Source organism: Halomonas faecis (assembly GCF_010993975.1).
GTDB classification, from domain to species: domain Bacteria; phylum Pseudomonadota; class Gammaproteobacteria; order Pseudomonadales; family Halomonadaceae; genus Halomonas; species Halomonas faecis.
In genome coordinates this window covers 114610-170190 of record NZ_JAACZO010000001.1, presented here as the reverse complement: position 1 = coordinate 170190, position 55581 = coordinate 114610, and the positions used below count along the sequence as shown (strand labels likewise).

The window sequence follows — 55581 nt, the reverse complement described above, 5'->3', positions numbered from 1 at the left end:
CTCTCGCTGCTATCGCCGCCGTTGACTCTGTTCTTCCTGTCGCTGTGAGAAGGGAAGGGCCGGCTTGCACCAAGCTTGCATCTTTGCTGACCATTGGCTGCATCGCCGTCGGCGACACTGTCCCGACCACCTCACCGCCGAGAGCCGCCCATGGCCCCACGCCTGCCCCGCCCTACCGTCTCGCGCCTGGGCATCAAGCTGTTCCTGATCATCCTGCTGGTCAACGTGGTGATCGCCGGCCTGGTGTTCCTATCGGTATCGCGCAGTCTCGACCGCGGCTTCATCGAATACCTGGAAACCACCCAGGCGAACCGCGCCGAGAGGCTCGCCGAAGGGCTGGGCGAGGAGTGGGCGCGACGCGGCGGCTGGCAGTGGCTGCGCAACTCACCGCCGGCATGGCATCGTCTGGTGCGTCAGCAACTGTGGCCCGGTGAACGTCGCCCGCCCCACGGCATCGAACGGCGCCTGGGCGATGCCCGCGACTTCGTGCTCCACGATGCCGAGGGTCTACCAGTGATCGGGCTGCCACCCGACGAGCGCGAGCATGGCGATGCGCCCGACCTCGAGTGGTTGCCCATCGTCCACGATGGCGAGCGGGTCGGCACGCTGGGCTACCGCCCGCCTCGCCAGTTGCTGGCGCGGATGGAGCATGTCTTCCTGGGGCGTCAGCAGCGCAACCTCGGCATCGTCGTCGCTGCCCTGGGGCTGGCTTCGCTGCTACTGGCCGGCGGCCTGGCCTGGTGGCTGGGGCGCCGCACCCACGGCATGGCCCTCGCCACGCAGCGCCTCACCGAAGGCGACTACAGCACGCGTCTGCCTGAACGCGGGCGCGACGAGCTCGCCCGACTCGCCCACGATTTCAACGTGTTGGCCGCCACCCTCGAGGCGAGCCGCGAGGCACGCAGCCGCTGGGTTTCCGACATCGCCCATGAACTGCGTACGCCGCTCTCCGTGCTGCGCGGCGAAATCGAAGCGATGCAGGACGGCATTCGTACGCTCGATGCCAACGGCCTGCACTCGCTGGGCCAGGAGGTAGGTCAGCTCGAGCGTCTGGTGGCCGACCTGCGCCTGCTCTCGCAGAGCGATGCCGGCGCCCTCGAAGTTCAGTTGGCGCCCTTGAACCTTACCGACAGCCTGACGAGCCGACTGGATGAGGCGCGTGGCTGGCTGGCCGACAGCGGCCTTACCCTCACCACCGACATCCCCGGCCCGGCGTGGATTCGCGGTGACGCTCGACGCCTGCGCCAGCTGTGGACCAACCTGCTCGACAACAGTTGCGCCTATACCCACTCGCCGGGGCGGCTGGAGGTGCGCCTCGAGGGCCTGGCGGACCGGGTACGTGTCGTCTGGGAAGACAGCGCTCCCGGGGTGCCCGAGGCGTCACTGCCCAAGCTCACCGAACGTCTCTACCGCGTGGAGGACTCGCGCAGTCGCGCCAGTGGCGGCAGCGGCCTGGGGCTTTCCATCGCCGGCGCCTTGATCAAGGCCCACGGCGGCACTTTGACGCCCTCGAATTCGCCGCTGGGTGGGCTACGCTGGACCCTGGAATTCCCGCGGCTCGACGCCGCCGGCTGACAAGGAAGAACGCCATGCAAGACGTTGCCCCTCGCCACGACCGCGTGCTCATCGTCGAAGACGAACCCAAGATCGCCCGGCTGGTTGCCGACTACCTGGAAGGCAGCGGCTACCCCAGCGAGCACCTGGATCACGGCGACGCCGTACTGCCCTGGCTGCACCAGCAGGCCACTGCCGATGACCTGCCCGCCCTGGTGCTGCTCGACCTGATGCTGCCGGGCAGCGACGGCCTGACGTTATGCCGCGAGATCCGCCAGCGCTGGCCGAGCATCGCCATCATCATGCTCACCGCCCGCGTCGAGGAGGTCGACCGCCTGCTCGGCCTGGAGCTGGGCGCCGACGACTACATCTGCAAGCCGTTCAGCCCCCGCGAGGTGGTGGCCCGGATCCGCGCCGTTCTGCGCCGCAGCCACGCCAGCGCGGAACCCGCCAGCACCGACGGGCTGGAACTCGACGACGCCGGCTGGCGGGCGCTGGCCGACGGTCGGGATCTGGGGCTGACCGCCGTGGAGTTCCAACTGCTCAAGGTGATGATGCACTCGCCGGGGCGCATCTTTTCCCGCGAGCAGTTGATGGATCACATGTACCGCGACCATCGCATCGTTTCCGAGCGCACCGTGGACAGCCATGTCAAGAAGCTGCGGCGCAAGATCGCCGAGGCGTGGCCGGAACGCGAAGTGATCCGCTCGGTCTACGGCGTCGGCTACAAGTACCAGCCCGATGAATGAGAAGGCGTCGAGCGTCGTCACCGGCGCTTGCCGATGAGCATGCACCACCTTTGCACACTCCCTGCATGGGCGTTGCACAACGCGGCGAGAGACTGAGAACGTCAACCCAACCGCCAGGAGATACGACATGACTCTCTCTTCACTTTCGCGCCGCCTGCTGATGCCCTCCCTGCTCGCTGTGGCGATCGCCCCGCTGGCCCTTTCCGCCCACGCCTTCCCGGGCAAGGGCGGTGAGTGGTCCGAACAGCGTCAGGAACAGTTCGAAGAGCGTCGCCAGGCACTGTTCGAGCGCGCCGGAATCGACGCGGCCACCCGCGAAGCCCTGACCGAAGCCCGCGAGACGCATCGCCAGGCCATGCGCGACCTTCGCGAGCAGCACCAGGAACGTCTCGACGAGATCCTCAGCGACGAGCAGCGTGACGCCTTGCAGGATGCGCGCCGCGAAATGCGCGACGAGTGGCGCAGCGAGCGCCGCGAAACCATGCAGCAGCGCCTGACCGAACGGGTCGACGGCTGGGGGCTCAGCGACGCCGAACGCGACCAACTCACCGAGCTTCGCGAATCGCTCTACGCCGATATGCAGGACCTGCGCGATCAGGAGTTCGACTCCCGCGAGGAACGCCGTGAGGCCTGGCAGGCACTGCGCGAAGACCACCGTGCCGCCCTGGGCGAATTGCTCTCCGACGAGCAGATCGCCGAGATGCAAGCGACCATGGCTCCCCGCGGCAAGCTGGGCTACGGCAAGCACCATTACGGTAAATGCGGCGACGGCAACAAACGCTGAACCTGCCCTGCCATGACGACAGCGCCCGGTCGGGCGCTGTCTGGCGGATTCCGCGGGTGGTCACCGTACGGCAACGTTCGCCTCGATGACGCATTCTCCACGGCTCAATGGCCGCCCTATCGTTCGGGGGCGGCCGTTGAGGGTCAGTTGCGCGGGTCGTCCGCCGGATCGAGATACTCGATGCCCCAGGGCCCGGTGCCGTGAAGCTGGATGACGGTCTCGCCCTCGGCGTAGCCGAACATGGGGTCGCCCGGCGCCATGATGGCGAAATCGTGTTCTTCCAGGGCCTGGGCGACGCCCGCCTCGTACTCCTCGCCGTGGGCGAAGTGCAGCGTGCCGGAAAGCACCGTGACGCGCTCGTAGGCGGGATGGATATGCGGGCGGATCTCGTAGCCGTCTGCCAGGCGCAGGCGGATGGTGAAGGGCTCGGCTTCGCTCATGGGCCCTTCGATGACGGCGATCTCCGCGCCCTCGCCCATGGAGCCCACCGGCCCCCACTCCAGTTCGTCGGCGCTGCCGATCAAGTGGCCATCGCCGCGGTAGGGCTCCGCCTGCAGGGTGCCCACCGTCAGCGTCAGGCCCAGCAGCAAAGCTGTGGCCAGGATGTTGTGCTTGTTCATGACGCTCCTCCCTCTATCGGTCGTGCTGTCGTCGGTAACACGGCTCGTCGGCCGTGTTCGCCCATGACGCAGGCAAGCCGACCCGTGTTCCCGTTTTTTCTGGGAACCGGATAGGAGTCGGCCGCGTCCTCGATAGCAACCGCTTGCTCATGATCGCCGGACGGCCCATTCTCGAAGGAGCTTCTCATGCCCCTTGCCCAGTCACTTCCCCTGTCCCCGCCTTCGCAGCATAAGAGCCGCGTCGCGGAGACGAAGAGGCCAGTCATGAGCGATTGCCCCTCCGATCGGCGTCAGTGGTTCGAGGCACGCCTGGAACCGCTGCTGGACCGGCTCTACGGCACTGCCCTGCGCCTCACCCGCCACCCCGATGACGCCGAGGACATCGTCGCCGAAGCGGTGGCCAAGGCGTGGCAGCGGCTCGATGAGCTGCGCGATCCGGCTCGCTTCGACGCCTGGCTGTTCCATATCCTCTCCAATACCTTCATCAGCGAGTGGCGCCGCCGTCGGTGCCGGCCCCAGCCCGCCAACGATCCCGACGCCGTGGAGCGCCTGGAGGAGAGCGACTTCACCCTCTTCCAGCAGCTGCATCAGCCCTTCCTGCTATGGTGGGGCAACCTCGAGGAGCAGTTCTTCAACCGGCTGCTGCAGAGAGATCTGGAGCGTGCCGTGGATTCTCTTCCCGACGCTTTCCGGGTGGTGATTGTGCTGGTCGAAGTGCAAGGCTATACGTATGAGGAAGTTTCCCGGCTGCTGGGAGTCCCGCTGGGCACGGTGCGCTCGCGCCTGAGCCGGGCGCGCGGCCAGCTGCAGAAGCGGCTATGGCGACAGGCCAGGGAAGCGGGTATCACACTGCCAGGACACGGAGGTACGTCGCCATGATTCCCCGAGAGCTGAGCTGCGAGGACGTGATCGAACGGCTCTTCGACTACCTCGACCGTGAACTGGACGCCCAGCAGGCCGAGGATATCGAGCATCACCTGGCCCGGTGCCGCGACTGCTTCACGCGCGCCGAATTCGAAAAACGACTGCGGGAGAGGGTCGCGGCATCGGGCACGGTGTCGGCGCCGCCACGACTGCGCCGTCGAGTCCGGCGGCTTCTCGACCGTTTCGACAAGGGCGGTAGCGACGAACTCCACTGACCGCCAAGGAGCGCCCTCATGGTGGCCATTCTCGGTTATTCCCGCGAGCAGATCGTCGCCGCGGTACAGGCCATGTACACCGACGTGGCGGAAAGGCCCAGCGCCCCCTTCCACTTTCCCGTCGGCGGCGAGACCTGCCATCAGCTCGGCTACCCCGCGGCTCTGACGCAGGGCCTGCCTCCGGCACTGCTGGACTCTTTCGCGGGGGTCGGCTACCCCTTCCGAACCGGGGCCATCGAGCCGGGCGACCGGGTCCTCGACCTGGGTGCCGGCGCCGGCGTCGACTCGCTGATCGCCAGCCGCCTGGTCGGTCCCGAAGGACGGGTCATCGCCCTAGACCTTACCGCCGCCATGACCCGCAAGCTCAAGAGAACCGCTGAAGCGCAGGGCATCGCCAACCTCGACGTCATCCAGGCCTCGGCGGAGCGGCTACCGCTACCCGATGCCAGTCTCGACGACATTACCAGCAACGGTGCGCTCAACCTGGTTCCGGACAAGCGCCTCGCCATCGCCGAGATGTTCCGAGTGCTGCGGCCCGGCGGCCGGGTGCAGCTCGCCGACGTGGTGATCCACCGCCCGGTCAGCGTGGACTGCCACGAGGACCCGCGCCTCTGGGTGGAGTGCGTGGTAGGTGCCACGGTGAAGGAGGACCTGCTGGCGCTGTTCGCCGAGGCGGGCTTCGAGCAGATCGATCCGGTAGGCAGTCACGACTATTTTGCCTTGAGTCCTAGCGCCCAGACCCGCGAGATCGCCGCCGGCTTCGGCGCCCACACCCTCGAAATCGGCATGCGCCGCGCCGCCAAGGCGCCCTCCCCGTTCAGTCACTGGCGCCAGCGGCTCGACCCGCGTCGCGCCTGGCGCCAGCTCACGCGCCGCGGCCTGCTCGGCGTGGCGGCACTGGGGCTGGCGCTGACGAGCTGCTACGGCACCCTGGCGCTGGTCGGCCTGCTGCCGCTGCTGGGTATCGGCATGGCCCTCGACGAAGGCGCTTGGGCTACCGCCATCGCTGCCTTCGTGCTGCTCACGCTCGCCGTGCAGGTGGCTGGCTTCCGCCGCCACCGCGCCACCGGACCACCCCTGGTGGCCGCGGCAGGCGCCGCCACGGTGCTCTATGCGCTCTTCGTCGACTATCACGCCCTGACAGAGCTGGCCGGATTCGTGGTGCTGGCCGGTGGTGTACTGTGGAACCTACGACGCCGACGCCGAGAGGAAGCGCGGCTGCTGGGGGTCGCCTGAGCCCGCTCAGCCGCAAGCGGCCTCATCGCGGCGAACGAAGCGTGCCAGTTGGGTCGGCTGGCCCAGCTCCGAATGCCACTCACCGATGCCGGACACGGTAACGCGGTAGCCGTTGCGCTTCGCCACGCCCTGGACCCAGTGGCGAAAGCGTGCCCGGTCCCATTCGAACTGGTGGTCAGGATCGCGAAACTCGCCCGGTGCCATGTCGAACAGCGGGTTGTACTCGTGGTTGGGCGTGGTCATGACCAGCAGGCGGGGGCGCAGCTCGGCGAAGACCACCTTCTCGACCCGCGACAGGGAAGCTGGCGGCACATGCTCGATGGTTTCGACCATCGCGGCGGCATCGAAACCGGCCAGCCGGGGCTGGGATTCGGCATAGGAGCCACACACCAGCTCCACGCGCCCCTGCTGAGCCACTCCCGAGGGCTCGAGTCGCAGCTTGGCCTGGGCCAGCAGCTCACCGGACTGCTCCAGTCCCACCAGGGTCTCGAACTGGGGCTCGCGTAGCAGGTAGTGCAACAGCCCCCCAGTACCACAGCCCAGGTCGAGAACGCCGCAGGCACCGCTCGCCTTGAGCAGCGACGACACCTCATGCAGCCGCTGCTGATGTAGGTCGGGAGCCTCCCGGTGCATCGCACACTGTCCTTCTCATCGAATGGGGGCCACGATGATGCCGCAAAAGCTGGCGCAGGTGTAGATGAAAGACGGGGCGCGACTCTCGTCGCGCCCCGCGTTTCAACAAACGCTCCCGGTTCAGCCCATCATGTCCAGCACGATCCGTCCTTCGATCTTGCCGTCGATCATGCGCTGGAAAACGTCGTTGATGTTTTCCAGCTTCTCGGTGGCAATGGTGGCCTCGACCTTGCCTTCACCGGCGAAATCCAGCGCCTCCTGCAGATCCTGGCGAGTGCCGACGATGGAGCCGCGAACGGTGATGCCGTTGAGCACCGTATCGAAGATCGGCAACGGAAAGTCGCCGGGCGGCAAGCCGTTGAGCACCAGGGTTCCGCCGCGACGCAGCATGCGCTGGGCCTGATCGAAAGCCTTGGGCGACACGGCGGTGACCAGCGCGCCATGGGCACCGCCGATCTCGCGTTTGAGGGTCTCGGCCGGGTCGGCCTTCAAGGCATTGACGACGACGGTGGCTCCCAGGCGCTCGGCCAGCGCCAGTTTGCCGTCGTCGATATCCACCGCGGCCACGTTGAAGCCCATGGCCTTGGCATATTGCACCGCCATGTGGCCGAGACCGCCGATGCCCGAGATCACCACCCACTGGCCGGGGCGGGCATCGGTCATCTTGAGCCCCTTGTAGACCGTCACGCCGGCACACAGCACCGGCGCGATCTCCAGGAAGTCGACGTTGTCGGGCAGCCGCCCCACGTAGCCGGCATCGGCCAGGGTGTAGTCGGCGAAACCGCCGTTCACGGAGTAGCCGGTATTCTGCTGCGACTCGCACAGCGTTTCCCAGCCGCCCAGACAGTGCTCGCAGTGGCCGCAGGCGGAGTAGAGCCAGGGTACGCCGACACGGTCGCCCTCCTTGACATGCTTGACGCCCTCGCCCACCGCCACGATATGTCCGACCCCCTCGTGGCCGGGAATGAAGGGCGGGCTGGGCTTGACCGGCCAGTCGCCATGGGCGGCATGCAGGTCCGTGTGGCAGACCCCGGAGGCCGCGACCTGGACCAGGATTTCACCCTGCTGCGGCCGCGGGGTCGCGACCTCCTCGATCGCCAGCGGTTCGCCGAACTGGCGTACCACGGCGGCTTTCATCGTCTTGTCCATATTGCATCTCCTCGGTTGGCGGGCAGTCGTATGCGCCCGCGTGCCCTCAGGCTCGCCGGGGTAGTGATGGAGCGGTGACTCCGCTCTTCGTGAAAGCAGGAACGCCGTTCGGGGCACGGCCCCGAACGGCCGAGGCTCAGAAGAAGCCCATCGGGTTGGTGTCGTAGCTCACCAGCAGGTTCTTGGTCTGCTGATAGTGCTCGAGCGCCACCTTGTGGGTCTCGCGGCCGACGCCGGACTTCTTGTAGCCGCCGAAGGCGGCATGCGCCGGATACTGGTGGTAGCAGTTGGTCCACACCCGGCCGGCCTGGATGCCACGGCCCATGCGGAAGGCGACGTTGATGTCGCGACTCCAGACACCGGCGCCGAGACCGAACTCGGTGTCGTTGGCGATGGCCAGCGCCTCGGCTTCGTCCTTGAAGGTGGTCACTGCCACCACCGGGCCGAAGATCTCTTCCTGGAAGACGCGCATCTGATTGTTGCCCTTGAGCAGGGTCGGCTCGATGTAGTAGCCCTTGTCATAGGCCGGATCGAAGCTCGCCTTGTCGCCGCCGGTGAGGAACTCGGCACCTTCCTCCCTGGCGATCTCCATGTAGGACATGATCTTGTCGAACTGCTCCTGGGAGGCCTGGGCGCCCACCTGGACATCGGTGTCCAGCGGGTTGCCGCGCTTGATCTGCCCCACTTTCTCCATGACCTTGGCCATGAAGGCGTCGTACATGGATTCTTGGATCAATGCCCGAGACGGGCAGGTGCACACCTCGCCCTGGTTGAAGAAGGCCAGCACCAGACCTTCGGCCGCCTTGTCGATGAACGCCGGTTCGGCATTCATGATGTCGGCGAAATAGATGTTGGGCGACTTGCCGCCCAGCTCCACGGTGGACGGGATGATGTTATCGGCAGCGCATTTGAGGATGTGGGCGCCCACTGGGGTGGAACCGGTGAAGGCGATCTTGGCGATGCGCTGGCTGGTGGCCAGCGCCTGGCCGGCCTCGGCACCATAGCCGTTGACCACGTTGACCACCCCTGGGGGCAGCAAGTCGCCGACCAGTTTCATCAGCTCCAGGATCGAGGCTGGGGTCTGCTCGGCGGGCTTGAGCACCACGCAGTTGCCGGCGGCCAACGCCGGGGCGAGCTTCCAGGTGGCCATCAGCAGCGGGAAGTTCCAGGGAATGATCTGCCCCACCACGCCCAGCGGTTCGTGGAAGTGATAGGCCACGGTGTTGGCGTCGATGTCGGCCGCCGTGCCCTCCTGGGCGCGGATGCAGCCGGCGAAGTAGCGGAAGTGGTCCACGGCGAGCGGGAGGTCGGCGTTGAGCGTCTCGCGCACCGCCTTGCCGTTGTCCCAGGTTTCGGCCACGGCGAGCATTTCCAGGTTCTGCTCGATGCGCTCGGCGATCTTGAGCAGGATGTTCGAGCGTTCGGCGGCCGAGGTCTTGCCCCAGGCCGGGGCGGCGGCGTGGGCGGCATCGAGTGCCTTGTCGATGTCCTCCGCGGTGGAGCGCGGAATCTGACAGAACACTTCGCCGTTGACCGGACTGACGTTGTCGAAATACTGGCCCTTGACCGGCGCGACGAACTCACCGCCGATGTAGTTGCCGTAACGTTCATCGAAGCGCGCAACGGCACCGGACTGGCCGGGGTTGGCATAGATCATGGCGTGTCTCCAGCTGTTGTGGTTGTATTGGTGCACTACCCAGTCTTGGCGAACCGGAGGGGCAGCGCCATCCTGCCGTGGCAGGAGAGCGGCTCGTTCCTTGGTAGGAGACGACAGGGAGATTCACCATGCCTACCTTGATGGTCGCCGATGACCATCCGCTGTTCCGCGAGGCCATTGCAGCCGTGATCGATGCGGGGCTTCCCGGCAGCCGAATGCTGGAAACCGACAGCCTGGAAAGCACCCTGCACCAGGCCGAGCGGCATGCCGAAGAGCTGGATCTGCTGCTGCTCGACCTGGGGCTCCCCGATGCCGACGGGCTGGCGGGGCTCGCCCGCCTGCGGCAGGCTCTGCCGCGTCTGCCGGTGGCCATCGTCTCGGCCGAGCAGGATCGCCGCGTGGTACTCGAAGCCATCGATCTGGGCGCGGTGGGCTACATCCCCAAGTCCACGCCGCGCGAGGCCCTGCTGGCCGCCTTGCAGCGCATTCTGGAAGGCCAGGTCTACCTGCCGCCGGACATCATGCGCCGCCCCCGGGAGGCCGCCACACCGACACCGAGCTCCACGCCGGATGCGACGCTGAATGCCCGCCTCGGCCGTCTCACCGACAAGCAGCTCGAAGTGCTCGAACGCATGACCCGCGGCGAATCCAACAAGCGCATCGCCCTGGCCCTGGACATCGCCGAAACCACCGTGAAGACGCACGTATCCGCCATCCTGCGCAAGCTGGAGGTGGCGAGCCGCGTACAGGCCATTCTGGTGGCCGGCGAGATCGACCTGGCCGAGCAGATCGCTGCCCGCCGTCAGCGCTGAGTGAGCAGGCTGGTCAGCAGCATGCGCAAACGCAGCGGCTTGACCGGCTTGAGCAGGCAATCGTAGCCGCGCCGCCGCGCCTCGGCCGTGACCCCGGCATCGTGATTGGCGGTCACCACCACCACAGCCAGGTGAGACTGGCGGCGCTGCAATTCGGCGGCAACGGCCAGGCCGTCGCCCGTGGCCGAACCGAGATGGTAGTCGACCAGCAACACATCCGCCGGTGCTGCACCGCCCTCCGCCTCGAGTTCGGAAAGCGAGCGAGCGGTGACCACGCGGCACCCCCACCCCTCGAGCAGCGCCCGCATGCCGTCGCCTACGTCTGGGTCATCGTCGATCACCCAGATGCGCGCACCGGCCAAGGCGTGAGACGCCGGGCCGCCCTCGTCGGCCTGGCGGCGAGCCGTCAGTGCCGCGGGCGAGCCGTAGGGCACCCGCACCGAGAAGCAGGCACCGTGCCCCGGCCGTGAGGCCAGCGCCAGCGGATGGCCGAGCATGCCGCTGATGCGATCGACGATGGCCAGCCCCAGCCCCAGGCCGCGATCCTGTTCTCGGCGCGGACCGACACGCCGAAACTCCTGGAAGATCGCTTCGCGCTGGGCCGGCTCGATGCCGGGGCCGGTGTCGCCCACCACGATCTCCAGCCCGTCGGGACGGCGCCGACAACCGAGCAGCACCCGCCCCCGTTCGGTATAGCGGATGGAATTGCTGAGAAAATTGCGCACCACCCGGGCCAGCAGCGCCAGATCCGACTCGACCACCACGCTGCTGGCCACGTAGTGCAATGCGAGCCCGCGCGCCGCCGCCATCTGCCGGTACTCTTCGGCCAGCGCATCCAGCAGCTCGCCCACCCGAAAGGTGGCCACGTCGGGCGCGAGCACGCCGGCATCGAGCCGGGAGATATCCACCAGGGTACCGAGCAGCGCTTCGACATCCTTGAGCGAACGACCGATCTGACCGACCAAGCGCCGTGACGACTCGGGCAAGCGCTGATCGTCGAGCGCGCTGGCGAACAGGCGTGCCGCATTGAGCGGTTGCAGCAAGTCATGGCTCACCGCCGCGAGGAACTTGGTCTTGGACAGGTTGGCCGCCTCCGCTTCGGACTTGGCCCGATGCAGCGCATCCAGAGTATGCTGCAGCTGTTCGGTGCGCTCGCGCACCTGCTCGGCCAGCAGCACGGAGTGCTCGAAGGCAGCGTAGGGCGCACCACCGCCCATGCCGCCGGCCTCGACCCGTTCCATCAGCGCCTGGCAGATGCGCCGCAGACGGGCGTTCTCCTCACGCAGCGCATTTTCGCGAGCCGTTGGATCGGCAGGCCATTCAGTCTCGCGGGCGAGATCCAATGGCGACGCCGGTGAAGGTCTGGTTGACGTGTCGGCCATGGTGCTGCTCCCCGTAGGTATTGAAGCCGATGACGCCCTCACGGCCCAGCAGCCGTGAGGCCTGAGCCACTTGGCCGAGGGACTCCAGTTCGAGCCGACGCAGAAAGCAGTCGCAGCCGATGATCAGCGCCGGCTCGCCGAGCCGCTCGTGCAGCCCGGCCAGCACGTCGCGCAGGTCGTCGAGCAGCGGTTCCGGCTGCATGGCGGTGAGCACGATGCCGTTCTCCACCGCGCAGTAGAAGCTCAGGCTGCCATCGGCATTGACGCACTGAATGGAGCGCACGTAGTGCGCTTCGCCGAGGCGCACGGCCAGGGGGTGGCGAGCGAACACGGCCGGCGTCAGCTCCGCCACCGGCAACCCCACCAGGCGGGCATACTCTTCGGCGGCGGGGGAGGCATTGAGTTCCAAAACACGGCGGCGGTCGCGATCGACTCGGGTCACCACCAGCTTGGTGTCGCGCGGACGCAGATGGTGGGTGGTGAACACCTCGAAGGGCAGACGCGTCTCGACCATCACCACCACGGCGGCCTCGCTGTGAAAGCGTCCGCCACTGTAGACGTGAGTGTGAGCCAGGCGGTTGTCGTCGCCGGCGCTGCCGCCGAAGCTGGGAATCGCCCCCAGGGCCGCATCCAGGGTGGCCAGCACCTGCTCCTCGCTGCTGGAAAGACCATCGAGCAGGGTCAGAACGAAACGGTCGCCGCCTTCGCCATCCTGCGCGACACGCCGGCAGGCGGCCAGCAGCTCGCCGGTGAGACGCTGGGCCTGCAACAGATCGAAGCCTTCCAGGTCGTCGATCAGCGCCTGAGCGACGGCGAAGGCACGCCGGTCGAACCCGATGGCCACTACGCAGCCACGGCAGTAGCCGGCCGGAGTGATTTCTCCGGCGGTGGTGCAGCCCGAGACCGTGACGCCGACGAAAGCCCCTTCCAAGGCCTCGCCCAGCTCGGCCAGCGGATACTCGGCACTGCAGAAGAAGAGTACGAACCCCAGATCGGCGTGATACAAGGACCGCGCCAGCTCGGCAGCGGCGCCTTCCGGCTCCCGACAATGGCTGCTGGCCGTGCGCAGAGGCTGCTGCCGCACGGATGTCGCTTCGATCTCATCGACGACGGACGATGGCATGGCGCTTTCCGATGGCTGCATGATCACTGGCAGTGTAGGCGCCCCGATATGGCAGCCACAACGCGGCTTTGGGGCAAGTCATGGCGATGGCGAGCGGGCCCGGCGAGCCGCAAGCCAACGCTCCAGGGCATCGAGCGCCATGGGCAGGGCCGCTTCGAGCTCACGCACACGCTGCAAGGCGCGGTCATGCTGCCCCGCCCGAGCACTCGCTTCCAGACGTCGCGCACACGCCGACAGGCGTTGTACGCCGAGACTTGCCGACTCGCCCTTGAGGCGATGCGCCACATCGCCCAATGCCGCCATGTCACCCATGGCTGCGGCGTCATGCAGGGTCGCACCGTGACGCTGCAGCTCGCGGCAGTGGGTGACGATCAACGAAGCCAACTGCGCTTCGCCCAGCGCCTCTCCCAGCGCTTCCAGAACGGATACGTCGAGCTCCAACTCGCTTGCCGCAACGCTCGGAGTCGGTTCGGCATCGGCACTCGGCGTCGTGGTAACCGGCAAATTGCGTACCAGACAAGCCTCCAACTCCCGGCGAACGAGCGGTTTTCCCAGATAGTCGGTCATTCCGGCAGCCAGACAACTCGCTGCATCGGCCCCAGGCCCGCCCGCCGTCATTGCCACGATGGGAACCTCGGCGCGCCAACCGCCGGCCCCACGCAGGCGCTGGGTGACGGCCAGGCCATCCATTCCCGGCATCTGTACGTCCATGAAGATCACCGCGAAACGCTGTTCGTCGGTCAACGCCAGTGCCTCGGGGCCGCTTTCGGCCAGCGTTACCTGGCAACTGAGATGCTCGAGCAGCGCTAGGGCGACCTGCTGATTGATGGGATTGTCCTCGACCACCAGCACCTGCCCCGCAAAGACCGGCGATGCCGTGCCGACCACGGCTGTGCTGCGAGGGAGAGCGGCAGCTTCCAGCGGCAGACGAACCCAGAAACGACTGCCCTCCCCGGGACGGCTATCGACGCCGATTTCGCCACCCATGGCCGCCACCAGGCGACGGCAGATCGCCAACCCCAGCCCCGTCCCCCCATAGCGGCGCGCGGTAGAGGCATCCCCCTGCCGGAAGGGTTCGAAGAGACGCTCCTGCTGGCCGGATGCAATGCCCGGACCGGTATCGCTCACCGCCAGGCTCAGTTGCCCATCCGCTGCCACTCCCGCCTCGACGCGAACTTCTCCCTGCTCGGTGAACTTGATGGCATTGGCCAGCAGGTTGAGAATCACTTGGCGAAGCCGGGCTGAATCGCCCATGACGGCCGGTGGCAGCTCCCGGCCCAGGCGAGTGACCAGGACGATGCCCTTGGTTTCGGCGCGCGGCGCGAAAAGCTGGCGCGACTCCTCGATCAGGGCTGGCAAATCCACCGCTTGATACTCCAGCTCCAACCGTCCCGACTCGATCTTGGAGAAGTCGAGTATGTCGTTGATCATCTCCAGCAGGCGTTGTCCGCTGGCACGCAGCGTCTGCGCATATTCGTTGGCACGTTCGCTCAGCGGCTGTTCCAGCAGCAGCTCGCTCATGCCGATGACACCGTTGAGCGGTGTGCGGATCTCGTGGCTGACCGTGGCCAGGAACTCGGACTTGGCGCGACTGGCCGACTCGGCGCTGCGCGCGGTGGCCTGAAGTTCGCGGCTGAGCGACTCCAGGGAATGCCGGGCCGTGGCGTTGTCGCGCGCCTCACGGATCAGGAAAGCCACGACCAGCAGGCCGGCCAGGCTCATGGCCAGGATCAGAGCCAACAGCAGGGCATAGAGCCCTTGCAACACCTCCCGGTCGCGGGTCGCCTGCTCGGCCAAGTGGCCATTGATGGCGATGATCAACTGCTCGGTCATGCCCCCCAGCGGTTCGAGGCGCTCGGCGAGCTCGCGCCGCTCAATGCCGCTCAGGCTACCCATGGCATCCAGCTCGGTCTCCACGCTGTCCAGCGCCTCGACGAGCTCCGACAACAGGCGGTGCGCCGACGAAATCCGCTCGATGAGCGCCGTAGCGTCGCCACGCTGCAACAGGTTGACACGACTGTAGATGAGTTCGAAATGCAGACGCAACGCGTCGAGATTGCGCGCCGCACCATCGGCGTGGGCCAGATCGCTGCGCAGCTCCACGATGTCGCGGTCCAGCTTGTAAGCATGCCAGACCGTATCCCCACCGACACTCTGGTGCAGGCCCTCCTGGCGCCACGCCGCCAGCCCCACCACCACCAGGGCGGCGGTAAAAAACAGCAGCACCGCGATGGCGCCGGCCTTGAGTCGCAACGGATGACGCAACATGGCTCGCCTGGGCCCTGACGTCAGTACGATTCACGGCACATGGATGCTCTCCACGTGCCACACCGAGCGAAAGCGGATGCTTTCGGTGAGCAGCTCCGGATACTCGTCGAAAGGATACAGCACCTGCAGAGGCCCGAAATCTCGCACGGCGATGGGGGAGCCGTTGCGCTCCAAGGCGAGAATGACATCGTAGTCATGGAAATCCGCCACGGGAATTTCCGCCTCGTAGTCATTCAGCGCCCGTACACGGACATGATCGGCCCGTGCCCCAGCCGCCGCCAACACGGCGCGCAGCAGGGGACCTTCGAACCGGAACGTCCCCTGTGCCCAGGGAATTCGCGTCTCGATCACCCGCGAGGGCAATTGCATCAACTGCTCGCGATCGAGGTGCAGCTCATCCTCGACGTTGGGGTGAGCGATATCGCCTTCCACGCGCAGAAGAACATCGCCTTCGGGGGGCGGCAGGGCGGCCGCGATGGCCACGGCAGGCAAGAGGGCATACAGCAATACCGGCCCCACGAGTCGTCGCAAGCGCTGAGGAAACTCTCGAAACATGGCGGCAATTCCGGTGGCTAACGGAGTCTGCCGCCAAGGGTACGCGATCGGCCGGAAAAGGTCAGGCAGGGTCTTTCTTGGTAAGCGCCCTGCCCGACACCAACGACATCAGACAGTCGCATTGTCCACGGGTTCGCAGCGCACCAGATCCTCATAGGCATGCCAGCTGGCATGCCCCAGCACCGGCAGGATGAGCGCCAGCCCGATGTAAAAGGTCAACACACCCACCAGTACGCACCCGGTGAGAATCGCCGCCCACAGCAGCATGGGCCGGAAATTGCGCGCCACGGCGCGCACGCTGGCCTCGATACCTTCCATGAAGGTGAGATCCTGATCCATCAGGGTCGGGATGGCCACCACGCTGATCGCGAAGGCACCGAAGGCCAGTACGGCACCCACGGCACTGCCGACGGCGATCATGCCCAGCCCTTCGGGAGACGTGAGCAAGGCGGCGTAGAGATTGGTCGGGTCGGGCGCCTCGAAGCCGAAGAAGAGCGCAAACAACAGTGTGGCAACACGAATCCACGCCAGGAAGAAGATCATCATCATCACGCCCATCATCGCCAGCTGGCCCGCATGGGGCCGCCAAGCGTTGAAGGCATCGCCCAGATGAGGGGCACGGTTGGCCTCCAGCGCACGACTGATGCCGTAGGAGCCCACCGCCACCAGAGGCCCCACGAACATGAAGCCGGCGACCATGGGCAGCAACCAATGCCATAGGCCGAGAGTGATGGCGCCGACGGTGACCGCTATGCTCAACCCGACCCAGAACATGCCATAGGCCAGGCTCACCGCCGTGGCCTGCCGGAAATCCTCGAAGCCGGCCGCCAGCCAGGCGCGTGGCCTGTCCATGCCGATCGGGTTGATGGTGATCCGCACGGTAGGAACCGCAGACTGGCGAGAGGAGCGTGTCGTTGCGTTCATTGGCATACCCCGTATTTCGTCTTGGGAGGGGACGAAGGAGAGCGTCATTCCCGCCAGGCGGCCGGACAACGTCTTGTTCTCTTCATGCATTACTACTGTAGTTGACCTGGAGCAAGTCTGCCGACAGGCAGCGTGGATATGACGGCGCCCGCACCAACGGTAGGCGCGGGCGTCGCAACGGGTGGCCAGCCCTGACCGGCACGGGGCATCAGCGCACGATCATCACCGATATCTTGGAATGGTGCACCACATGCTCAGCATTGGGGCCGAGCACGTAGTCGGCGAACTTGCGCTTGTTGTGAGACGCCATGACGATCAGGTCGGCATCGATCTTCTTGGCGACCTTGATGATCGACTCCCAGGGCGAGCCATCGACGATCACGCTCTGCACCTGGACGTCTTCCGGCACGTGCTCGGCAATGAACTGATGCTGCGCCTCGGAAACCGCCTCGTGCGCCTTCTTGGCAAAACCGCTAGGAAAGTAGGAGCCCACCAGCGGCATGCGAAAATCCGGCAGCACAGTCACCACGTGCAGCGAAGCACCGAAGGTACGGCACAGCGTAACCGCGGTGGGCAGCGCCTTGTGCCAGGAGCTCTCTTCGTTGAGATCCACCGGCAATACGATCTTGTGGTACATGGTCATCGCCTCCGTCATGCCGCTTCGGCCATCGAGCCCGGTGTCTCACGGCGGCGTCGCTGCAGCATCACCACCAGGCCGAATATGAGAAAGCCCGGAATCCACATCAGCTCCTTCGGCCAGCGATCCACCGGCGCCATCACGGAGAGAATCTGCTGATCGAAAAAGACCGACCCGAGCCCGATCTGCTCGGCCTGGCTGCCGAACGTCACGTTGTCGACGTAAGTATTGCCGTCTTCGGTACGCAGCTCGAGGCCGAGACTCTCCATGCGCTCGCCGGCCGAATCGCCATCGGGCACCGGTATCAGCAGGAACTGGGTGAAGGTTTCACCGAAGTCGTCCTCATCGAGAATCTCCACGCGCAGGTTGCTGCCCTCGTCCACCTGTCCCAGGGCCTGGGCGAATTCGCTGGGCGGTACCGACCGATAGGGGTCGTGGACGATATCCATCCAGAAACCGGGGCGGAACAGCGTGAAAGCCACCAGCAACAGCAAGAGCGACTCGTACCAGCGACTGCGCGTCAGCATGAACCCCTGACTGCCGGCCGCGAAGATCAACATGGCGATGGTCGCCACCACGAAAATCAACAGCCCCTGCAGCAAGCTCACGTCGATCAGCAGCAGGTCGGTGTTGAAGATGAAGAGAAAAGGCAGTGCCGCCGTGCGGAGGCTGTAGTAGAAGGCCTGGAAGCCGGTGCGCAGCGGATCGCCGCCGGACACGGCCGCTGCAGCGAAGGACGCCAGCCCCACCGGCGGCGTGACGTCGGCCATGATGCCGAAGTAGAAGACGAACAGATGTACGGCAATGAGCGGCACGATCAGTCCATTCTGCTGCCCCAGGGTGACGATCACCGGGGCCATCAGCGCCGAAACCACGATGTAGTTGGCAGTGGTCGGCAAACCCATGCCGAGGATCAGGCTGAGCACCGCAGTGAGCAGCAGAATCAGCATCAGATTGCCCATCGAGAGCACTTCCACCAGATCGGCGAGCACCAGACCCACGCCGGTCTGGGAAACCGCCCCCACCACGATGCCCGCTGTGGCAGTGGCGATACCGATGCCGATCATGTTGCGAGCCCCGGTCACCAGGCCGTTCCACAGATCGAGGAAGCCCTCCTTGACGTCCTCGGCCAACCGGCTTCGACCGCGAAACAGCGCCGTGATCGGCCGCTGGGTCATCATGATGAAGATCATGAACATCGTCGCCCAGAAGGCCGAGAGCCCCGGTGAGAGACGCTCGACCATCAGGCACCACACCAGCACGATCACCGGCAGGATGTAGTGCAGGCCGACCATCACGGTGGGACGGGTCTGCGGTAGCTTGACGACCGGCGATGACGGATCGTCGAGTTCCAGTACCGGGTAGTGCGACCCCACCTTGAGCAGCCCCACGTAAACGACCGCCAGAACCACGGCCACCACCCAGGGTGTGGCGTCGCCGAGCAGCGGCTTGAGCCAGCCCAGCCCGTAGTAGACGCCGAGTGCCAGCCCCATCAGCAGCAGTAGTCCACCCAGGAAACCGATCACCTTGTTGAGCAGCGGCCGCGCCGGGTTGCTCGATTCGAGGCCCTGCAGGTTGGCCTTGAGCGCCTCGAGGTGAACGATATAGATCAGAGCGATATAGGAGATCAGTGCCGGCAGGAAAGCATGCTTGATCACCTCCACGTAGGAAATGCCCACGTACTCCACCATCAGGAAGGCAGCCGCCCCCATGACCGGTGGCATGATCTGTCCGTTCACGGACGATGCCACCTCCACGGCGCCGGCCTTCTCGGAAGAAAAGCCGACGCGCTTCATCATCGGAATGGTGAAGGTACCGGTGGTCACGGTGTTGGCGATGGACGAGCCGGAAATCAGCCCGGTCATGCCTGACGCCACCACGGCGGCCTTGGCCGGCCCACCCTTGTAGTGGCCGAGCAGCGAGAAAGCGACCTTGATGAAGTAGTTGCCGGCACCCGCCTTATCGAGCAGGGCCCCAAAAAGTACGAACAGAAACACGAAACTGGTCGAAACCCCCAGGGCAATGCCGAAGACCCCCTGAGTGGTCAACCACTGATGGTTGATCAGACCATAGGGGCTCACCCCGCCATGGGCGAGAAACCCGGGCATCCAACGACCGAACAGACTGTAGGCGAGAAAAACCGAGGCGACGATCATCAGCGGCGGCCCCAGTGCTCGCCGCGTTGCTTCGAGCAGTACCAATATCCCCGTCACGCCGACGATCACATCCTGAGTGATGGGTGCCCCCGGGCGCTGAGAAAGCTGATCGTAGAAAATGAACATATAAGCGGCGCAGAAGGCACCCACTGCCGCCAGCACCCAATCCTGGAGGGGGATGTGGTTGCGTGGCGAACGCTTCAGCGCTGGGTAGGCCATGAAGGCCAGGAAGATGGCAAAGGCCAGGTGAATCGAGCGTGCCTGGGTGGCATTGAAGACACCGAACCCTACCATGTAGGGCAACGGCGACGAGATCCACAACTGAAAAAGCGACCAAACCGCTGCAATGCTCACCAGTAGCTTGCCGGGAACCCCGGCAGGCTTGCGAGCCCCACTATCGCTCGAGGCGACCATATCCTCCAGATCGGTCTCATGGCCGCGGAAAACCTCTTTGTCATCCGTCATCGGTTGTAATCCTGCACTCTCGTTGGGACGACCGCTTCCGACTGCCTCTCAGCCTCGGCAACCTTACCTGTCGCATTCCCTACCAAGCAGATGCGCGGACCCTCCAGAAGGGTCCGCGCATCCAACTCAACAGGGGCAAGGACCGTCAGCGACCTTGCACTGACATCACTCGATCCAGCCCTGCTCACGATAGTAGCGAGCCGCACCGTCATGCAGTGGTGCCGTCAGGCCACCGGAGATCATGTCCTCGGGCTCGAGGTTCTCGAAGGCTGGGTGCAGACGCTTGTAGCGATCGAAGTTATCGAATACCGCCTTGACGGTCTGATAGACGACCTCGTCGTCGATGCCAGCATGGGTCACGAACGTTGCCGCCACCCCGAAGGTTTCGACGTCTTCGTCGTTACCACGGTAAAGACCGCCGGGTATCACCGACTTGGTATAGTAGGGATAGGTCTCGATCAGCTCGTCGATTTCGGGCCCGGTCACCGGGATGAGGTTGGCTTCGACGGTGGTGGTGGCCTCCTGGATGGAGCCATTGGGGTGACCCACCACGTAGACCATGGCGTCGACGTTGTTGTCGGCCAAGGCTGCCGCCTGTTCGGCCGCGTCGAGCTCCGAAGCCAGGGCGAAGGTGTCCTCATCCCAGCCCATGGCCTCCATCACCACTTCCATGGTGTTGCGCTGGCCAGACCCCGGGTTGCCGATATTCACGCGCTTGCCCGGAAAATCGGTGAAGTGCTCGATGCCGGAATCGGCACGCGCCACCACGGTCAGCGGCTCTCCGTGCATGGTGAACACGGCGCGCATGTCTTCCCAGGCACCGTCGTCCTCGAAGTTGGCTTCGCCATGGTAAGCACGGTACTGCACGTCGGACTGCACGACGCCCATGTCCAGATCACCGCTCTTCATGCCGTTGACGTTGGCCACGGAGCCACCGGTCGAGGGTGCATTACAGCGAATGTTGTGATCGTCGCTGCCGCGATTGACCATGCGGCAGACCGACTGGCCGACGACGTAATAGACGCCGGTCTGGCCACCGGTACCGATGGTGATGAAGTTCTCTTCCTGGGCGACGGCCGGGGCCGAGACCATGGCAGCTCCCAGCAGAGCGCCGGAGAAAGCGGCCGCAGTGAATGCGTGGCGTTTCATGAACACACCTCTTGTATCGTTGGGCAATCAAACATTGCACGAGTCGACGATGGAAACCCGCTTCAGCCGAGTGCTTGCTGGCAACGGCTTCCACCGCTCCTGACTACTTTAGCGAAAAAAACGCCTGCTTGATGAGGGATTTTTCAACACCCCTGATTCTAGCCGCGCCAAACGTTTAGTGTGCGTTAATTTTAGGCCGCCTTCGGCGCGTCGCTGAGAGATTTCGCCTCACAACGCAAGCGGGCTTCCCGCTACCCCACAACGGAAAGCCCGCCAATGCCGTGCCATCGCTATCGGCTCACGATGCCTTCATGATCAGCGCCTGCTTCGCGTCCTTCATGGCGGCGAACTCGGCCTCGTAGAAGAACTCGCTCTCGCCCAGCGCCGGCTCCAGATGGTTGAGCCAGGTGGCTTGCTCATCGTACTTGGCGAAGAACGGCCGCTGCACCCAGTCGTTGTCGCGCCCCTGGATGAAACGCAGCACGAAGACCTTCTCGCCCTGGATCTCGGTGACCCCCTGGATCTCCACCTTGCCGGGATCGGCGGACATGGAGGGTCCACGAGCCGTCCGCGCCAGGCCCGGCACCGTCTTGATCGCCTCGCGGTAGATCTCCCAGGCCCGCACCAGCGGCACTTCGAAGTAGTGGCGGGCGCCGGTATCGCGCTCGACGAACAGGTAATACGGGATCATCCCCAGGCGCACCTGAGTGGTCCACATCTTCGCCCACTGGTCGGCATCGTCGTTGATGTGGCGGAGCAAAGGCGCCTGGGTGCGGATCTCGGCCCCGGTGGCACGGATGCGGCGGATCGCCTCGCGGCAGATGGGGGTATCCATCTCCTTCCAGTGGTTGAAGTGCGCCATGAAGGCCACGTGCTTGCCGGCCGCGGTCAGCTCGCGGAACAGCGCGAGGATATCCTCGGCATCCGGGTCGGTGACGAAGCGGTAGGGCCAGAAGGTCAGGCTCTTGGTGCCGATGCGGATGTCCTGGACATGGTCCAGCTCTGGCGCCATCAGCCCCTCCAGGTACTGACGCAGATGCTTGGCCTTCATCACCATGGGGTCGCCGCCGGTCATCAGCAAGTCCGTGACCTCGGTGTGCTCGGCGAGATAGCGGTGCAGGGAGTCGGCCTCGCTAGAGGCGAACTTCAGCTCCTTGTCGCCGACGAACTGCGCCCAGCGGAAGCAGAAGGTGCAGTAGCTGTGACACACTTGGCCCTGGCTGGGGAAAAAGAGCACCGTCTCGCGATACTTGTGCTGCATGCCGGACAGCGGCTCGCCATCGAGCAACGGCAGGTTGAGGTCCATCTGCCCAGCCGGATGAGGATTGAGCTCGGAGCGAATGCGCTCGATCACCGGCTTCATCTCGGCCGCGGACGCCTCGCGGCGCATCATGTCAGCGACCGTGTCGAAGTGCTCGGGGCGCAGCATGCCACGCTGCGGAAAGGTGAGCTGGAAGACCGGATCCTCGGGGATGTTGTCCCAATCGATCAGCTCGTCGATCACGTATTCGTTGACGCGAAACGGCAGCACCTGGCTGACCACCCGCATGTCGAAGCGCAGGTCTTCGGGCAGGTTCTGGATCGCCTCGATCTTGTCGAGCTGGCGATGGGTATAGACCTTGAACTGACGGGCCTCGAAGGCCTCGGCGTGCGGGTCGCCAAGATCGATGTTCACACGCTGGTTCATGCCACCTCCTAGCTACTGACACGGCATGCCGCGAGTGCCGACAGCATGACGACACCCACGACCGAGTCGCCGGATCAGCACTCGATAAGCCGTGGTCTTTTCGGGGGTGACTATTGGTACTGGCTTGGCGTGCTAGTTGCAAGCTTCTGCAGCGATTTGCAACGAATGTCACGCATAGCGACAGCAACTGCAACAATCCAACCGTTATCCGTCTCTCATGACTCAGGCCGTCGAACCAGCTTGCCGACCAGCCGCTGCAGGCGTGGCGCGCCGATCCAGATCAGCGCAAAGGCCACCGGCCAGGCGATATAGAAAGCACGCCACCAGCGACCCAAGAACCCGTCTCCCAGGCCAGTATTGACCCAGGTGATCACTAGGGTCATCAGAGTGACCATGTAGATCGACATCAGCACGGAAAAGAGCAGCGGAGCGAAGCGCGCAGGGATCATCGACCTCTCCCAAAGTCGCAAACAGAATGAGCTTATAACGAAAATTCAATTATACCGGACGGGAGGATCACCGCCATAGGGGCGCGCCATCCTGTCGCGGCAAGGTCGACCTTGAAGGGTGAACCGAGCAAGACCACACTGAATTCAGCCAGTTGCCAGAAGACGAGGAAGACGCATGCCGGACCTGAATGCGCGCATTGAATGCCGACAAGGCGATATCGCCAATCAGCCGGACCTGGAAGCCGTGATCAATGCCGCCAATGCGGAACTACGCCCCGGCGGCGGCGTTGCCGGCGCGCTGCATCGTGCCGCGGGCCCCGAGCTCGATCGCGCCTGCCGCCCTCTGGCCCCCATCAAGCCCGGCCAGGCGGTACTCACCGAGGGCTTCGAGCTGCCCAATCGCTACGTGATCCACTGCCTGGGTCCGGTCTACGGCGTCGACGAACCGGCCGACGAACTGCTGGCCGCCTGCTACCGCCATGCCCTCGAACTGGCCGAAACCCATGAGATACGTTGCCTCGGCTTTCCGGCTCTTTCTGCCGGCGCTTTCGGCTATCCCGCGGCGGAAGCCGCACGCATTGCGCTGGCCACGGTGGTCCAGACGCTACCGACCTGCCCGCACGTCGAGCGGGTGCGCTTCGTTCTCTTCGATGCCGCCAGCCATGACCTCTTTCAGCACACCCTGGAAAGCCTCAAGCCCAGAACCTAACAGCCACGGGCTCGAGCCCGCAGCCCGTAGCCCGTAGCCCGTAGCCCGTAGCCCGTAGCCCGTAGCCCGTAGCCCGTAGCCCGTAGCCCGCAGCCAGTCTAAACGTTGTAGCCGAGCACCCTGGGCAACCACAGAGCGATTTCCGGAAAGATGGCCACCACCGCCAAGGCCGAGGCCATGGCCACCACGAAGAGCAGCGCCCAGCCCAGCGTCTGCTCGAGGCGAATCTTCGCCACTTCGGTGGTCACCATCAGGTTGACCGCCACCGGCGGTGTGAACTGCCCGATGGCAATATTCATCGCCAGCAAGATGCCGAACCACACCGGGTTCCAAGCGAAGTGCTGCATCACCGGAATCAGGATCGGCATCATGATCAGGTAGATGGAGATGGCATCGAGCACCATCCCGGCGGCCAGCACCGCGAGCATGATCAACACCAGCAAAAGGGTGCCATTGTCGGTGAGAGCGATGATCCACTCAGCCAGATGACGGAAGGTGCCGAGCATGGTGCCGGCCCAGGCGAAGATTCCGGCCAGGGTGATGATCAGCATCACCACCCCGGAGATCACCGCCGCCTCGCCGAACAGCTCCCAAAGGTCGCGCAAGCTGAGCTCGCGAGTGAGAAAGAGCCCCACCAGGGCCCCGTACGCCACTGCCACCACCGCCGCTTCGGTGGGCGTGAAGAGCCCCGAGCGCAGCCCGCCGAGTATCAGCACCGGCGCGAACAGCGCCGGCAATGCCTGCTTGAAGGTCGCTCCTACCTCGAGGCGTTCGGCACCCTCCACCGGCGTGCCGCCCTCCCATCCGTAGCGCTTCGACACCAGCAACGCCGGCACCAGCAGCGCCAGGCCGGCCAATACGCCGGGAAAGAGCCCCGCAGCGAACAAGGCCCGCAAGTCGACCCCCGGCACCACGATGGAGTAGAGAATCAATGCCACCGAGGGCGGTATCAGAATGGCCGTGGAAGCCGAGGCAGCGATCAGCGTCGCCGAGAAAGGCCTCGGGTAGCCGGCCCGAGTCATGCTGGGCAGCATCACCATGGCCACCGCGGCGGCATCCGCCGGCCCGGAGCCGCTCATGCCGCCCATGATCATGCACACCAGCACCGCCACCAGGGCGAGCCCCCCGTGTCGCGGGCCGATCAGCGCCTGGGCGAAGCGCACCAGCCGCGCGGCCACCCCGGCGCGCTCGAAGATCAATCCGGTCATGATGAACAGCGGAATGGCGATCAGCGGGTACTTGGCGATGCTGTTATAGGTATTGGTTCCCAGAGTGGCGAGCATCGCCGGCGACAACCCGGTCAAAATGCCCACGGCTCCCGCCAGCGCCAGCGAGAAGGCCACCGGCACGCCGGCGATCAGCAGACCGGCGAAGGCCAGCAGCATCCACAGGTCAGGGCTCATCCTCGAGCCTCCCCATCAGGCGCTCGCGGGTCTGCTGAACCTGGCGCACCAGCATCACCGCCGAGAGCAGCGGCAGCCACACCAGGTACCACCACTGCGGCACCCCCAGCCCCGGCGACAGCGTTTCCCACTGGTACTCCTGCCACGCCATGCGCGCTCCGAACCAGGTGATCAGGCCCAGCACCGCAACGCCGCACAGCCCTTGGAACAGGATCAGGGCCCGGCGTGGCGCGCCTGGCAGAGCGCGTTCCAGCAAGCCAATGCGGATATGCCCATTGCGACGCAGTGCCACGGCAGCGCCGGCAAAGGTGAGCACCACCAGCAGGAATACCGAGAGCTCTTCGGTAAAGGCGAAGGAGCCCCCGGTGAGATAGCGGGTGATCACGTTACCCAGGCTGATCAGCGCAATGACCACCAGCGCCAGGGCGCCTAGCCAGCGCTCCGGGCGCGCATCGGGAGACGGTTTCATGAGGGATCAGCGCGCCTCGATGGCCTCACGGGCAGTGTCGACGAGCTCCTCGCCGATGCGCGAGGTCCACTCCTCATGAACGCTGGCGGTCGCCTCGACGAAGGCCTGATGCTGCGCCTCGGTGAGCTCGGTGACCTCCACGCCACGCTCTTGAATGGCGGCCAGGCGTTCGCTCTCCTCCTCGCGAGTCATGGCGATCTCCCACTCACCGGCCTCGACGGCAGTCTCGCGCAGCACGCTGCGGTCTTCCTCGGAAAGGCTGTCCCACACCTGCTGGTTGACGGCAAACACCAAGGGATCGTTCATGTAGTTCCACAGCGTCAGGTACTCCTGGCCCACCTGATCGATGCGCGCCACGTCGAACACCGACAGCGGGTTTTCCTGGCCATCCACGGCGCCGGTGGTCAACGCCGGCTTGGCGTCGGCCCAGCTCATCTGAGTGGGGTCGGCGCCCAGCGCCGTGAAGGTATCCTGGAACAGCGGCGACCCCACCACGCGGATCTTCAACCCCTCGAGATCAGCCGGCTCGTCGATGGGCCCTTGGGAATTGGAGAGCTGGCGGAAACCGTTCTCGCCCCAGGCCAGCGGCACCACCCCTCGCGACTCGATGGCCTCGAAGACCATCTCGCCGGCTTCGCCGCCGGTCACGGCATCCACGGCCTCAACGTCGGGCATGAAGAAGGGCAGCGAGAAGAGGTTGAGCTGTGGTACCTGGGGCGACCAGTTGATGGTCGACCCCACGGCCGCATCGATCAGCCCGGATCGCATGGCGGAGAATTCCCGGGTCTGGTCGCCGTTGACCAGTTGGGAGTTGGGGTAGACGCGCAGCGTCAGGCGCCCCTCGGTGCGTTCTTCGACCAGTTCGGCCCACTTCTCGGCCGCCTGCCCCCAGGGAAAGGCATCGGGCAGCACGGTGGAAACGGAGAGTTCGCGCGCCTGGGCGGAGAGTGCCGTGGTGAGCACGGCGGCACCGGCCAGTGCAGCGGCGATTCGGGTGAGTCGGCGTGTCGCAATCATGACGTGTCCTTGACAGCAGGGGCGGTCGATTCGACCGCTCGTTATGGTTTTCGAAGCCTGGCTCGACGCGGCAAGGTGCAGCGAGGCGGCTCTCCCTATTCTACGAAGCGCGGCGTTGAATGATAGCCCGATAACGGATATCGCGACGGATGAGTGGCCTTCCTGCTACCCTCACGGCGCCATGTCAGGGGAAGGAAGGCTGTCACGTGCCACCACGCGACCTGCTGCTGGGCCTGTTGGTCGTCACGCTCTGGGCCCTCAACATCATCGTCATCAAGCTCGGCGTTACGGAACTGCCACCGCTGATGCTCACGACCCTGCGCTTTGCGCTGGTGGCCGCCCTGCTGGTGCCCTTTCACCCGGTGGCCCGCCATCAACTCCCCTTCCTGGCCCTGCTCTCGGTGACCTTTGGCACGCTGCATTTTGCCCTGTTGTTCATCGGCCTGGGTCAGGCGGAAGCCGGAACCGGTGCCCTGGTGGTGCAGATGGGCACCCCTTTCGCCACCTTGCTGGCCGTGGTTTTCCTCGGCGAACGCCTGGACGTCCGCCGCGTGGCAGGACTGGCACTCTCCTTCGGCGGGGTGGCGGTGCTCTCCGGCGGCCCCAGCCTACCCTCGGCACTGCCTCTGGTGCTGCTACTGACTAGCGCCATGGGCTGGGCGGTATCACAGCTGCTGATCAAGCATGGGCCACCGTTGGCACCGATGGCACTGGCCGGCTGGGTGGCGCTATTGGCCGTTCCGCAGGTGGCGCTGGGCTCCTGGTGGTTCGAACGGGGTCAGCTCGAGGCCCTCGCCCAGGCCGGTTGGCTGGGCTGGGGTGCCGTCTTCTATACCGCCGTGATGTCTTCGATCGCTGCCTATGGCCTGTGGTATGGCCTGCTGCGCCGCCATCCGGTCAATCGCCTGGCACCGCTCAGCCTGCTGGTGCCGGTGGGCGCGGTGTTGCTCGGAGCACTGCTGCTCGGTGAAACGCTCGACCCGCACAAGCTCACCGGCGGTGCCCTGGTGGTCGCCGGCCTGGCGCTGATCGTGGTGCGTCTGGGGCGCCGGCGACCACCGACCGCAGCGAACGACAGCGTGTGAACGCCCCCTTCAGTCACGCACTGGCTCGACCGCGCAGCCGTCGTCCTGGCCGGCCCAGGCAACGCAGTCGCCGATTTCGATACCGCGTTCGGCAAAGTAGCCGGCGTTGACCTCCAACGCGGCCCGGTAAGGGACGCCAGCCCTAGTGCTCGGGCAGTCGCCGGGATCGCTGGCGTCGCAGGGCTGCATGGTGTGGATGGCGGCGATGCGCCCCTCGGTGTCGAGGAAGGCGATATCCAGCGCGATGCGCGTGCGATACATCCAGAAGCTGCCCCAAGGCGGCTGAAGCCGGTCATAGGAGAACAGCATGCCGGCATCCTCGGCCAGCGAATCGCGTGCCATCAGCCCGCGGCTGCGCTGGGCCGGGGTGCGTGCCACCTCCACTGTCAGGCGGTGCTGCGTTGCGTCGGCATGGATGACCAGCGGCACGCGTTCGAAGGTCAGCGATGCGGCCGACACGCTCATGGCCACCCCGATCAGCCAGACAGCGGCAACCGGCCAATACCGGCGGCCGGCACCGCAGCGTTGGACGCTTTCGCTCATGCCCGCTCCTCGTCAATCGTCGGGTCGACATCCGGCATCAGATGGATGCCGCCGGCGAGCAGCGATACTGTAGCCTGCTCGCCGCGCGCCAGGCCGTTGCGCCGCGCTGCATGAGTGGCGATATCGAAACGCAGCGTCTCGCGGCCGTGGTCGAAGCCCAGGGTGATGGAGGTCATGCCGCCCAGTACCACCATTTCGATGACCTGACCGGTCACGGGGTTCTCGCGCTCCCCGCGCGAGGGACGACCGCGCCGATGCAGCACGACATCGGAATCGGGAAGATACCAGGCTACCCGACTCCCTTCGGCCAGTGCCTCGAGTCCTTCGGCCACCTCCAGCCGGTAGGGGCCCCACTGTAGGTAGCGCTGCCCCGCAACGCTGACCACCTCGCCCTCGAAGACATTATGACGGTCGAGTAGCCGCGCCACTTCCGGACTCGACGGATGGCGCAGCAACTCCCCCGGGGCACCGGCCTGCAACGTGCGGCCGCCGTGCAGCACGCACAGCCGGTCGGCCAGCGTTACCGCCTCATCCAGGTCATGGGTGACCAGTACGATGGGAATGCGGATTGCCTCGCGCAGCAGCGCCAGTTCGCGCTGCAGGCGCCGTCGGGTTACTTGATCCACCGCCGAGAAAGGCTCGTCCAGCAGCAGCACCTGCGGCTCGCGTGCCAGGGCTCGCGCCAGGGCCACGCGCTGGCGTTGCCCGCCGGACAGCTCGACCGGATAGCGGTCGGCGAGCCCATCGAGGCGCACCCGGGCCAGCCACTGTTCGGCACGCGCCGGACGCGCCTGTGGCTCGAGATGACCCAGCGCGAGGCGCACGTTGTCGCGCGCGGTGAGGTGAGGAAATAGTGCATAGTCCTGAAAGACGATGCCTACGCGACGTTGCTGAGGACGGCACATGATGCCGCTGGCGGTGTCGAGCCATCGCTCGCCGTTGCAGGCGATCACGCCATTCAGGGGACGGTAGAGCCCGGCAATGGCACGCAGCAGGGTAGTCTTGCCACTGCCCGAGGGCCCCACCAGCGCAAGAAGCTCTCCTGCCGCGCAGTGGAAGTCCGCCGCCAGCGGTATCGGCCCGGGCTGACGAACGCTGACCGCCAGGCGCTCTCCTCCCGTCAGCCGCTCAGCCACGACGCCACCGCCTTCTGCCCGCTAGGCCGTAGACCACGCCGATGGTCAGGAAAGAGACCGTGAGCAGCATGGCGGACATCGCCCCCGCTCCGGCTTCGTCGAAGGCCTGTACTCGGTCGTAGATGGCGATGGCCAGGGTTCGCGTTTCGCCGTCGATAGCGCCCCCCACCATCAGGATGACGCCGAATTCACCCAGGGTGTGGGCAAAAGTGAGCGCCAGCGCCGAGACCAGTCCCGGCCACACCAGCGGCAGTTCGATGCGCCACAAGGTCTGCCAGGGGGAAAGACCGCTGCACCAAGCCGCCTCGCGCAGATTGGGGGGAATCGCCTCGAAGGCGCGCTGCACGGGCTGCACGGCGAACGGCAGATTGGCCACCAACGAAGCGAGCAGAATGCCGGTGAAGGTGAAGTTGAGCCCCTCCCCAGTCAGGCGCTGCCAAAATGCGCCCAACGGCGCCTCGCCACCGAAGCTCATCATCAGGTAGAAGCCGAGCACGGTAGGCGGCAGCACCAGGGGGAGCGCCACGAAGGCCTCGCACAGCGGCTTGGCATGAAAGCGGGCCCGCGCGAGCCAGCGTCCAAGCGCAAGCCCCACCGGTAGCAGCAGCAGGCACGTCAAAGCTGCCAGGCGCAGCGATACCGAGAGCGCCGCCCAGTCCATCAAGGTGCGTCGTTTCCAGCATCGGGCAGGCGGAAACCGTAGTCGGCAAGAATCTCGCGGGCCTCATCCTGCTGCAGCCATTCGTAGAAGGCACGTGCCGTCTCGCCGGCGCCCTCGATCAGCGCCATGCGCTGCATCAGCGGGGCGTGCCAGCTGGCGGGAATCAACACGTGCTCGCTACGCGCCGCCACGGTCGGTGCCAATGCCAGCGAGTAGGCCACCAGGCCGCCGCGTGCGTCGTCGGAAAGGGCGAACTGAGTTGCCTGGGAAACGTTCTCGCCCAGCACGCGCAGCGGTGCACTGGTTTTCCACAGGCCAGCATGCTCGAGCGCCTGGCGCGCCGCGACGCCGTAGGGCGCATGCTCGGGATTGGCCAGGGCGATGCGCAGCCGGCCCTCCTCCGCCGCATGGGCGTCGATGGCCTTGCGCACGGCGGCAAGCGGCTCGTCTTCACCGGGCAGAGCGCCTCGCCCGGCACGCTGCAGCCACGCCAGCCGCCCCTGGGCGTAGACTACCCCCGTATCGACGGTGCGCCCCTCTTCATGCAGCGCCAGGACATAGGCTTCATCGGCCGAGAGGTAGAGCTCGAAAGGCGCCCCCTGCGCGATCTGACGCCGGAAATTGCCGGATGAGCCGAAATTGAGGCTAACCTCTCGATGTGTCTCGGCCATGAAGCGTTCGGCGGCCTCGGTCAGGGCGAACTGAAGGTCGGAAGCGGCGGCCACGGTCGGTACGGCCGCTTGGGCAGTCAAGGAGTGCAGGAGCAGACCCAACGCCAGCCCCCAGATCCGCAGTGAACGCATCGCAGGATTCTCATCTACTGCTACAGGGAGTTGGCATTGTCGTGCAGGAGCGACGCGGGGTAAAGCCGATCACATCGCGACATGGCGTGCGAAAATCGCCATCAGGTCGGGGCTGGCATCGCGGCTGCCCAGATCGAGCCGCGCCTCGAGCGCATGCAGGTGAGCATGAATGCCCTGCCGTGCCGCCTCGGCCTCACCGTCGCGCAAGTGGACGAGCAGTGACGGATGGTCGTCGGGCAGGTAGCAGCTGGCCACCCGCGGATGCTTGTAGAGCGCGATGACGATGGAGGTGCGCAGGATCAGGTCGGTCAGCATCGTGCCCAGCACTCGGTTGGGGGAGCGCTCGGCCAACAGGTGATGGATGGCCAGGGAGTGCTCGATGCGCGCCGTCTCGTCGCTGGCCGCATAGGCCTCGGCTTCGTGCGACACATGAGCTTCGAGGGCGTTCAGCGCTTCGGCATCGAGCCGGCCGGCCAGCAGCGCGACGATCTCGCCTTCCACCAGCCGCCGCGCCGCGAAGGTATCGCGCGTCTCGGCAATGCTCGGTGCCCGCACGCGAGCCACCTGATTGGGCGGCTGACTGACAACGTGCTCCGCAGCCAGCCGGGTCAGCGCCTTGCGCACCACCGAGCGGCTGACGCCGAAGACTTCGCCGAGGGTCGTCTCGGGCAGGCGCGTGCCGGGCGGCAAACGCTGGGCCAGCACCGCCTGACGTACCTGCTCGACGATGATTCTGTCGGCGCCGCGACGCTCGCCGCCGCGCCCATCCGCACGGCTGACCGCCGCTGCGTCCTCCTGCCAGGCACGACTCATGATGGGGTCTCTCCCGCTCTATCACGAACGCGCACAGCTTGGCAGGTTTCTCGGCAGCTGGCCACGGCCGACGCCAATATTGTATACAAGACCTCAGCGCATGCGGTGCTGCTCGCCAATATCGAGAATCTTCATCGTATTGGTGCCGCCATGGGCATTCATGTGATCGCCGCGGGTAAGGATGACGTGATCGCCCGGCTCGGCGATGCCATGGGCCACCAGTCGTGCCAGCGCCTGATCGTTGAGTTCGTCGGCGGTCATCTCGCTGGTGTCGAAAGGCAGCGATACCACGCCCCGGTAGAGCGCCATGCGCCGCTGGGCGATGGCGCTGTGCGCCAGGCCGACGATGGGCAGCCCCGAACGAATCCGCGAAGCGATCAACGGCGTGTAGCCGGAGGCGGTCATACAGGCGATGGCCGCCACCCCTTCCAGATGGTTGGCGGCGTACATGGCGGAAAGCGCAATGGTCTCGTCGATCTGCGAAAAGCCCTCGTGGATGCGGTGGCCGGATTCCTGGGCGATACGCTCGCGCTCGGCGCCCAGGCAGACGCGATCCATGGCCTCGATGGTCTCCACGGGAAAGTCGCCGGCCGCGGTTTCCGCGGACAGCATGACTGCATCGGTACCGTCGAGCACGGCGTTGGCGACATCGAACACCTCGGCACGAGTGGGCAGGGGTGACTCGATCATCGACTCCATCATCTGCGTGGCGGTGATCACCGCTCGATTGAGCGAGCGAGCGCGCTTGATGATGCGCTTCTGGGTACCGATCAGCGCCTCGTCGCCGATCTCCACGCCCAGGTCGCCGCGCGCCACCATCACCGCCTCGCTGGCCTTGATGATGCCATCCAAAGTGGCCTCATCGGCCACTGCCTCGGCACGCTCGAGCTTGGCCACCAGGCCGATGTCTCCTCCCGCCTCGCCGAGCAGGCGGCGCGCTTCCTGCATGTCCGCGGCGCTGCGTGGAAACGATACCGCCAGGTAGTCGACGCCGATATCCATGGCGGTGGCCAGATCGGCGCGATCCTTGTCGGTGAGCGCCGGAGCGGAGAGCCCACCGCCCTGCTTGTTGATGCCCTTGTTGTTGGAAAGCGAACCGCCCACCGTCACGGTGGTATGGATTTCACGTCCCGCCACTCGGCTCACGTCCAGCACCACCCGGCCGTCGTCGAGCAGCAGGCGGTCGCCGGCACTGACGTCGTCGATCAACTGCTGGTAGTCGCAGCCCACGCGTTCGGCATCGCCATCCTCGCTGCCCAGCGCCATGTCGAGGATGAAGGGCTGGCCTTCTTCCAGCTCGATGGGCCCGTCGCGGAAGCGGGCGATGCGGATCTTGGGGCCCTGCAGATCGCCCAGGGCGGCGACGCTGCGGCCGAGTCGAGCGGCGATCTCGCGTACCTGGGTCAAGCGTCGGCGATGATCGTCGGGCGAACCGTGGGAGAAATTGAGGCGCACCACGTCGACACCGGTGCGAAGCATCGCCTCCAGAACGCCCTCGCGGTCGCTGGCCGGTCCCAGGGTGGCAACGATCTTGGTACGACGAATGGGCTCGTGAATGGGGGCGTGGGGGGGATGGTTCATGGTGTCCTCGGTAACAGCAGAATGGCACGAAAATCGTTGACGTTGGTTCGGGTCGGGCCGGTGACGATCAGCCTGCCCAACGCTTGGAAGAAAGTATAGGCATCGTTGCGCGACAGGAAATCGAGCGGCTCGAGACCCAGCTCGCGGGCTCGCTGGAAATCCGGTGGAGAGAACGACGCTCCGGCATTGTCCTCCGAGCCGTCGATGCCATCGGTGTCGATGGCCAGCGCATGGATGCCCGGCGCTCCCTGTAGCGCCTCGAACAGACCCAGCAGGTACTCCACGTTACGCCCGCCGCGCCCATCACCGGCCACGGTGACACTGGTCTCGCCGCCGGAGACCAGCAGCAGCGGCCTGCGGATTTCCGGCTGAGCGGCAAGTGCCTGGCGCCCCTGCTCACGCCCCAGCTCCCGGGCCTCGCCTTCCAGGTCGTCGCCCAGCACGCGCACCGTCACGCCGGCGGCCTCGGCGGCACGGCGTGCTGCCTCGAGCGCGTCGGCGGCACGGGCGAGCAGCACCGTCTCGTCACGGGCGAAGGCGGCATCCGTGGGTGCCGGTGCCGTATGATCGCCGCTCAGGTGGCGATGCACCGTCTCGGGTATCGCGATGGCGTACCGTTCGAGCACCGCCAGGGCATCCGTCGGCGTGGTGGCATCGGGCAGCGTCGGACCGGAAGCGACCAGCGAGGGCTCGTCGCCCGGCACGTCGGAGATCAGCCAGGTGATCACCTGGGCGGGATGGGCCGCGGCGGCGAGCCGCCCACCCTTGATGGCCGAGAGGTGGCGGCGCACGGTATTGATGTCCCGAATCGGCGCCCCGCAGCGCAGCAGCTCACGGTTCAGCGCCTGCTTGTCGGCCAGGGAGATTCCCGGCGCCGGCAGCGTCATCAACGCCGAGCCTCCGCCGGAGATCAGCGCGATCACGCGGTCGCCCTCGGAGAGGCTCCCGACGGCCTCGAGCATTCGCTGCGCAGCCTTCTCGCCCAGGTCGTCGGGCATGGGATGAGAGGCTTCCAGCACCTCGATGCACCCGCAATCGGCGCCATGGCCGTAGCGAGTGACCACCAGGCCGGAGAGCGGCGCCTCGGGGCAGCGTGCCTGCCAGGCGCGCTCCAGCGCCGCGGCCATGGCGGCCGCCGCCTTGCCGGCCCCGACCACCACGGTGCGCCCCGGCGGCGGGTCGGGCAACTGGTCGGCCACCAGCGTGTCGGGATGCACCGCGGCCACGGCCATGTCGGCCAGCTGGCGGAGCCAGGCAGCGACGTCCGCCGCCGAATCCAGTTCCGGCAGGGAAGGAAGTTCGCTCATCAGTGAAACACTCCTTGCAGATGGCCGGGAACGGAAGTCCGATGATGGACGGTTCGGCACTGGCAAGTCCAGCGCTCTACCCTCCCAGCTCGTGGTTGGCTAGCTCCTCCAGCGCGCGCAGGATGCCGGAATGGTCCCAGTCGGCGCCGCCATGAGCCACGCAGGCCTGGAACAGCTGCTGGGCATTGGCGGTACCGGGCAGCGCCAGATCGAGGCTGCGCGCCCCTTCCAGGGCCAGGTTGAGGTCCTTCTGGTGCAGCTGGATCTTGAAGCCCGGGTCGAAGGTACGCTGGATCATGCGCTCGCCGTGCACGTCGAGAATCTTCGACTGAGCCAGGCCGCCGAGCAGCGATTCGCGCACCTTGACCACGTCGGCGCCGGCCTTGGAGGCGAACAGCAGCCCTTCGGCCACCGCCTCGATGGTCAGCGCCACCACGATCTGGTTGGCCACTTTGCAGGTCTGGCCGTCGCCGTGGCCGCCGATGTGAGTGATGGTCTTGCCCATCACTTCGAGAATCGGGCGGGCACGCTCGAAGCCGTGGTCGGTGGCCCCCACCATGATGGTCAGAGCCGCATTGATGGCGCCGCCCTCGCCGCCGGAGACCGGCGCATCGACGTACTCGCCGCCGGCCTCGACGATGCGTCTGGCGAATTCGCGGGTCGGTACGGGCGCAATGGAGCTCATGTCGATCACCAGGGTGTCCGGCTGCAGCCCCTCGACGACGCCGTTCTCGCCGAACAGCACCCGCTCCACGTCCGGGGTATCCGGCACCATGGTGATGATCACTTCGGACGCCTCGGCCACCGCCTTGGGATGGGCGAGCGTCTGCATGCCCTTGTCGGCCAGCTCGCTGGCCAACGGCTGGCTGCGCTCGACGGTGACGAGTTCGTGGCCGGCGTCCAACAGATGGCCCGCCATGGGGCGGCCCATGATGCCCAGGCCAATGAATCCGATCTTGCTCATGATGCTTCTCCTTTCAGCTTGTCATTGTGCATTCTGAGTTAGCGCACGCTTTCCAGCGACTCGAGAGATGAGCGCCGGGGGCAAGTCGAAGCGAGGGTCATTTGCCAGGGATGGCAAATGTAGCGCCCAGGGATGGGTTCACAGCGCCCTCGCGAAGGCTTGCCGCCGGAACAGCTCATCGCTGCTGGGGACCGCCCCCCAATCAGCGGACGCTATCCAGCCAGCCCAGCCCCTCTTCGGTCGTGGTAGCCGGCTTGTACTCGCAGCCGACCCAGCCGGCATAACCCAGCCGATCGAGATGGTCGAACAGAAAAGGATAGTTGATCTCGCCGGTGCCCGGCTCGTGGCGTCCCGGGTTGTCGGCGAGCTGCACATGCGCGATGCGATCGATGTGCCTCTCGATGGTCGGCGCGATATCGCCCTCCATGATCTGCATGTGATAGATGTCGTACTGCAGCTTCAGGTTGTCGCTTCCCACCTCGTCGAACAGCGCCAGCGCCTGCTCGGTGCGATCGAGGAAGAAACCGGGGATGTCGCGAGTATTGATCGGCTCGGCGAGCAGCCGAATGCCCGCTGTCTCGAGCCTGTCGGCAGCATAGCGCAGGTTGTCGACCAGCGTGCGGCGGGCCTCGGCGGCGCCGACGCCGGCGGGCTGGATGCCGGCCAGGCAGTTGACCTGGGTGTTGCCCAGCAACTTGGCGTAGTCGATGGCGCGGTCGACGCCGGCGCAGAACTCCGCCACGCGATCCGGGTGGCAGGCGATGCCGCGCTCGCCGGCGGCCCAGTCGCCCCCCGGTAGGTTGAAGAGCACCTGGGTCAGGCCGTTGTCGTCCAGGCGCCGCTTGATCTCCTCGGCCGGATAGTCATAGGGGAAGAGGTACTCCACCCCCTGGAAGCCGGCCCGGGAGGCGGCCGCGAAGCGGTCGAGGAACTCCACTTCGGTGAACAGCATGCTGAGGTTGGCGGCGAACTTGGGCATGGTCGTCTCCTTGGGTCGTGACCAGGACTCGCACTGTGCTGTGAGGCGCTGTGAACCCCTCCCTGGGCGCTACCTTCGCCATCCATGGCGAAGGACCTCCTCTACGCCCTGTCACCGGCGCCTCTCGGCGCGTCCTGGCAATCAATCGAAACGGTGATGAATCGCAGGGTCTCCTAGGTCTGTTGAGCGATGGAGGTGGGCGCATCCTCGACGTTCTCGGCCAACGCCTCGAACTCGGTGATGCCGTCCAGGTCGGTGCCCATGGCAATGTCGGTCACCCGCTCGAGGATGATCTCGACCACCACCGGCACCCGATACTCGGCCATCAGCGACCGCGCCTGCTCGAAGGCCGGGCCAATGTCCTCCGGCCGGGTGACGCGTAGCGCTTTGCAGCCCAGGCCTTCCACCACGGAGACATGGTCGACGCCATACTCGTCGATCGCCGAGCAGTTGACGTTCTCGAAGGAGAGTTGCACTTGGTAATCCATGTCGAAGCCGCGCTGCGCCTGGCGGATCAGCCCCAGGTAGGCGTTGTTCACCAGGACGTGGATCCAGGGCAGCTTGAACTGCGCCCCCGCCGCCAGCTCCTCCACCATAAACTGGAAGTCGTAGTCGCCGGAAAGCGCCACCACCTCGGCCTCCGGGTCGGCCCGCCGTACGCCCAGCGCCGCGGGAATGGTCCAGCCCAGCGGCCCGGCCTGGCCGCAGTTGATCCAGTGGCGCGGCTTGTAGACGTGCAGGAACTGGGCCCCAGCGATCTGCGACAGGCCGATGGTGCTGACGTAGCGGGTATTCCTGCCGAACGCCCTGTTCATCTCCTCGTAAACCCGCTGTGGCTTGACCGGCACGTCGTCGAAGTGGGTCTTGCGCAGCAGGGTGCGCTTGCGTTCCTGACACGCCTCGGCCCAGGCGCTGCGATCCTTGAGCTTGCCTTCTGCTTGCCACTCGCGGGCCACCTCGACGAACAGCTCGAGTGCCGCCTTGGCGTCGGAGACGATGCCGTAGTCGGGGTCGAAGATGCGCCCGATCTGGGTCGGCTCGATGTCCACGTGCACGAAGGTGCGTCCCTGGGTATAGGTCTCGAGGCTGCCCGTATGGCGGTTGGCCCAGCGGTTGCCGATGCCCATCACGAAGTCGGATTCCAGCAACGTGGCGTTGCCGTAGCGGTGTGCGGTCTGCAGCCCCACCATGCCGGCCATCAGTGGATGGTCGTCAGGAATGCTGCCCCAGCCCATCAGGGTGGGGATCACCGGCACGCCGGTGAGCTCGGCGAACGCGACCAGCCGATCGCTGGCGTCGGCGTTGATGATGCCGCCCCCGGCGACGATCAGCGGCCGCTCGGCCGCCTGGAGCATGGCAATGGCCTTTTCCGCCTGGGCACGGCTGGCGGCCGGCTTGTAGACGGGCAGTGGATCGTAGGTGTCGGGGTCGAACTCGATCTCGCTCATCTGCACGTCGATGGGCAGGTCGATCAGCACCGGGCCCGGCCGCGAGGAACGCATCAGTTGGAAGGCGTGCTGGAAGGCGCGCGGCACCTGTGCGGGCTCGAGCACGGTGATCGCCCACTTGGTCACCGGACCCGCGATGGCCTGGATGTCCACCGCCTGGAAGTCCTCCTTGTGCAACCTGGCGCGCGGTGCCTGGCCGGTGATGCACAGGATGGGAATGGAATCGGCGCTGGCCGAATAGAGCCCGGTGATCATATCGGTGCCGGCAGGGCCGGAGGTGCCGATGCACACGCCGATGTTGCCGGCCTGGGTACGGGTATAGCCCTCGGCCATGTGCGAGGCGCCCTCGACGTGGCGCGCCAGGACATGGTCGATGCCACCGAGCTTTCGCAATGCGGCATAGAAGGGGTTGATGGCGGCGCCGGGCACGCCGAAGGCGACATCGATGCCTTCCTTGCGCAGCACGTGAACGGCAGCTTCGGCAGCGGTCATGCGAGCCATGACGGATCCTCCCGTGAGTGGTGTTGTTATTGGGAACCAGATTGTGGAAATTATTTCTGAATCCTTTTCTGTATACGAAGCTAGACAGCCACCGCCTGGCTGTCAATTTTTTATGGAAAATATTTTCACATTACTGAAGATCCACAAAAAACCCAGGCTCTATCAACTGCCTGGGCATCGAATGAAGCTCAGAGGAAATCCTCTCGCGGGCTCACTCCAGGGTCACACGGACCGCGAGTGGATGCTCGTCACAGTTATGGCCCTCGCCGCCGCGGTCGACGACCAGGAACTCGCCCTCGCGCTCCAGCACCGACTGAATGGCATGCCAGGTCCCGGTGCGGTAGTTGACCCCCTGGCGGCCATCGGTAACGAAGGCGCGCACCTCGCTCGGGTCGATGCTGTCGCCTGGTGGCGCGACAACGATCACGAACCTTTCCTCATGGAGCGGCATGAAGGCCTGGCTGCCCAGCGGATGACGCTCGAGGAAGTCGAGTTCGAGGGGCAGCGTCACCGGCCGGCTGACGAAAAGGCTGATCAGCGTGCGAGCCCCTTCGCCCAGGGTCTCGACCCTGGCCAGGTCGTGGTAGCGCCGGGTACGTCCGGCGTTGATGTGAAAATAGTCGGCGATACGCGTGTCGATGACGTCGCCGAAGGGGGCGAAGGCCTCCGGCGTCAGCGGCGCGGCTTTCAGTTCCAGCATATCGATCTCCTGAACAAGACTGCCCCTCTACTCGGGGCTGATCCGGCGACAGGCCTGTTCGGGGGCGCTGAGAACCCCTCCCTGGGCGCTACCGATGCCCTGCTTCGCTCTCGCGTCCTGCTCCGCTTGCAGGACCGGTGCTGGCCATCCATGGCCAGCCCGTTCGAAGCAGTGCTTCTCACCCATGGCATCGGACCCCCTCCAGGCCTGTCCCCGGCGCCCCTAGGCCGCTTAGATTCGGAAAACTCGGCGAGCGAAGGTCAGGCAAGGCGAAAATCGTCGAAAAAGCGGAGTTTACTAGTGTAAATGAGCATTTTAAGACGATTTTCAACGCCGCATGACCGAGCGCAGCCAGTTTTCACAGCCGCAGCGCCGCGTGGCGGTTCACGTCCTTGTACAGCAAATAACGGAACGGCCCCGGGCCGCCGGCGTAGCAGGCCTGGGGGCAGAAGGCGCGCAGCCACATGAAATCGCCGGCCTCGACCTCGACCCAGTCCTGGTTCAGGTGGTAGACCGCCTTCCCTTCCAGCACGTAGAGGCCGTGCTCCATGACGTGGGTCTCGTCGAAGGGAATCACTGCCCCGGGCTGGAAGGTGACGATGTTGACGTGCATGTCGTGACGCACGTCTTCCGGGTCGACGAAGCGCGTGGTGGCCCAGCGTCCCTCGGTGTCCGGCATCTCGTTGGGTGCGATGTCATTCTCGTTGACCACGAACGCTTCCGGCACCGCGATGCCCTCGACGAACTCGTAGGCCTTGCGCACCCAGTGGAAGCGCACCGGGGCGCCGGACTCGTTGCGCAGCTGCCAGTCGCTGCCCGGCGGCAGGAAGGCGTAGCCGCCAGGCACCATGCGGTGGCGCTCACCGCCGACGGTCAGGGTCATCTCGCCTTCCACCACGAAAAGCACGCCCTCGGCAGCGGAGTCGAGCTCGGGGCGTTCGCTGCCGCCATCGGGGCCGACCTCCATGATGTACTGGGAGAAGGTCTCGGCGAAGCCGGAGAGCGGGCGCGCCAGCACCCACAGGCGGGTGGCCTCCCAGAACGGCAGGTTGCTGGTGACGATGTCGCGCATCACTCCCTTGGGAATGACGGCGTAGGCCTCGGTGAACACCGCCCGGTCGGAGAGCAGCTGAGTCTGGGGCGGGTGGCCGCCGTGGGGGGCGTAGTAGGTGCGTTGGCTCATGATGTGTCCTGCAAAAAGCGTTATTGACCAAGGATACGGCTTTGCTGAGGTCGGTAGCGTTCGAGGCTGTTCCGGCGACAGGGCTACGAGGGGGCGCTGTGAACCCTTCCCTGGGCGCTACCGATGCCATCCCTGGCATCGGACCCCCTCTTCGCCCTGCCCCCGGCGCCTCTCGCCGCGGGTAACGGCCTATTCCCCGACGACCCTAGGCTGCCAGCCAGGTCGAATCATTCGAACGATGTCATCGATCAGTGGTTACCGGGTGATGCTCCACCCAGTGCCGCGCGATATCGACGCGCCGCGCCACCCACACCCGGTCGTGAGCCTCGATGTGGTCGAGGAAGCGCTGCAGGGCGCGGAAGCGGCCGGGGCGACCGAGCAGGCGGCAGTGCATGCCTACCGAGAGCATCTTGGGCGTCTCCTCACCCTCTTCATAGAGCACGTCGAAGGCATCGCGTAGATAGGTGAAGAAGTGCTCGGCGGTATTGAAGCCCTGCGGCGCGGCGAAGCGCATGTCGTTGCTGTCCAGGGTATAGGGCACGATCAGGTGGTCGTGTGCCCGGCCCTGGCTGTCCGTCGCGCGCGTCCAGAACGGCAGGTCGTCGCCGTAGTAGTCGCTGTCGTAGAGGAAGCCGCCCTCGTCGAGCACCAGCCGGCGGGTGTTGGGGCTGTCGCGGCCGGTGTACCAGCCCAGCGGCTTCTCGCCGTAGAGGCGCTGGAAGATCGCCATGGCCTTCTGCAGATGCTCGCGCTCGATTGCCTCCGGGACCTCCTGATAGTGGATCCAGCGATAACCGTGGCAGGCGACCTCATGGCCCAGTTCCTGGAAGGCGTGGGCCACCTCGGGGTGGCGCTCCAGCGCCATGGCCACGCCGAACACGGTGAGCGGCAGGCCGCGGCGCTCGAATTCGCGCAGGATGCGCCACACCCCCGCCCGCGAGCCGTACTCGTAGATCGACTCCATGCTCAAGTGACGGTCGGGAAAGGCCGGCGCGCCGATGATCTCGGAGAGGAACTGCTCGGAGCCGGCATCACCGTGCAGCACGCAGTTCTCGCCCCCCTCCTCGTAGTTGAGCACGAACTGCACGGCGATGCGGGCATTGCCGGGCCAGTTGGCATAGGGTGGCGTACGGCCGTAGCCGATCAGGTCGCGGGGATAGTCACTGGGAACGGGAAAGACGGACGAAGAAGACGACATGGCGACGATCCAGATTGTTGTTGACTCGTGCCGCTCTCGGGAAGCGACACGACAGTTTGTGTATACAATACACGCTATGCCGCCTCCCGATGCATTGCAAGACCCCCCGATGTTCCCGCCCCACCCAGCCATCACCCGACCGAGCTGCCGTCACGCACGGTCGGCCGCACGCGCCGGCCCGGCAGCGGCAGCACGCGACGAGAGCTCCATTCGGCAAGCGCTCGCTAGAACTCCAACCCACTGTTTTCATTTGTCAAAAAACTGATGACGAAGCCCTGAAAAAACGTCCTTGCACTCCAGAGATCGGCACTCTATCTTTGTGTACAAAAACATCGAATCCTTGTCCACAAAGAACCGAGAGCCCTTGCCATGCGAATTCGGGTCATCAATCCCAACACCACTCACGCCATGACCGCAGCCATGGGAGAGGCCGCTCAGAGCATCGCCGCCCCCGGCACACGGATCATCGCCACTCAGCCGGACAGCGGCCCGGCCTCCATCGAGAGCCACTTCGACGAAGCGGTCGCAGCAGTGGGAGTGATCGATGAGATCATCGAGGGCGAGCGCGAGGAAACGGACGCCTACGTGATCGCCTGCTTTGGCGACCCGGGGCTGCTGGCCGCACGCGAACTGACCCGCGCGCCAGTGATCGGCATCGCCGAGGCGGCCTTCCACATGGCGACCCTGATCAGCACCCGCTTCTCCATCGTCACCACCCTGGGGCGTACCGGCATCATCGCCGAGCACCTGCTGGCGCAATACGGCTTCACCCACCACTGTCGGCGGGTGCGTGCCGCGGAGATCCCGGTGCTCGATCTGGAGGAGAGTGGCGACGCCGCCCTTGGACGCATCATCGACGAGAGCCGCCGCGCCCGAGACGAGGACGGCATCGGCGCCATCGTCCTCGGTTGCGGCGGCATGGCGAAACTGACCGGCGAGATCAGCGACGCCGTGGGCCTACCCGTGGTGGAAGGCGTCACCGCCGCCATCAAGCTGGCCGAGGCGCTGGTCGGCCTGGGGCTAAGCACCAGCAAGCACGGCGATTTGGCCTTTCCCCGTCCCAAGGCCTTCACCGGCCATTTCGAACACTATGCCAACTCGTCGGCACTCCGCTGACGACGTTTGCACGACCTCAGCGCGCCGTCCGGCGCCCTGCCACGACAACCACAACCGCCCCGCGAACACGCCACGCCGCACCAGCAACCGAAGCCACGCTTCGGCGCATAACCACAACATCCAGCAACGACGTGCGAGGTCTCCGACATGACCACCCCCACTACCCACGACACGGCCGCCGAGCCGGCCGCTCACGCTGCCGGCCAAGCCGGCATCACCAAGGCACCCGGCGACGAAAGCCTGGCGCCCCAACAAACCCGCATCATGGGGCGCCCCTCCTACTTCCTGGCCTGGTTCGGCGGTTGCGTGTCCATCGGCACCTTCGCCATGGGCTCCAGCGTGGTGGGCACGCTGAACCTGATCCAGGCCACCCTGGCCATCGCCATCGGCTGTTTCGTCATCGGCATCGCGCTCGCCATCAACGGTGCCGCCGGCTACAAGTACGGCATTCCCTTCATGGTCCAGACGCGCAGCGCCTTCGGCTTCGCCGGCACGCGGATTCCGGGGCTGGTGCGCGCCGTGCCAGCCATCGTCTGGTATGGTTTCCAGAGTTGGATCGGCGCTGGCGCCTTGAACATGGTTTCCGCCACCCTGTTCGGCTTCGACAACCTGGTGTTCTACTTCATCAGTTTCCAACTGCTCCAGATCGGTCTGTCGGTGACGGGCTTCCAGGGCATCAAGTGGCTGGAGAACATCGGCAGCGCCTTCATCCTCGCCTCGCTGGTCTACATGTTCTACGCCACGGTGCAGCGCTACGGCGACGAGCTCTCGGCGAGCCTGCTGACCATGGAAGGCTCCTGGGGCATGCCGTTCTGGGGCGCCACCATGCTCTTTTTGGGCATCTACAGCACCATGATGCTCAACGTCAGCGACTACTCCCGCGAGCACAAGCACGGCACCGGGCCGGGGCTGCTGACCACCATCTACGCCATGTCGATTTTGCCCTGCACGCTGTTCATGGGGCTGATCGGCTTCATGGTCTCCGAGGCCACCGGCACCGCGGACCCGATCCAGGTGTTCGCCAACGCCGTGGACAACACGCCGCTGCTGATGACCACCCTGCTGTTCATCGCCTTCGCCCAGGTGACCACCAACGTGCTCAACAACGTGGTGCCACCGACCTACGTGCTGATGGACGTGTTCAAGATGAAGTATCCGGTCGCCACCGTGATCGTCGGTCTGCTGGCCTTCGCCACCTTCCCCTGGAAGCTGGTGCAGCCGGAATCCGCAGCGGGCCTGCAGCTCTTCGTGCAGACCTACTCCGCCTTCCTCGGCCCGATCTTCGCCGTACTGGTGGTCGACTACTACGTCATCCGCCGCCGCACCCTGGATCTCGACAAGCTCTACGACGCCACCGGCCCCTACCAGGGCGTCAATCTCGCCGCGGTGATCGCCACCGGCGTGGGCATCGTCGCCGCCCTCGCCTTTTCCGCCGTCTCCTGGTACGCCAGCCTGATCCCGGCCGGCCTCACCTATTACCTGCTGATGAAGCATTGGGCGCCCTGCCAGCGCTTCTGCCAGTGATCCAGGCCCGCCGTCCGACCGGACGGACGGCGGCTACACCCACAACGACGACAGTGATGCGACCCCGGGCCGATGCCCGGGGTCTTCGTATTGGGTTTGCCAAAATGTCAGACATTTAATAGGCTAGCCACGACATCCCGCTCAGGATTGCTTAGCCATGTCCCTGGATGGCCTTCCCCACCACCGCGGCGGCGCCGAGGCGCTGGCCCGGCTGCTGGCCCGGGCGCTGCTGGCCGGCCGCTGGCAGCCCGGCGACGCCTTCCCGCGGGAGCTGGATCTCTGTACCCACTTCGCGGTGAGCCGCAATCAGGTGCGCAATGCGCTGGCCAGCCTCACCGCCACCGGCCTGATCGAGCGCACCGCCGGGCGCGGCAGCCGGGTGCGCGAGGTCTCCGAGTGGCACCTGCTCGACCCGTTGATCAGCGACTGGATGACCGGCATCGAGAGCCTCGACCCCAAGCTGGTGCGCGAGATTCTCGCCTTCCGCTACTCGGCCGAGCCGGTACTCGCCCGCCTTGCCGCGCAGGCCGCCGAGGAGGCGGACCTCGAACGCCTGGAGGCCGCCTTCCACGGCATGACCCGCACCGCCGCCGCGCCCGAGGCCCGAGACCAGCACGTGGAGTACGACGTGGCTTTCCACGACGCCATCTACCGCGCCAGCCACAACTTGGTATGGCGCCAGATGGGCCACCTGCTGCGCCCCTCGATCATCGCCCTGATCCAGGGCTCCCAGGCCCAGGTCCATCGGTTTCACGACGGACTGGGCGACAGCCTGACGCGCCATGGCCGAGTGTTGGAGGCCATCCGCCGTCATGACCCGGACGCCGCCGAACGTGCCGCCCGGGAGGTGTTGCGGCGCACCGCCATCGACTTGGGCATCGTCACCGACACCCACCCCGTCACCGCCTCGGCGACCGAGCCCGAGAGCTGAACCGGAGGGAGACACCATGAAGATCACCCGACTCAAGACCTGGCAGGTCCCGCCGCGCTGGCTGTTTCTCAAGATCGAGACCGACGCGGGCTGCTACGGTTGGGGCGAGCCGGTCGTCGAGGGTCGCGCCGCCACCGTTGAGGCAGCCGTCCATGAACTCGCCGACTACCTGGTCGGTCAGGACCCGCACCGCATCGAGCACCTGTGGAATACCCTGTACCGCGCCGGCTTCTACCGCGGCGGGCCGATCCTGATGAGCGCCATCGCCGGCATCGACCAGGCACTGTGGGATCTCAAGGGACGCGACCTGGGCGTACCGGTGCACCAGCTCCTGGGCGGCGCCGTGCGCGACCGAATGCGCATGTACGCCTGGACCGGCGGCGACCGACCCAGTGACGTGGGTGCCGGCGCCAAGGCCCTGGTGGCGCAGGGTTTTACGGCCTTCAAGATGAACGCCATCCCGGAGCTTGCGATCGTCGACAGCCACCGCAAGGTCGACGAAGCGGTAGCGCGCGTGGCGGAAGCCCGCCATGCCGTGGGCCCCGACGTCGGCATCGGCATCGACTTCCACGGCCGGGTGCATCGCCCCATGGCCAAGGCGCTGCTTCGCGAGTTGGAACCCTTCCACCCGATGTTCGTCGAGGAACCGGTGGCGCCGGAGCACCTGCCCTGCCTGGGCCAAATCGCCGGCAGTCTGGGCTACCCCCTGGCCACCGGCGAACGGCTGCATAGCCGCTTCGCGTTCCGCGACCTGCTCGCCGACGGCATGATCGACATCATCCAGCCCGACCTCTCCCACTGCGGCGGCATCAGCGAGGGCTTGAAGATCGCCGCCCTGGCCTCTGCCCACGACGTGGCGCTGGCCCCGCACTGCCCGCTCGGCCCGCTGACGCTGGCCGCCTCCCTGCAGCTCGACGCGGTGTGCCACAACGCCTTCATCCAGGAGCAGAGCATGGGCATCCACTACAACCGCGACAACGACGTGCTCGACTACCTGGTCGACAAGACGGCGCTGGCCATCGTGGACGGCTTCTGCGCCATCCCCCAGGGCCCCGGGCTCGGGGTGGAGATCGACGAAGCCTTCGTCGAGGAGCGCGCCAGAGTGGGCCACCGCTGGCGCAACCCGGTATGGACCCACGAGGACGGTTCCATCGCCGAATGGTGAACGACATGCTGCCGATTGCCGAACGAGTCAGCTGGGTCGCCGTCGACTGGGGGTCGAGCAACCTGCGTGCCTGGGCCCTGACGAAGGAGGGCCGGGTGCTGGCCCGCGCCACATCCGACCGCGGCATGCTCTCGCTGGCGCCGGCGGACTACGAGGCAACCCTGCTGATGGCCATCGGCGACTGGCTGCCCGCAAGCGGGCGCATCGCCGTGCGGGTCTGCGGCATGGCCGGGGCCCGCCAGGGCTGGCGGGAGGCCGCCTACCTGCCGGTACCGACGCGGCTGGACGGTCTGGCCTCGGGGGCGGTCGGCCCCACCGTCGAGGACCCGCGACTCGACGTCACCCTGCTGCCGGGTCTTTGCCAGCGGCCCGATGATGCCGGCCGCCGATTCGACGTCATGCGCGGCGAGGAAACCCAACTCGCCGGCCTGGCTGTCCATGAGCCCACGGTTTCCGGGCCCGTCTGCCTGCCTGGCACCCATGCCAAGTGGGCCCGCCTCGAGACCGGCGCCGTCACGCGCTTCGCTACCTTCCTCACCGGGGAGCTCTATCGGTTGCTCGCCGAGCGATCGGTGCTCAAGCACTCCATCGGCCTGGACGACCTGGCCGAGCCCGGCTGCCGGCAGACCTTCGTGACGGCGGTGCAGGAGTCGACCGAATCCCCCGAAGCTCTGGGCACCCGGCTGTTTGGCCTGCGCGCCCAGGACCTGCTGGACAGCGACCTACCCGCCGGAGACGCACGCGGCGCACGGCTGGCAGCACGCCTCTCGGGCCTGGTGATCGGCCTGGAACTGGCCAGCGTGCGCACCGATCTGGCTCACGGCGAGACCGTCACGCTGATCGGTGCCGAGTCACTGTGCACGCGCTACGCCCTGGCCCTGGAGACACTGGGCATCGACTGCCGCCGTATCGACGGCGAAACCGCCACTGTCGACGGTCTGCGGCTGGCCCAGGCCGCTCTGAACCACGAACATCTCGCCCCCTGACGCCACCTGGAGCCCTGACCCATGTCCCTTCCTCTGATCGGCATACTGCGCGGCCTCTCTCCCGGCGAGGCCGTCGACGTCGGCGAAGCGGTGCTGGCTGCCGGCATCGAGCGCATCGAAGTCCCCCTCAACTCCCCCGACCCGCTGCAGAGCATTCGACGGCTCGCCGAGGCGCTGGGCGACCGGGCCCTGATCGGTGCCGGCACCGTGCTGACCGCGGCTCAGGCGCGAGACGCCTTCGCTGCCGGCGCACGCCTGATCGTCTCCCCCAACTGCCGCCCGGCGGTGATCGAGGAGACCCGGCGGCTGGGCATGGAGAGCTGGCCCGGCGTGGCTACCCCATCCGAGGCCTTCGATGCCCTGGACGCCGGCGCCTCCGGCCTCAAGCTGTTTCCCGCGGTGCAGATCGGCATCGAGGGCATGCAGGCCATGCGGGCGGTGCTGCCTCCGGGCACGATGCTGCTGGCGGTCGGTGGGATCGGCACGGACGACTTCGCCGACTGGCGGGCCGGCGGCATCGACGGCGCCGGCCTGGGCAGCGCCCTCTACGCCCCGGGCCTCACCGCCGCCGAGGTCGGCGAACGCGCTCGGTCACTGGTTGCCGCCTGGCGCGCGGCCGGTGGGGAGTGAAGGGTCGCCGAGTAGCGGAGGCCGTCAAACCGGCCCTCAGCGGCCGAAGATGCGGTGCAGGTCGGGCACCTCGTCGACTTCCTCGACGATGGAGAGCGACGCCTCGATGGCCTTGAGATGGCGGCTCATGAAGGCTTGGGCACGATCTCCGTTACCGGCTACCAGGTGGGCGATCAAATCCTCGTGATCGTGAGACTCGCACCCCAGGTGACCGGGGCTGCCATAGACCGCCAGAATCAGCGAGGAGCGCGAGCAGAGACGTCCCACGAACTCGGCCAGGGTGGCATTGCCGGAGAGACCGGCCAGGCGCTCATGGAAAGCGGCCGATAGCTTGATGGCGGTACTCTGCTCGCCGGTGCGCAATGCCTCGCGCTCGCGTTTGGCCATGTCGCGCAACTCCTGCAGGTCCGCCTCGCTGATGCGCCGAGCCACGGCCGGCATCAACCCGCATTCCACCATCTGGCGGGCGTCGAAGACGTCCTTGGCTTCGTCGGCGGTGGGCCGGGTAACGCTGGCGCCACGCCGCGGCGTGAGCGTCACCAGCTGTTCCAGCGCCAGGCGCTGCAGGATCTTGCGAATCCCGGTACGGCTGACCCCGAACACTTCGGCCAGTGCGTCTTCACGCAGGCGCGCGCCGGGTTTCAGCCGATGTTCGATGATGGCATCGCTGATCGAGCGGTAGATCGCCTCGTGTCGCTGTGCCCCGTCGCCGTTCTTGCCCAGGCGCCGGGGGTGCCCCTTACCGGGCTCGCCACGCTCCGCCGGCTGGCTCATGTTCCCACTCCTCGCTGCCCTGGATGACATGCCATTGTATACGCTAGCGGCAGACGCAATCGAATATCACAGGCGCCTCTCATTGGGAGCCTGACCAGGCGGCGACGGCCTCCCGCTCCTCGTCGGTCATGCCCGTCATGTTGCCGAGCGGCATGTAGCCGCTGGCCACCACCTCGCGGATCTTGTCGCGCTGCCGGACGATCTGGTCGGACGCGTCGTACACGATGCCGGCCGGCGGCGCAGCGAAGCCCTCTTGCGTGGGGCTGCTCGAATGGCAGGCAACGCAACGCGCCTCCACGATGGTTTCGATCTCGGCCAGGCTCGTCGACGCGTCTCCGGCGTCGCCGCTCGATGCACCGCTCGGCATGGCCACCCAGAACGCCACGGCGATCAACGCAGTGCCGGCCACCGGGTAGGCGGGCTGGATCGTGCCCGCGTGCATCACCACGAAGAACTGACGGATCAAGGCCCCACCGAAGATGAACAGTGACATGATCGCCCAGGCATGGTCGTGGGAATAGGCGAAAGAGTAGTGGTTGCTGATCATCAACAGCACCACCGGCAGAGTGAAATAGGTGTTGTGCACCGAGCGCTGCTTGCCGCGCTTGCCATCCAGCGGGTTGGGCGCCTCGCCCGCCTTCATGGCCGCCACCATGCGCCGTTGGCCAGGAATGATCCAGAAGAAGACGTTGGCCGACATCGCCGTGGCCATTACCGCACCGGTGAGCAGGAAAGCGGCTCGGCCCGAGAAAATCTGGGTACTGAGGTAGGCCACCACCACCATCATCACGGCCACCGCCAGGCTCAGCACGCCGTCGCGGGTCATGTCGGGGCTGATGCGCTTGCACAGCTCGTTGTAGACCACCCAGCCGCCGAGCAGGAAGAGCAGCGCCATCGCGTTGGCCTGCCAACCGCTCAGATTGGCGGCCCACGTCCAGTCGGCGTTGGGGTCGACCAGATAGATGCTCGGGCTGGCCATGTAGAGGAGAACGAACAGCGCGAAGCCCGACAGCCAGGTGGTGTACGCTTTCCAGAACGACCAGTGCAAATCCTCGGGCAGCTTGGCCGGCGCCGTGGCGTACTTCTGATTATGGTAGAAGCCGCCACCGTGAACCGCCCACATCTCGCCGAACACGCCCTTGTCGCGGTCTTCGGCGGCCTTGGGCGTGCGCAGGCTGTTGTCCAGCATCACGAAATAGATCGACTCACCGATCCAGGCGATGGCCGCGATGACGTGCAACCAGCGCAGCATGAAGTTGGCAAAATCGAGCAGATAGGCTTGCATCTGAGGGGTCTCGCTACGTGATTGTTTTATGAGAAGCGTTGATTCGCAACGTCGGCAAGCGAAGGCCAGACAAGACAAGAATCGGCGACAAGACGAACGGGGCTCGCGCGGCTACGCGGTGCCAATGCGCCAAATGAGCCGCTCATTAACGCAGCATGATCGCGTGTAGCCAATTGGCGGATAACGCTTAGCTACCGCGGTAGGTGGAATAGCCATACGGAGACAGCAACAGCGGCACGTGGTAATGCGCATCCGCATCGGCCACCCCGAAGCGCAGCGGGATGACGTCCAGGAAGCGCGGCTCCGGTGCTTCGATACCCTCGGCGCGGAGGTAGTCGCCGGCATGGAACACCAGCTCGTACTCGCCGACGGTGAACGCCCCGCCTTCCAGGATGGGGCCATCGCAGCGACCGTCGTCGTTGGTCACCACCTCCTTGAGGCGCGTGCGGCGCTCTCCCTCCAGGCGATGGACCTCGATGCGAATCCCCTTGCCAGGGCGCCCCTGCGCAGTGTCCAGAACGTGGGTGGTCAGGTAGCCCATGCGTCTCTCCCTCATGGTTGGCGATGTCGGCACGCGACCGGCATCATGGCGCGATGCTGTGAAGAACAGTTTTAGCGTGCATCGTGGTACATTTCAAAGATTTTCTGTATACATTTCATGAAATCCATATCCGGAGCCGATCATGAACGACCTGCCCCTGACCCCGCGCCCCAGCTCGCTCGACCGCGACGCCTTCATCAGCCACTTCGGCGACATCTACGAGCACTCTCCCTGGGTAGCCGCGGAAACCTGGGAGCGTGGCCTGACGAGCGCCGAAGACACTCCCGACGGGCTTGCCGAGGCGATGGGCCACACGTTGCGCGCAGCCCCGGCCGAGCGGCAGCTCGCGGTGATTCGCGCTCACCCCGACCTGGCCGGCAAGGCAGCCATTGCCGGCGAACTCACCGATGATTCTAGCCGTGAGCAGGCCGGTGCCGGGCTCGATCAGTGCAGCCCCGAGGAGATGGCCCGTTTCGAGCGCCTCAATGCAGCCTACAAAGAAAAATTCGGTTTCCCCTTCGTGATGGCCGTCAAGGGCAGCGACCGCCATGCCATCCTCGCCGCTTTCGAAGCACGCCTGCCCAACGACCCGGCCGAGGAGCGACGCACCGCCATCGAGCAGATCAACCGCATCGCCCGCTTCCGCCTGGAAGAGCGGGTCGCGAAGCAGACATCCGACGACTAGCGTCCGCACCAAAACGAGCTAGCATTGTGTGTGGATTCATGATGGATTGTGTACATTAATATCGACATCCTGGTGCACATTCCAACTGCATCGCGAAATACAACAACAAGTTCGAGAGCCCGACATGACCGAATCCGAGCAGTCTTCCGCCCATCCCCGACCTTCGCGGACCATCAACCGGAACCCCGATGCCATGCCGCCGCTGGCCAAGGCCATTCCGCTGGGCCTGCAGCACATCATGGCCATGTTCGCGGGCAACGTGACCCCGCCGATCATCATTGCCGGCGTGATCGGCGCCAGTGCCGGAGAGCAGATATTCCTGATCCAGGTGGCACTGTTCGTCGCCGGGGTGTCGACGCTGATCCAGACGGTCGGCATCGGCCCCATCGGCGCACGCCTACCCATCGTCCAGGGCACCAGCTTCGGCTTTCTGCCGGTGGCCCTGCCGCTGGCCAAGGCTTTTGGCTTGCCGGCAGTTCTCGGCGCCTCTTTCGTCGCCGGTTTGATGCAGGTCGTGCTGGGCGCCTTCCTCAAGAAGATACGCCACTGGTTCTCGCCGGTGGTCACCGGCATCGTGGTGCTGCTGATCGGCATCACCCTGATGCCAGTGGGGCTGAACTATGCGGCCGGCGGCGTGGGCTCGGAGGATTTCGCCTCGCCCACCAATCTGGCGCTAGCCTGCTTCGTGCTGGTGGTGACCATCGCCGTTCACCAGTTGGGGCGCGGCTTCATCAAGGCCTCGTCGATCCTGTTCGGCCTGGTCGCCGGCTACCTGGTGGCCATCGCGCTAGGCATGGTCGACTTCACCGATGTCACCGATGCCGGCTGGTTCGCCTTTCCCAAGCCGCTGGAATACGGCATGGAGTTCTCGCTGACCGCCATCACCGGCATGGTGCTGATCATGTTCGTGGTGGGCCTCGAGACCATCGGCAACATCTCCGCCATCACCACCGGCGGCGCTGGTCGGGCAGCCAAGGATCGCGAACTCTCCGGCGGCGTGATGGCCGACGGCGTGGCCACCTCCTTCGCCGCGGTGTTCAATACCCTGCCCAATACCGCCTATGCCCAGAACGTCGGTCTGATCACCTTGACCGGCGTGGTCAGCCGCCATGTGGTGACCATCGGCGGCCTGCTGCTGATCGCCATGGGGCTGTTCCCCAAGCTGGGCGGCCTGGTCGCCGCCATGCCCCACGCCGTATTGGGAGGCGCCGGCATCGTGATGTTCGGCATGATCGCCTCGGCGGGACTCAAGATCATTCAGGAGTGCGAACTCGACCAGCGTGCCATGCTGATCATTGCCGTGGCCCTGAGTCTGGGCATCGGCCTGCCGGCGGTCGAGGCGATCTCGGAAACCATGCCGGGCCAGGCTGGTCTGCTGCTCAAGTCGGGGCTGGTGCCCGCTGCCGTGGCCGCCCTGGTTCTGGACGCCGTGCTGCCCGGCAAGCCAAGCCGTCAGCCGTCTGAGTCTCGAGAGGCCATGCTGGCCAAGGGTGAAAGCGCCGACCGGTGACCCGGCTCGTGGCTGAACGTGCCGGAACCTTGGCGCTACACTGACAAGGGAGAATAGCGTCTTCAGGAGGTCAGTGATGTTCCGTGACCGTCGCGATGCGGCCGAGCGTCTGGCCGACCGCCTCATGCACCTCAAGGGCGAGAATCCCCTGGTGCTGGCCATCCCTCGAGGAGGAGCGCCCATGGCCTGGCATTTGGCGACAGCACTGGAGGGAGAGCTGGACGTGGTGCTCGTTCACAAGATAGGCGCTCCAGGCAGCCCGGAGTTCGCCATCGGTGCCGTCAACGAAGCGGGCGATGCGTATCTCGACCCGGCCGCATCTCGCTTTTCCGACGCTGCCGTGGAGCGGGAGGCCGAGCGCCAGCGCCGCGTGCTGCGAGAACGGCGCGAACACTACACGCCCGTGCGCCCACCGATTCCGCCCGACGGCCGCGTGGTGGTGGTCGTCGACGACGGCAGCGCCACCGGCGCCACCATGGAAGCGGCGCTGAGAACGCTGCAGGGGCGCCCCGCCCGGTTGATCGCGGCGCTGGCGGTGGCCTCCGAAGAGGCGGTCGCCCGCCTCGAGCCCCTGGCGGACGAGGTGGTGTGTCTGGAGATTCCGCCCAACTTCATGGCGGTAGGGCAATTCTTCGCCGACTTTGGCCAAGTCTCGGACGAGGAAGTGATCGCCCTGCTGGAGCAGTCCACGAACTGACCACCCCGCCACACGCGACGAGGCCGCCGCCCAGTGAGGGCGGCGGCCTTGCGATGCCCGAGCGCGCCGACGACGCACTCGCTCTCGTCATGCCTTATTTGGCGTTGCTGGCAGCCTTGACGTTGTCTTCGGCCAGCTGCTGACCCTTCTGCAGGTACTCCTGGCTCAGGGTGACGACCTTTTCGGCGTCGCCCTTGACGCGCTCACCGAGATCCTGAGCCACTTTCTGCTGTGATTCCACGACCTGCTTGAGGCCTTCGGCGTCCTTCACGTCCAGCCAGGCGCGCGTCTGGGCCAGGCTCAGGTCAGTGTAGGCACTCACGGCCTCGATCTGAGCTGCCACCAGCTTCTCGGTGTACTCGAGGCTCAGTGCGCCGTAGGCGCGGGCCGGGCCGAGAAACAGGGTGTCGAACTGTTGGGTTGCGGTTGATTGGGTCTTGCTCATGATGCACCTCCTCTGGTTTAGGTAGCCAAGGCAGGATCCCATCACCGGAACCGCCTTGTTGCAATGCAGCATAGCAAGCACGCTTGTGCAATGCAACAAGGCGTCCTTGGAGCCCAGAGCGGTCGCTAGCGATACGCGCCTTCGATATCGGTCACCCGCAGGGCGCGACGCCCCAGGCCATCGTGCTGGTCGAGCATGCGCTCCAGCCAACCGTAGACCGGATCGGCATTGGAGACGAGGTCCGCGGTGGAGACGCAGCGCGCCCACATGAAGTTGCCGAATACGAGGTAATCGGCCGCCGCCGGCGACTCGCCGTCGAGAAAGTCGGCATCTTTCAGGCAACCGCGCAGCGGTTCCAGAGCGGTATCCAGCTGCGTCAGCCCCTTGGCCGGGGAGTGGAACTCCTCCAGCGTGCGTCCGAAGCGCTTCTCGCGGGTCTCGCGGAAATAGTCGCGATCCTTGGGGTGAATGACGTTGAGCAGGTCCATGATGATGGTACGCAGCATCGCCGGGGCCAGGGCACGCTCGGCATAGGACTTGAAGAAGCGGGCCCGCGCCTCGGCCAGGCCATCGCCGAGCAGCGGCGCCTCGGGGTAGGCACGGTCCAGGTAATGCAGGATGGCGTAGCTGTCGGTCACCACTTCATCGCCGTCGACGAGCACCGGCACCTTGTCGTGGTTGGCGAAGGCCAGCGCCTCCTTGTCGGTGAAATGCCAAGGGCGACACTCCGCCTCCAGCCCCTTGTGGGCCAGCGCATAGCGGACTCGCCAGCAATAGGGCGAAAAGCGCAGCCCCTCGTCGATTCCGCAGAGTTCGTAGAGTACCCGTGCCATGCTCGTCTCCTGGCGTGATGGTGATCGTCTCCGCACCGGGCGTGGCCCGGCCATCACGCGATAGTGCCAGCCTTGCGCGCTCGCTGACAAACGGCTCGTGCCGTTGCCCACTCCGCAACCGTTTTGTCCATTAGTCTAACCTTCGCGCAGCACCAAGCGCCCCTTCATTCCTTATCGAAAACGGTAAGACACTGTTTATAAAAACAATATAGATATATATCAGCACACCTCTCTTACATCTCAATTGGTAATACCAATTACCCATCGATAGCCTTCTCGTCCGAGCCGACGTATCTTGCGACTCGCCAGCGTCGGTCGCACGACGATCTACGTTCCAACCAACAATCCACTGCGAGGTCCCACTGCCCATGACGGACACGACTCTTGCGCTGCTCGCCTTCACGCCGCTGCTGCTGGCGGGCATCCTGCTAATCGGTTTTCGCCTGCCCGCGCGCACGGCCATGCCCGTGGTCTATGCGGTAACGGCCTTGATCGCGCTACTCGCCTGGGACATGAGCGTCAGCCGGGTGCTGGCGTCTACCTTCCAGGGGCTGATCCTCACGGTCGCCATCCTGTGGATCATCTTCGGCGCCATTCTGCTGCTCAACACGCTCAAGCACTCCGGCGGCATCAAGGCGATTCGCAACGGCTTCTCCGGCATCAGCCCCGACCGCCGGGTACAGGCGATCATCGTCGCTTGGCTGTTCGGCTGTTTCATCGAGGGCGCTTCGGGTTTCGGCACGCCGGCCGCCGTGGCCGCGCCGTTGATGGTAGCGCTCGGCTTCCCGGCGCTGGCCGCCGTGGTCGTGGGCATGATGATCCAGTCGACCC

Annotated in this window: 55 protein-coding genes (2 of these 55 cut by a window edge); 20 read left to right on the top strand and 35 right to left on the bottom strand. The window is 65.8% G+C overall.

Features of this window, described 5'->3' with window-relative positions; genetic code table 11:
* The 4 genes from GFD32_RS00780 to GFD32_RS00765 all read left to right on the top strand — a co-directional run.
* A protein-coding gene (locus GFD32_RS00780; RefSeq protein WP_163574332.1) for a lysine exporter LysO family protein crosses the window boundary here: on the top strand, positions 1-48 show its 3' end. Its footprint begins 882 nt before the window's first position; 48 of the gene's 930 nt are visible here — the last part of the coding sequence; its start codon lies off the left edge, out of view; its stop codon occupies positions 46-48.
* A gap of 102 nt (positions 49-150) precedes the next feature.
* A complete protein-coding gene (locus tag GFD32_RS00775; protein WP_163574330.1) occupies positions 151-1575 on the top strand; it encodes an ATP-binding protein in 1425 nt (474 codons plus the stop codon).
* Positions 1576-1589: 14 nt separating this feature from the next.
* A complete protein-coding gene (locus GFD32_RS00770; protein WP_163574328.1) occupies positions 1590-2303 on the top strand; it encodes a response regulator in 714 nt (237 codons plus the stop codon).
* Between the two features lie 127 nt (positions 2304-2430).
* Positions 2431-3087, top strand: a complete 657-nt coding sequence (locus tag GFD32_RS00765) for a hypothetical protein (RefSeq protein ID WP_163574326.1) — start codon at positions 2431-2433, stop codon at positions 3085-3087.
* 143 nt (positions 3088-3230) lie between these two features.
* On the opposite strand, the gene GFD32_RS00760 is transcribed toward GFD32_RS00765, so the two are convergent.
* Positions 3231-3707, bottom strand: a complete 477-nt coding sequence (locus tag GFD32_RS00760; protein ID WP_163574324.1) for a cupin domain-containing protein — start codon at positions 3705-3707, stop codon at positions 3231-3233.
* Positions 3708-3971: 264 nt separating this feature from the next.
* On the opposite strand from GFD32_RS00760, the gene GFD32_RS00755 reads away from it, so the two are divergent.
* From GFD32_RS00755 to GFD32_RS00745, 3 genes are read left to right on the top strand one after another with little or no spacing between them, the layout of a single operon-like run.
* Positions 3972-4586: a sigma-70 family RNA polymerase sigma factor gene (locus GFD32_RS00755; protein ID WP_163574322.1), complete on the top strand. Its 615-nt coding sequence runs from the start codon at positions 3972-3974 to the stop codon at positions 4584-4586.
* Positions 4583-4846 carry an anti-sigma factor family protein gene (locus GFD32_RS00750; RefSeq protein ID WP_163574320.1) on the top strand — a complete coding sequence of 88 codons (264 nt, stop codon included), beginning with the start codon at positions 4583-4585 and terminating at the stop codon, positions 4844-4846. The genes GFD32_RS00755 and GFD32_RS00750 overlap by 4 nt, the downstream gene beginning before the upstream one ends.
* A gap of 18 nt (positions 4847-4864) precedes the next feature.
* Complete coding sequence (locus GFD32_RS00745) at positions 4865-6082, top strand: MerC family mercury resistance protein (RefSeq protein ID WP_163574318.1); 1218 nt, start codon at positions 4865-4867, stop codon at positions 6080-6082.
* 6 nt (positions 6083-6088) lie between these two features.
* On the opposite strand, the gene GFD32_RS00740 is transcribed toward GFD32_RS00745, so the two are convergent.
* The 3 genes from GFD32_RS00740 to exaC form a co-directional block, all read right to left on the bottom strand.
* Complete coding sequence (locus tag GFD32_RS00740) at positions 6089-6715, bottom strand: methyltransferase domain-containing protein (protein WP_163574316.1); 627 nt, start codon at positions 6713-6715, stop codon at positions 6089-6091.
* Between the two features lie 120 nt (positions 6716-6835).
* Positions 6836-7864, bottom strand: coding sequence for an alcohol dehydrogenase AdhP (gene adhP, locus GFD32_RS00735; protein ID WP_176761506.1), 1029 nt, complete (start codon positions 7862-7864; stop codon positions 6836-6838).
* A 136-nt stretch (positions 7865-8000) separates the two neighbouring features.
* Positions 8001-9521, bottom strand: a complete 1521-nt coding sequence (gene exaC / locus GFD32_RS00730; RefSeq protein WP_163574314.1) for an acetaldehyde dehydrogenase ExaC — start codon at positions 9519-9521, stop codon at positions 8001-8003.
* A gap of 128 nt (positions 9522-9649) precedes the next feature.
* On the opposite strand from exaC, the gene GFD32_RS00725 reads away from it, so the two are divergent.
* Entirely contained in the window at positions 9650-10333 is a 684-nt protein-coding gene (locus tag GFD32_RS00725) for a response regulator transcription factor (protein WP_163574312.1), read from the top strand.
* Here the strand turns inward: GFD32_RS00725 and GFD32_RS00720 are convergent.
* From GFD32_RS00720 to GFD32_RS00675, 10 genes are all read right to left on the bottom strand, one after another.
* Positions 10324-11715, bottom strand: coding sequence for an ATP-binding response regulator (locus GFD32_RS00720; protein ID WP_163574310.1), 1392 nt, complete (start codon positions 11713-11715; stop codon positions 10324-10326). The two genes, GFD32_RS00725 and GFD32_RS00720, sit on opposite strands and share 10 nt — an antisense overlap.
* Entirely contained in the window at positions 11654-12838 is a 1185-nt protein-coding gene (nosP, locus tag GFD32_RS00715; protein WP_163574308.1) for a nitric oxide-sensing protein NosP, read from the bottom strand. The genes GFD32_RS00720 and nosP overlap by 62 nt, the downstream gene beginning before the upstream one ends.
* 78 nt (positions 12839-12916) lie before the next feature.
* On the bottom strand, positions 12917-15106 hold the full coding sequence (locus GFD32_RS00710; RefSeq protein WP_163574306.1) for an ATP-binding protein: 2190 nt from the start codon (positions 15104-15106) through the stop codon (positions 12917-12919).
* Positions 15107-15136: 30 nt separating this feature from the next.
* Positions 15137-15661: a molybdopterin-dependent oxidoreductase gene (locus tag GFD32_RS00705; protein WP_163574304.1), complete on the bottom strand. Its 525-nt coding sequence runs from the start codon at positions 15659-15661 to the stop codon at positions 15137-15139.
* Positions 15662-15769: 108 nt separating this feature from the next.
* Positions 15770-16585 (bottom strand): DUF2189 domain-containing protein, encoded by an 816-nt coding sequence (locus GFD32_RS00700; RefSeq protein WP_163574302.1) that lies wholly within the window; start codon positions 16583-16585, stop codon positions 15770-15772.
* Positions 16586-16793: 208 nt separating this feature from the next.
* Positions 16794-17222, bottom strand: coding sequence for a universal stress protein (locus tag GFD32_RS00695; RefSeq protein ID WP_163574300.1), 429 nt, complete (start codon positions 17220-17222; stop codon positions 16794-16796).
* 14 nt (positions 17223-17236) lie between these two features.
* Entirely contained in the window at positions 17237-19843 is a 2607-nt protein-coding gene (locus tag GFD32_RS00690) for a TRAP transporter permease (RefSeq protein ID WP_163574298.1), read from the bottom strand.
* A 165-nt stretch (positions 19844-20008) separates the two neighbouring features.
* On the bottom strand, positions 20009-20992 hold the full coding sequence (locus tag GFD32_RS00685; protein ID WP_163574296.1) for a TAXI family TRAP transporter solute-binding subunit: 984 nt from the start codon (positions 20990-20992) through the stop codon (positions 20009-20011).
* Positions 20993-21290: 298 nt separating this feature from the next.
* Positions 21291-22679 carry a KamA family radical SAM protein gene (locus GFD32_RS00680; RefSeq protein ID WP_163574294.1) on the bottom strand — a complete coding sequence of 463 codons (1389 nt, stop codon included), beginning with the start codon at positions 22677-22679 and terminating at the stop codon, positions 21291-21293.
* 215 nt (positions 22680-22894) lie between these two features.
* Complete coding sequence (locus tag GFD32_RS00675) at positions 22895-23128, bottom strand: DUF2798 domain-containing protein (RefSeq protein ID WP_163574293.1); 234 nt, start codon at positions 23126-23128, stop codon at positions 22895-22897.
* A 175-nt stretch (positions 23129-23303) separates the two neighbouring features.
* On the opposite strand from GFD32_RS00675, the gene GFD32_RS00670 reads away from it, so the two are divergent.
* Entirely contained in the window at positions 23304-23837 is a 534-nt protein-coding gene (locus tag GFD32_RS00670) for a macro domain-containing protein (protein ID WP_163574291.1), read from the top strand.
* A gap of 98 nt (positions 23838-23935) precedes the next feature.
* On the opposite strand, the gene GFD32_RS00665 is transcribed toward GFD32_RS00670, so the two are convergent.
* Genes GFD32_RS00665 through GFD32_RS00655 form a run of 3 tightly spaced genes read right to left on the bottom strand, consistent with a single transcriptional unit; the run spans position 23936 to position 26726 of the window.
* Entirely contained in the window at positions 23936-25240 is a 1305-nt protein-coding gene (locus GFD32_RS00665; protein WP_163574290.1) for a TRAP transporter large permease, read from the bottom strand.
* Positions 25230-25709, bottom strand: a complete 480-nt coding sequence (locus GFD32_RS00660) for a TRAP transporter small permease (RefSeq protein ID WP_163574288.1) — start codon at positions 25707-25709, stop codon at positions 25230-25232. The genes GFD32_RS00665 and GFD32_RS00660 overlap by 11 nt, the downstream gene beginning before the upstream one ends.
* Positions 25710-25715: 6 nt before the next feature.
* Entirely contained in the window at positions 25716-26726 is a 1011-nt protein-coding gene (locus GFD32_RS00655) for a DctP family TRAP transporter solute-binding subunit (RefSeq protein WP_163574287.1), read from the bottom strand.
* A 206-nt stretch (positions 26727-26932) separates the two neighbouring features.
* Between GFD32_RS00655 and GFD32_RS00650 the strand changes: the two genes are divergently transcribed.
* Entirely contained in the window at positions 26933-27811 is an 879-nt protein-coding gene (locus GFD32_RS00650) for a DMT family transporter (RefSeq protein WP_163574285.1), read from the top strand.
* 9 nt (positions 27812-27820) lie between these two features.
* On the opposite strand, the gene GFD32_RS00645 is transcribed toward GFD32_RS00650, so the two are convergent.
* The 13 genes from GFD32_RS00645 to puuE all read right to left on the bottom strand — a co-directional run bounded on the left by GFD32_RS00645 (position 27821) and on the right by puuE (position 41628).
* Complete coding sequence (locus GFD32_RS00645) at positions 27821-28354, bottom strand: DUF192 domain-containing protein (RefSeq protein WP_163574283.1); 534 nt, start codon at positions 28352-28354, stop codon at positions 27821-27823.
* The gene (locus tag GFD32_RS00640; protein WP_240455501.1) at positions 28351-29490 is read right to left on the bottom strand and encodes an ABC transporter ATP-binding protein; all 1140 of its coding nucleotides are present in this window, start codon (positions 29488-29490) and stop codon (positions 28351-28353) included. The genes GFD32_RS00645 and GFD32_RS00640 overlap by 4 nt, the downstream gene beginning before the upstream one ends.
* Positions 29483-30151 carry a molybdate ABC transporter permease subunit gene (modB, locus tag GFD32_RS00635; protein ID WP_163574402.1) on the bottom strand — a complete coding sequence of 223 codons (669 nt, stop codon included), beginning with the start codon at positions 30149-30151 and terminating at the stop codon, positions 29483-29485. Before modB ends, GFD32_RS00640 begins: the two co-directional genes overlap by 8 nt.
* Positions 30151-30954: a molybdate ABC transporter substrate-binding protein gene (gene modA / locus GFD32_RS00630; protein WP_163574281.1), complete on the bottom strand. Its 804-nt coding sequence runs from the start codon at positions 30952-30954 to the stop codon at positions 30151-30153. The genes modB and modA overlap by 1 nt, the downstream gene beginning before the upstream one ends.
* 69 nt (positions 30955-31023) lie before the next feature.
* Positions 31024-31767, bottom strand: coding sequence for a GntR family transcriptional regulator (locus tag GFD32_RS00625; protein WP_163574280.1), 744 nt, complete (start codon positions 31765-31767; stop codon positions 31024-31026).
* A 93-nt stretch (positions 31768-31860) separates the two neighbouring features.
* Positions 31861-33348, bottom strand: a complete 1488-nt coding sequence (pyk, locus tag GFD32_RS00620) for a pyruvate kinase (protein ID WP_163574278.1) — start codon at positions 33346-33348, stop codon at positions 31861-31863.
* Complete coding sequence (locus GFD32_RS00615; protein ID WP_163574276.1) at positions 33345-34655, bottom strand: glycerate kinase type-2 family protein; 1311 nt, start codon at positions 34653-34655, stop codon at positions 33345-33347. Before GFD32_RS00615 ends, pyk begins: the two co-directional genes overlap by 4 nt.
* 76 nt (positions 34656-34731) lie before the next feature.
* Complete coding sequence (locus GFD32_RS00610) at positions 34732-35619, bottom strand: 2-hydroxy-3-oxopropionate reductase (protein WP_163574273.1); 888 nt, start codon at positions 35617-35619, stop codon at positions 34732-34734.
* A 202-nt stretch (positions 35620-35821) separates the two neighbouring features.
* Positions 35822-36598, bottom strand: coding sequence for a hydroxypyruvate isomerase (gene hyi / locus GFD32_RS00605; protein ID WP_163574270.1), 777 nt, complete (start codon positions 36596-36598; stop codon positions 35822-35824).
* A gap of 173 nt (positions 36599-36771) precedes the next feature.
* The gene (gene gcl, locus GFD32_RS00600) at positions 36772-38547 is read right to left on the bottom strand and encodes a glyoxylate carboligase (RefSeq protein WP_163574268.1); all 1776 of its coding nucleotides are present in this window, start codon (positions 38545-38547) and stop codon (positions 36772-36774) included.
* A gap of 211 nt (positions 38548-38758) precedes the next feature.
* The gene (locus tag GFD32_RS00595) at positions 38759-39247 is read right to left on the bottom strand and encodes an ureidoglycolate lyase (protein WP_163574267.1); all 489 of its coding nucleotides are present in this window, start codon (positions 39245-39247) and stop codon (positions 38759-38761) included.
* A gap of 358 nt (positions 39248-39605) precedes the next feature.
* Positions 39606-40430 carry a bifunctional allantoicase/(S)-ureidoglycine aminohydrolase gene (locus GFD32_RS00590; RefSeq protein ID WP_163574265.1) on the bottom strand — a complete coding sequence of 275 codons (825 nt, stop codon included), beginning with the start codon at positions 40428-40430 and terminating at the stop codon, positions 39606-39608.
* Between the two features lie 241 nt (positions 40431-40671).
* Positions 40672-41628 (bottom strand): allantoinase PuuE, encoded by a 957-nt coding sequence (puuE, locus tag GFD32_RS00585; RefSeq protein WP_163574263.1) that lies wholly within the window; start codon positions 41626-41628, stop codon positions 40672-40674.
* 369 nt (positions 41629-41997) lie between these two features.
* Between puuE and GFD32_RS00580 the strand changes: the two genes are divergently transcribed.
* The 6 genes from GFD32_RS00580 (at position 41998) to GFD32_RS00555 (ending at position 47980) form a co-directional block, all read left to right on the top strand.
* On the top strand, positions 41998-42744 hold the full coding sequence (locus GFD32_RS00580; RefSeq protein ID WP_163574260.1) for an aspartate/glutamate racemase family protein: 747 nt from the start codon (positions 41998-42000) through the stop codon (positions 42742-42744).
* Positions 42745-42891: 147 nt separating this feature from the next.
* Positions 42892-44268, top strand: coding sequence for an NCS1 family transporter (locus tag GFD32_RS00575; protein WP_240455500.1), 1377 nt, complete (start codon positions 42892-42894; stop codon positions 44266-44268).
* Positions 44269-44425: 157 nt separating this feature from the next.
* The gene (locus tag GFD32_RS00570; protein WP_163574258.1) at positions 44426-45199 is read left to right on the top strand and encodes a FadR/GntR family transcriptional regulator; all 774 of its coding nucleotides are present in this window, start codon (positions 44426-44428) and stop codon (positions 45197-45199) included.
* Positions 45200-45215: 16 nt separating this feature from the next.
* A complete protein-coding gene (dgoD, locus tag GFD32_RS00565; RefSeq protein ID WP_163574256.1) occupies positions 45216-46364 on the top strand; it encodes a galactonate dehydratase in 1149 nt (382 codons plus the stop codon).
* 5 nt (positions 46365-46369) lie between these two features.
* Positions 46370-47350: a 2-dehydro-3-deoxygalactonokinase gene (locus tag GFD32_RS00560; protein ID WP_240455499.1), complete on the top strand. Its 981-nt coding sequence runs from the start codon at positions 46370-46372 to the stop codon at positions 47348-47350.
* A 21-nt stretch (positions 47351-47371) separates the two neighbouring features.
* Entirely contained in the window at positions 47372-47980 is a 609-nt protein-coding gene (locus tag GFD32_RS00555) for a 2-dehydro-3-deoxy-6-phosphogalactonate aldolase (RefSeq protein ID WP_163574252.1), read from the top strand.
* A gap of 36 nt (positions 47981-48016) precedes the next feature.
* On the opposite strand, the gene GFD32_RS00550 is transcribed toward GFD32_RS00555, so the two are convergent.
* The 3 genes from GFD32_RS00550 to uraH form a co-directional block, all read right to left on the bottom strand.
* Positions 48017-48754: a GntR family transcriptional regulator gene (locus GFD32_RS00550; RefSeq protein WP_163574251.1), complete on the bottom strand. Its 738-nt coding sequence runs from the start codon at positions 48752-48754 to the stop codon at positions 48017-48019.
* Between the two features lie 79 nt (positions 48755-48833).
* The gene (locus tag GFD32_RS00545; RefSeq protein ID WP_163574249.1) at positions 48834-50039 is read right to left on the bottom strand and encodes a urate hydroxylase PuuD; all 1206 of its coding nucleotides are present in this window, start codon (positions 50037-50039) and stop codon (positions 48834-48836) included.
* Between the two features lie 187 nt (positions 50040-50226).
* Entirely contained in the window at positions 50227-50580 is a 354-nt protein-coding gene (gene uraH, locus GFD32_RS00540) for a hydroxyisourate hydrolase (protein WP_163574247.1), read from the bottom strand.
* A gap of 142 nt (positions 50581-50722) precedes the next feature.
* On the opposite strand from uraH, the gene uraD reads away from it, so the two are divergent.
* The 3 genes from uraD (at position 50723) to GFD32_RS00525 (ending at position 53472) form a co-directional block, all read left to right on the top strand.
* On the top strand, positions 50723-51265 hold the full coding sequence (gene uraD / locus GFD32_RS00535; protein ID WP_163574245.1) for a 2-oxo-4-hydroxy-4-carboxy-5-ureidoimidazoline decarboxylase: 543 nt from the start codon (positions 50723-50725) through the stop codon (positions 51263-51265).
* Positions 51266-51389: 124 nt separating this feature from the next.
* Complete coding sequence (locus tag GFD32_RS00530; protein ID WP_163574243.1) at positions 51390-52775, top strand: uracil-xanthine permease family protein; 1386 nt, start codon at positions 51390-51392, stop codon at positions 52773-52775.
* Positions 52776-52851: 76 nt separating this feature from the next.
* The gene (locus tag GFD32_RS00525) at positions 52852-53472 is read left to right on the top strand and encodes a phosphoribosyltransferase (protein ID WP_163574241.1); all 621 of its coding nucleotides are present in this window, start codon (positions 52852-52854) and stop codon (positions 53470-53472) included.
* 94 nt (positions 53473-53566) lie between these two features.
* Here the strand turns inward: GFD32_RS00525 and GFD32_RS00520 are convergent, their stop codons facing one another.
* Together GFD32_RS00520 and GFD32_RS00515 are read right to left on the bottom strand one after the other, a co-directional pair.
* Positions 53567-53917 carry a phasin family protein gene (locus GFD32_RS00520; protein WP_163574239.1) on the bottom strand — a complete coding sequence of 117 codons (351 nt, stop codon included), beginning with the start codon at positions 53915-53917 and terminating at the stop codon, positions 53567-53569.
* Positions 53918-54042: 125 nt separating this feature from the next.
* Entirely contained in the window at positions 54043-54750 is a 708-nt protein-coding gene (locus GFD32_RS00515) for a glutathione S-transferase N-terminal domain-containing protein (RefSeq protein WP_163574237.1), read from the bottom strand.
* 368 nt (positions 54751-55118) lie between these two features.
* On the opposite strand from GFD32_RS00515, the gene GFD32_RS00510 reads away from it, so the two are divergent.
* A protein-coding gene (locus GFD32_RS00510) for an L-lactate permease (protein WP_163574235.1) crosses the window boundary here: on the top strand, positions 55119-55581 show its start. 1238 nt of this gene lie beyond the right edge of the window; only the first 463 of its 1701 coding nucleotides appear in the window; it begins with the start codon at positions 55119-55121; its stop codon lies off the right edge, out of view.

Excerpts from the sequence above, each read along its gene's own strand:
- GFD32_RS00610 (WP_163574273.1), bottom strand. The coding sequence starts at position 35,619 with ATGAGCAAGATCGGATTCATTGGCCTGGGCATCATGGGCCGCCCCATG.
- GFD32_RS00655 (WP_163574287.1), bottom strand. The coding sequence starts at position 26,726 with ATGATTGCGACACGCCGACTCACCCGAATCGCCGCTGCACTGGCCGGT.
- GFD32_RS00575 (WP_240455500.1), top strand. The coding sequence starts at position 42,892 with ATGACCACCCCCACTACCCACGACACGGCCGCCGAGCCGGCCGCTCAC.
- GFD32_RS00720 (WP_163574310.1), bottom strand. The coding sequence starts at position 11,715 with ATGGCCGACACGTCAACCAGACCTTCACCGGCGTCGCCATTGGATCTC.
- GFD32_RS00645 (WP_163574283.1), bottom strand. The coding sequence starts at position 28,354 with ATGAGCGAAAGCGTCCAACGCTGCGGTGCCGGCCGCCGGTATTGGCCG.
- GFD32_RS00570 (WP_163574258.1), top strand. The coding sequence starts at position 44,426 with ATGTCCCTGGATGGCCTTCCCCACCACCGCGGCGGCGCCGAGGCGCTG.
- GFD32_RS00695 (WP_163574300.1), bottom strand. The coding sequence starts at position 17,222 with ATGTACCACAAGATCGTATTGCCGGTGGATCTCAACGAAGAGAGCTCC.
- GFD32_RS00675 (WP_163574293.1), bottom strand. The coding sequence starts at position 23,128 with ATGATCCCTGCGCGCTTCGCTCCGCTGCTCTTTTCCGTGCTGATGTCG.
- GFD32_RS00705 (WP_163574304.1), bottom strand. The coding sequence starts at position 15,661 with ATGTTTCGAGAGTTTCCTCAGCGCTTGCGACGACTCGTGGGGCCGGTA.
- GFD32_RS00740 (WP_163574316.1), bottom strand. The coding sequence starts at position 6,715 with ATGCACCGGGAGGCTCCCGACCTACATCAGCAGCGGCTGCATGAGGTG.
- GFD32_RS00660 (WP_163574288.1), bottom strand. The coding sequence starts at position 25,709 with ATGAAACCGTCTCCCGATGCGCGCCCGGAGCGCTGGCTAGGCGCCCTG.
- gcl (WP_163574268.1), bottom strand. The coding sequence starts at position 38,547 with ATGGCTCGCATGACCGCTGCCGAAGCTGCCGTTCACGTGCTGCGCAAG.
- GFD32_RS00530 (WP_163574243.1), top strand. The coding sequence starts at position 51,390 with ATGACCGAATCCGAGCAGTCTTCCGCCCATCCCCGACCTTCGCGGACC.
- hyi (WP_163574270.1), bottom strand. The coding sequence starts at position 36,598 with ATGCCCAAGTTCGCCGCCAACCTCAGCATGCTGTTCACCGAAGTGGAG.
- GFD32_RS00760 (WP_163574324.1), bottom strand. The coding sequence starts at position 3,707 with ATGAACAAGCACAACATCCTGGCCACAGCTTTGCTGCTGGGCCTGACG.
- modA (WP_163574281.1), bottom strand. The coding sequence starts at position 30,954 with ATGCGTTCACTGCGGATCTGGGGGCTGGCGTTGGGTCTGCTCCTGCAC.
- GFD32_RS00775 (WP_163574330.1), top strand. The coding sequence starts at position 151 with ATGGCCCCACGCCTGCCCCGCCCTACCGTCTCGCGCCTGGGCATCAAG.
- nosP (WP_163574308.1), bottom strand. The coding sequence starts at position 12,838 with ATGCCATCGTCCGTCGTCGATGAGATCGAAGCGACATCCGTGCGGCAG.
- GFD32_RS00680 (WP_163574294.1), bottom strand. The coding sequence starts at position 22,679 with ATGAACCAGCGTGTGAACATCGATCTTGGCGACCCGCACGCCGAGGCC.
- GFD32_RS00770 (WP_163574328.1), top strand. The coding sequence starts at position 1,590 with ATGCAAGACGTTGCCCCTCGCCACGACCGCGTGCTCATCGTCGAAGAC.
- GFD32_RS00665 (WP_163574290.1), bottom strand. The coding sequence starts at position 25,240 with ATGAGCCCTGACCTGTGGATGCTGCTGGCCTTCGCCGGTCTGCTGATC.
- GFD32_RS00525 (WP_163574241.1), top strand. The coding sequence starts at position 52,852 with ATGTTCCGTGACCGTCGCGATGCGGCCGAGCGTCTGGCCGACCGCCTC.
- GFD32_RS00690 (WP_163574298.1), bottom strand. The coding sequence starts at position 19,843 with ATGACGGATGACAAAGAGGTTTTCCGCGGCCATGAGACCGATCTGGAG.
- GFD32_RS00755 (WP_163574322.1), top strand. The coding sequence starts at position 3,972 with ATGAGCGATTGCCCCTCCGATCGGCGTCAGTGGTTCGAGGCACGCCTG.
- GFD32_RS00670 (WP_163574291.1), top strand. The coding sequence starts at position 23,304 with ATGCCGGACCTGAATGCGCGCATTGAATGCCGACAAGGCGATATCGCC.
- dgoD (WP_163574256.1), top strand. The coding sequence starts at position 45,216 with ATGAAGATCACCCGACTCAAGACCTGGCAGGTCCCGCCGCGCTGGCTG.
- GFD32_RS00615 (WP_163574276.1), bottom strand. The coding sequence starts at position 34,655 with ATGAGCGAACTTCCTTCCCTGCCGGAACTGGATTCGGCGGCGGACGTC.
- uraH (WP_163574247.1), bottom strand. The coding sequence starts at position 50,580 with ATGGGCTACCTGACCACCCACGTTCTGGACACTGCGCAGGGGCGCCCT.
- adhP (WP_176761506.1), bottom strand. The coding sequence starts at position 7,864 with ATGGACAAGACGATGAAAGCCGCCGTGGTACGCCAGTTCGGCGAACCG.
- GFD32_RS00765 (WP_163574326.1), top strand. The coding sequence starts at position 2,431 with ATGACTCTCTCTTCACTTTCGCGCCGCCTGCTGATGCCCTCCCTGCTC.
- GFD32_RS00625 (WP_163574280.1), bottom strand. The coding sequence starts at position 31,767 with ATGAGTCGTGCCTGGCAGGAGGACGCAGCGGCGGTCAGCCGTGCGGAT.
- GFD32_RS00515 (WP_163574237.1), bottom strand. The coding sequence starts at position 54,750 with ATGGCACGGGTACTCTACGAACTCTGCGGAATCGACGAGGGGCTGCGC.
- GFD32_RS00520 (WP_163574239.1), bottom strand. The coding sequence starts at position 53,917 with ATGAGCAAGACCCAATCAACCGCAACCCAACAGTTCGACACCCTGTTT.
- GFD32_RS00700 (WP_163574302.1), bottom strand. The coding sequence starts at position 16,585 with ATGAACGCAACGACACGCTCCTCTCGCCAGTCTGCGGTTCCTACCGTG.
- GFD32_RS00580 (WP_163574260.1), top strand. The coding sequence starts at position 41,998 with ATGCGAATTCGGGTCATCAATCCCAACACCACTCACGCCATGACCGCA.
- GFD32_RS00725 (WP_163574312.1), top strand. The coding sequence starts at position 9,650 with ATGCCTACCTTGATGGTCGCCGATGACCATCCGCTGTTCCGCGAGGCC.
- uraD (WP_163574245.1), top strand. The coding sequence starts at position 50,723 with ATGAACGACCTGCCCCTGACCCCGCGCCCCAGCTCGCTCGACCGCGAC.
- GFD32_RS00750 (WP_163574320.1), top strand. The coding sequence starts at position 4,583 with ATGATTCCCCGAGAGCTGAGCTGCGAGGACGTGATCGAACGGCTCTTC.
- modB (WP_163574402.1), bottom strand. The coding sequence starts at position 30,151 with ATGGACTGGGCGGCGCTCTCGGTATCGCTGCGCCTGGCAGCTTTGACG.
- exaC (WP_163574314.1), bottom strand. The coding sequence starts at position 9,521 with ATGATCTATGCCAACCCCGGCCAGTCCGGTGCCGTTGCGCGCTTCGAT.
- GFD32_RS00560 (WP_240455499.1), top strand. The coding sequence starts at position 46,370 with ATGCTGCCGATTGCCGAACGAGTCAGCTGGGTCGCCGTCGACTGGGGG.
- GFD32_RS00550 (WP_163574251.1), bottom strand. The coding sequence starts at position 48,754 with ATGAGCCAGCCGGCGGAGCGTGGCGAGCCCGGTAAGGGGCACCCCCGG.
- puuE (WP_163574263.1), bottom strand. The coding sequence starts at position 41,628 with ATGTCGTCTTCTTCGTCCGTCTTTCCCGTTCCCAGTGACTATCCCCGC.
- GFD32_RS00555 (WP_163574252.1), top strand. The coding sequence starts at position 47,372 with ATGTCCCTTCCTCTGATCGGCATACTGCGCGGCCTCTCTCCCGGCGAG.
- GFD32_RS00710 (WP_163574306.1), bottom strand. The coding sequence starts at position 15,106 with ATGTTGCGTCATCCGTTGCGACTCAAGGCCGGCGCCATCGCGGTGCTG.
- GFD32_RS00745 (WP_163574318.1), top strand. The coding sequence starts at position 4,865 with ATGGTGGCCATTCTCGGTTATTCCCGCGAGCAGATCGTCGCCGCGGTA.
- GFD32_RS00590 (WP_163574265.1), bottom strand. The coding sequence starts at position 40,430 with ATGAGCCAACGCACCTACTACGCCCCCCACGGCGGCCACCCGCCCCAG.
- GFD32_RS00685 (WP_163574296.1), bottom strand. The coding sequence starts at position 20,992 with ATGAAACGCCACGCATTCACTGCGGCCGCTTTCTCCGGCGCTCTGCTG.
- pyk (WP_163574278.1), bottom strand. The coding sequence starts at position 33,348 with ATGAACCATCCCCCCCACGCCCCCATTCACGAGCCCATTCGTCGTACC.
- GFD32_RS00545 (WP_163574249.1), bottom strand. The coding sequence starts at position 50,039 with ATGCAAGCCTATCTGCTCGATTTTGCCAACTTCATGCTGCGCTGGTTG.
- GFD32_RS00595 (WP_163574267.1), bottom strand. The coding sequence starts at position 39,247 with ATGCTGGAACTGAAAGCCGCGCCGCTGACGCCGGAGGCCTTCGCCCCC.